The sequence below is a fragment of the Cytobacillus sp. S13-E01 genome, from assembly GCF_029193815.1.
GTDB lineage: Bacteria > Bacillota > Bacilli > Bacillales > Bacillaceae_L > Bacillus_BV.
Window position 1 is genome coordinate 288,356 of record NZ_JARFVC010000001.1, and the last position, 57,671, is coordinate 346,026.

Annotated in this window: 57 protein-coding genes (2 of these 57 running past the window's edge); 13 read left to right on the forward strand and 44 right to left on the reverse strand. The window is 36.0% G+C overall.

Annotated features, from left to right (window positions below; translation table 11 throughout):
- The 5 genes from PY093_RS01395 to PY093_RS01415 all read right to left on the reverse strand — a co-directional run.
- A protein-coding gene (locus tag PY093_RS01395) for a DUF4349 domain-containing protein (protein WP_275644062.1) crosses the window boundary here: on the reverse strand, window positions 1–330 show its 5' portion. 591 nt of this gene lie to the left of the window's left edge; 330 of the gene's 921 nt are visible here — the first part of the coding sequence; the start codon lies at window positions 328–330; its stop codon lies beyond the left edge, outside the window.
- A gap of 106 nt (window positions 331–436) precedes the next feature.
- Complete coding sequence (locus PY093_RS01400) at window positions 437–2,269, reverse strand: ABC transporter ATP-binding protein (RefSeq protein ID WP_275644063.1); 1,833 nt, start codon at window positions 2,267–2,269, stop codon at window positions 437–439.
- A gap of 14 nt (window positions 2,270–2,283) precedes the next feature.
- Window positions 2,284–4,038, reverse strand: a complete 1,755-nt coding sequence (locus PY093_RS01405) for an ABC transporter ATP-binding protein (protein ID WP_275644064.1) — start codon at window positions 4,036–4,038, stop codon at window positions 2,284–2,286.
- Between the two features lie 235 nt (window positions 4,039–4,273).
- Window positions 4,274–4,729 carry a TlpA disulfide reductase family protein gene (locus tag PY093_RS01410; protein WP_275644065.1) on the reverse strand — a complete coding sequence of 152 codons (456 nt, stop codon included), beginning with the start codon at window positions 4,727–4,729 and terminating at the stop codon, window positions 4,274–4,276.
- Window positions 4,730–4,826: 97 nt separating this feature from the next.
- Window positions 4,827–5,375, reverse strand: a complete 549-nt coding sequence (locus tag PY093_RS01415) for a peroxiredoxin (RefSeq protein WP_275644066.1) — start codon at window positions 5,373–5,375, stop codon at window positions 4,827–4,829.
- Between the two features lie 375 nt (window positions 5,376–5,750).
- On the opposite strand from PY093_RS01415, the gene PY093_RS01420 reads away from it, so the two are divergent.
- Entirely contained in the window at window positions 5,751–6,581 is an 831-nt protein-coding gene (locus tag PY093_RS01420) for a mechanosensitive ion channel family protein (protein WP_481769260.1), read from the forward strand.
- 225 nt (window positions 6,582–6,806) lie between these two features.
- On the opposite strand, the gene PY093_RS01425 is transcribed toward PY093_RS01420, so the two are convergent.
- The 4 genes from PY093_RS01425 to PY093_RS01440 form a co-directional block, all read right to left on the reverse strand.
- Window positions 6,807–7,064, reverse strand: coding sequence for a YkuS family protein (locus PY093_RS01425; RefSeq protein WP_275644068.1), 258 nt, complete (start codon window positions 7,062–7,064; stop codon window positions 6,807–6,809).
- An 87-nt stretch (window positions 7,065–7,151) separates the two neighbouring features.
- Entirely contained in the window at window positions 7,152–8,282 is a 1,131-nt protein-coding gene (locus PY093_RS01430; RefSeq protein WP_275644069.1) for an N-acetyldiaminopimelate deacetylase, read from the reverse strand.
- 128 nt (window positions 8,283–8,410) lie between these two features.
- A complete protein-coding gene (gene dapD / locus PY093_RS01435; protein WP_275644070.1) occupies window positions 8,411–9,130 on the reverse strand; it encodes a 2,3,4,5-tetrahydropyridine-2,6-dicarboxylate N-acetyltransferase in 720 nt (239 codons plus the stop codon).
- A gap of 257 nt (window positions 9,131–9,387) precedes the next feature.
- A complete protein-coding gene (locus tag PY093_RS01440) occupies window positions 9,388–10,242 on the reverse strand; it encodes a LysR family transcriptional regulator (protein WP_481769261.1) in 855 nt (284 codons plus the stop codon).
- A 313-nt stretch (window positions 10,243–10,555) separates the two neighbouring features.
- Between PY093_RS01440 and PY093_RS01445 the strand changes: the two genes are divergently transcribed.
- Window positions 10,556–10,924: a VOC family protein gene (locus PY093_RS01445; protein WP_275644072.1), complete on the forward strand. Its 369-nt coding sequence runs from the start codon at window positions 10,556–10,558 to the stop codon at window positions 10,922–10,924.
- Window positions 10,925–10,980: 56 nt separating this feature from the next.
- Here the strand turns inward: PY093_RS01445 and PY093_RS01450 are convergent, their stop codons facing one another.
- The 6 genes from PY093_RS01450 to PY093_RS01475 form a co-directional block, all read right to left on the reverse strand.
- A complete protein-coding gene (locus PY093_RS01450) occupies window positions 10,981–12,486 on the reverse strand; it encodes an MDR family MFS transporter (RefSeq protein ID WP_275644073.1) in 1,506 nt (501 codons plus the stop codon).
- Between the two features lie 119 nt (window positions 12,487–12,605).
- A complete protein-coding gene (cbpB, locus tag PY093_RS01455) occupies window positions 12,606–13,049 on the reverse strand; it encodes a cyclic-di-AMP-binding protein CbpB (RefSeq protein ID WP_275644074.1) in 444 nt (147 codons plus the stop codon).
- 263 nt (window positions 13,050–13,312) lie between these two features.
- Window positions 13,313–13,507: an antirepressor AbbA gene (gene abbA / locus PY093_RS01460; RefSeq protein WP_275644075.1), complete on the reverse strand. Its 195-nt coding sequence runs from the start codon at window positions 13,505–13,507 to the stop codon at window positions 13,313–13,315.
- A 90-nt stretch (window positions 13,508–13,597) separates the two neighbouring features.
- Window positions 13,598–14,116 carry a ribonuclease H-like YkuK family protein gene (locus tag PY093_RS01465; RefSeq protein ID WP_275644076.1) on the reverse strand — a complete coding sequence of 173 codons (519 nt, stop codon included), beginning with the start codon at window positions 14,114–14,116 and terminating at the stop codon, window positions 13,598–13,600.
- Window positions 14,117–14,590: 474 nt separating this feature from the next.
- Window positions 14,591–14,968 carry a YueI family protein gene (locus tag PY093_RS01470; protein WP_275644077.1) on the reverse strand — a complete coding sequence of 126 codons (378 nt, stop codon included), beginning with the start codon at window positions 14,966–14,968 and terminating at the stop codon, window positions 14,591–14,593.
- A 59-nt stretch (window positions 14,969–15,027) separates the two neighbouring features.
- Complete coding sequence (locus PY093_RS01475; protein ID WP_275644078.1) at window positions 15,028–15,264, reverse strand: YkuJ family protein; 237 nt, start codon at window positions 15,262–15,264, stop codon at window positions 15,028–15,030.
- A gap of 252 nt (window positions 15,265–15,516) precedes the next feature.
- Between PY093_RS01475 and PY093_RS01480 the strand changes: the two genes are divergently transcribed.
- On the forward strand, window positions 15,517–16,485 hold the full coding sequence (locus tag PY093_RS01480) for an MBL fold metallo-hydrolase (protein WP_275644079.1): 969 nt from the start codon (window positions 15,517–15,519) through the stop codon (window positions 16,483–16,485).
- A gap of 114 nt (window positions 16,486–16,599) precedes the next feature.
- Here PY093_RS01480 and PY093_RS01485 read toward each other — a convergent pair whose 3' ends face one another.
- The 4 genes from PY093_RS01485 to fadH all read right to left on the reverse strand — a co-directional run bounded on the left by PY093_RS01485 (window position 16,600) and on the right by fadH (window position 20,364).
- Complete coding sequence (locus PY093_RS01485; protein ID WP_275644080.1) at window positions 16,600–17,292, reverse strand: DUF3993 domain-containing protein; 693 nt, start codon at window positions 17,290–17,292, stop codon at window positions 16,600–16,602.
- 576 nt (window positions 17,293–17,868) lie between these two features.
- A complete protein-coding gene (locus PY093_RS01490) occupies window positions 17,869–18,108 on the reverse strand; it encodes a hypothetical protein (protein ID WP_275644081.1) in 240 nt (79 codons plus the stop codon).
- A 109-nt stretch (window positions 18,109–18,217) separates the two neighbouring features.
- Entirely contained in the window at window positions 18,218–19,432 is a 1,215-nt protein-coding gene (locus PY093_RS01495) for an EAL domain-containing protein (protein ID WP_275644082.1), read from the reverse strand.
- 167 nt (window positions 19,433–19,599) lie between these two features.
- Entirely contained in the window at window positions 19,600–20,364 is a 765-nt protein-coding gene (gene fadH, locus PY093_RS01500) for a 2,4-dienoyl-CoA reductase (RefSeq protein ID WP_275644083.1), read from the reverse strand.
- A 211-nt stretch (window positions 20,365–20,575) separates the two neighbouring features.
- Here fadH and PY093_RS01505 point away from each other — a divergent pair, with 211 nt between their 5' ends.
- From PY093_RS01505 to PY093_RS01515, 3 genes are all read left to right on the forward strand, one after another.
- On the forward strand, window positions 20,576–20,977 hold the full coding sequence (locus tag PY093_RS01505; RefSeq protein WP_275644084.1) for an ATP-binding protein: 402 nt from the start codon (window positions 20,576–20,578) through the stop codon (window positions 20,975–20,977).
- On the forward strand, window positions 20,940–22,487 hold the full coding sequence (locus tag PY093_RS01510; RefSeq protein WP_275644085.1) for an ATP-binding protein: 1,548 nt from the start codon (window positions 20,940–20,942) through the stop codon (window positions 22,485–22,487). The genes PY093_RS01505 and PY093_RS01510 overlap by 38 nt, the downstream gene beginning before the upstream one ends.
- Before the next feature lie 178 nt (window positions 22,488–22,665).
- Window positions 22,666–23,526 carry a metallophosphoesterase gene (locus PY093_RS01515; RefSeq protein ID WP_275644086.1) on the forward strand — a complete coding sequence of 287 codons (861 nt, stop codon included), beginning with the start codon at window positions 22,666–22,668 and terminating at the stop codon, window positions 23,524–23,526.
- Between the two features lie 135 nt (window positions 23,527–23,661).
- Here the strand turns inward: PY093_RS01515 and PY093_RS01520 are convergent, their stop codons facing one another.
- Entirely contained in the window at window positions 23,662–25,767 is a 2,106-nt protein-coding gene (locus PY093_RS01520; protein ID WP_275644087.1) for a sensor domain-containing protein, read from the reverse strand.
- Window positions 25,768–26,055: 288 nt separating this feature from the next.
- On the opposite strand from PY093_RS01520, the gene PY093_RS01525 reads away from it, so the two are divergent.
- Window positions 26,056–27,573 (forward strand): HD domain-containing phosphohydrolase, encoded by a 1,518-nt coding sequence (locus PY093_RS01525; RefSeq protein WP_275644088.1) that lies wholly within the window; start codon window positions 26,056–26,058, stop codon window positions 27,571–27,573.
- Between the two features lie 124 nt (window positions 27,574–27,697).
- Entirely contained in the window at window positions 27,698–28,168 is a 471-nt protein-coding gene (locus tag PY093_RS01530) for a YkyB family protein (protein WP_275644089.1), read from the forward strand.
- Between the two features lie 47 nt (window positions 28,169–28,215).
- Here the strand turns inward: PY093_RS01530 and PY093_RS01535 are convergent, their stop codons facing one another.
- The 4 genes from PY093_RS01535 to PY093_RS01550 form a co-directional block, all read right to left on the reverse strand.
- Window positions 28,216–28,761 (reverse strand): HD domain-containing protein, encoded by a 546-nt coding sequence (locus PY093_RS01535; RefSeq protein ID WP_275644090.1) that lies wholly within the window; start codon window positions 28,759–28,761, stop codon window positions 28,216–28,218.
- A 34-nt stretch (window positions 28,762–28,795) separates the two neighbouring features.
- The gene (locus PY093_RS01540; protein ID WP_275644091.1) at window positions 28,796–29,701 is read right to left on the reverse strand and encodes a chemotaxis protein; all 906 of its coding nucleotides are present in this window, start codon (window positions 29,699–29,701) and stop codon (window positions 28,796–28,798) included.
- Between the two features lie 160 nt (window positions 29,702–29,861).
- Window positions 29,862–30,512, reverse strand: a complete 651-nt coding sequence (locus tag PY093_RS01545) for a glycoside hydrolase domain-containing protein (protein WP_275644092.1) — start codon at window positions 30,510–30,512, stop codon at window positions 29,862–29,864.
- A 480-nt stretch (window positions 30,513–30,992) separates the two neighbouring features.
- Window positions 30,993–32,243 (reverse strand): ATP-binding protein, encoded by a 1,251-nt coding sequence (locus tag PY093_RS01550; protein ID WP_275644093.1) that lies wholly within the window; start codon window positions 32,241–32,243, stop codon window positions 30,993–30,995.
- Between the two features lie 141 nt (window positions 32,244–32,384).
- Between PY093_RS01550 and PY093_RS01555 the strand changes: the two genes are divergently transcribed.
- Window positions 32,385–32,972 carry an HD domain-containing protein gene (locus tag PY093_RS01555; protein WP_275644094.1) on the forward strand — a complete coding sequence of 196 codons (588 nt, stop codon included), beginning with the start codon at window positions 32,385–32,387 and terminating at the stop codon, window positions 32,970–32,972.
- A 62-nt stretch (window positions 32,973–33,034) separates the two neighbouring features.
- Here PY093_RS01555 and PY093_RS01560 read toward each other — a convergent pair whose 3' ends face one another.
- Window positions 33,035–34,288 (reverse strand): PLL family lectin, encoded by a 1,254-nt coding sequence (locus tag PY093_RS01560; protein WP_275644095.1) that lies wholly within the window; start codon window positions 34,286–34,288, stop codon window positions 33,035–33,037.
- Between the two features lie 179 nt (window positions 34,289–34,467).
- On the opposite strand from PY093_RS01560, the gene PY093_RS01565 reads away from it, so the two are divergent.
- The 3 genes from PY093_RS01565 (at window position 34,468) to PY093_RS01575 (ending at window position 35,497) form a co-directional block, all read left to right on the forward strand.
- On the forward strand, window positions 34,468–34,863 hold the full coding sequence (locus PY093_RS01565) for a VOC family protein (protein WP_275644096.1): 396 nt from the start codon (window positions 34,468–34,470) through the stop codon (window positions 34,861–34,863).
- 126 nt (window positions 34,864–34,989) lie between these two features.
- Entirely contained in the window at window positions 34,990–35,229 is a 240-nt protein-coding gene (locus tag PY093_RS01570; RefSeq protein ID WP_275644097.1) for an IDEAL domain-containing protein, read from the forward strand.
- 16 nt (window positions 35,230–35,245) lie between these two features.
- Entirely contained in the window at window positions 35,246–35,497 is a 252-nt protein-coding gene (locus tag PY093_RS01575; protein WP_275644098.1) for an IDEAL domain-containing protein, read from the forward strand.
- A 468-nt stretch (window positions 35,498–35,965) separates the two neighbouring features.
- On the opposite strand, the gene PY093_RS01580 is transcribed toward PY093_RS01575, so the two are convergent.
- From PY093_RS01580 to kynB, 6 genes are all read right to left on the reverse strand, one after another.
- Window positions 35,966–36,925 (reverse strand): ABC transporter ATP-binding protein, encoded by a 960-nt coding sequence (locus tag PY093_RS01580; protein ID WP_275644099.1) that lies wholly within the window; start codon window positions 36,923–36,925, stop codon window positions 35,966–35,968.
- A gap of 30 nt (window positions 36,926–36,955) precedes the next feature.
- Window positions 36,956–37,978, reverse strand: a complete 1,023-nt coding sequence (locus PY093_RS01585) for an ABC transporter ATP-binding protein (protein WP_275644100.1) — start codon at window positions 37,976–37,978, stop codon at window positions 36,956–36,958.
- Window positions 37,979–37,993: 15 nt separating this feature from the next.
- Window positions 37,994–38,914, reverse strand: a complete 921-nt coding sequence (locus PY093_RS01590) for an ABC transporter permease (RefSeq protein ID WP_275644101.1) — start codon at window positions 38,912–38,914, stop codon at window positions 37,994–37,996.
- Window positions 38,915–38,916: 2 nt separating this feature from the next.
- A complete protein-coding gene (locus tag PY093_RS01595) occupies window positions 38,917–39,846 on the reverse strand; it encodes an ABC transporter permease (protein WP_275644102.1) in 930 nt (309 codons plus the stop codon).
- 261 nt (window positions 39,847–40,107) lie between these two features.
- A complete protein-coding gene (locus tag PY093_RS01600) occupies window positions 40,108–41,760 on the reverse strand; it encodes a peptide ABC transporter substrate-binding protein (RefSeq protein WP_275644103.1) in 1,653 nt (550 codons plus the stop codon).
- 559 nt (window positions 41,761–42,319) lie between these two features.
- Window positions 42,320–42,940 carry an arylformamidase gene (kynB, locus tag PY093_RS01605; protein ID WP_275644104.1) on the reverse strand — a complete coding sequence of 207 codons (621 nt, stop codon included), beginning with the start codon at window positions 42,938–42,940 and terminating at the stop codon, window positions 42,320–42,322.
- 209 nt (window positions 42,941–43,149) lie between these two features.
- On the opposite strand from kynB, the gene PY093_RS01610 reads away from it, so the two are divergent.
- Window positions 43,150–44,292: an aminotransferase A gene (locus PY093_RS01610; RefSeq protein ID WP_275644105.1), complete on the forward strand. Its 1,143-nt coding sequence runs from the start codon at window positions 43,150–43,152 to the stop codon at window positions 44,290–44,292.
- Between the two features lie 98 nt (window positions 44,293–44,390).
- Here PY093_RS01610 and PY093_RS01615 read toward each other — a convergent pair whose 3' ends face one another.
- The 13 genes from PY093_RS01615 to PY093_RS01675 all read right to left on the reverse strand — a co-directional run.
- Window positions 44,391–44,627 carry a hypothetical protein gene (locus PY093_RS01615; protein WP_275644106.1) on the reverse strand — a complete coding sequence of 79 codons (237 nt, stop codon included), beginning with the start codon at window positions 44,625–44,627 and terminating at the stop codon, window positions 44,391–44,393.
- Between the two features lie 146 nt (window positions 44,628–44,773).
- Window positions 44,774–46,666 carry a PAS domain S-box protein gene (locus PY093_RS01620; protein WP_275644107.1) on the reverse strand — a complete coding sequence of 631 codons (1,893 nt, stop codon included), beginning with the start codon at window positions 46,664–46,666 and terminating at the stop codon, window positions 44,774–44,776.
- Between the two features lie 170 nt (window positions 46,667–46,836).
- Window positions 46,837–47,838, reverse strand: a complete 1,002-nt coding sequence (locus PY093_RS01625; protein ID WP_275644108.1) for a phosphotriesterase family protein — start codon at window positions 47,836–47,838, stop codon at window positions 46,837–46,839.
- Window positions 47,839–47,843: 5 nt separating this feature from the next.
- The gene (locus PY093_RS01630; RefSeq protein WP_275644109.1) at window positions 47,844–49,517 is read right to left on the reverse strand and encodes a long-chain fatty acid--CoA ligase; all 1,674 of its coding nucleotides are present in this window, start codon (window positions 49,515–49,517) and stop codon (window positions 47,844–47,846) included.
- Window positions 49,517–50,476 (reverse strand): alpha/beta hydrolase, encoded by a 960-nt coding sequence (locus PY093_RS01635; protein WP_275644110.1) that lies wholly within the window; start codon window positions 50,474–50,476, stop codon window positions 49,517–49,519. The genes PY093_RS01630 and PY093_RS01635 overlap by 1 nt, the downstream gene beginning before the upstream one ends.
- A 79-nt stretch (window positions 50,477–50,555) precedes the next feature.
- Window positions 50,556–51,773: an ABC transporter substrate-binding protein gene (locus PY093_RS01640; protein ID WP_275644111.1), complete on the reverse strand. Its 1,218-nt coding sequence runs from the start codon at window positions 51,771–51,773 to the stop codon at window positions 50,556–50,558.
- A gap of 99 nt (window positions 51,774–51,872) precedes the next feature.
- Window positions 51,873–52,580, reverse strand: coding sequence for an ABC transporter ATP-binding protein (locus tag PY093_RS01645; RefSeq protein ID WP_275644112.1), 708 nt, complete (start codon window positions 52,578–52,580; stop codon window positions 51,873–51,875).
- Window positions 52,564–53,337, reverse strand: a complete 774-nt coding sequence (locus PY093_RS01650) for an ABC transporter ATP-binding protein (protein WP_275644113.1) — start codon at window positions 53,335–53,337, stop codon at window positions 52,564–52,566. The genes PY093_RS01645 and PY093_RS01650 overlap by 17 nt, the downstream gene beginning before the upstream one ends.
- Window positions 53,337–54,335: a branched-chain amino acid ABC transporter permease gene (locus PY093_RS01655; protein ID WP_275644114.1), complete on the reverse strand. Its 999-nt coding sequence runs from the start codon at window positions 54,333–54,335 to the stop codon at window positions 53,337–53,339. The genes PY093_RS01650 and PY093_RS01655 overlap by 1 nt, the downstream gene beginning before the upstream one ends.
- Entirely contained in the window at window positions 54,335–55,198 is an 864-nt protein-coding gene (locus PY093_RS01660) for a branched-chain amino acid ABC transporter permease (protein ID WP_275644115.1), read from the reverse strand. Before PY093_RS01660 ends, PY093_RS01655 begins: the two co-directional genes overlap by 1 nt.
- A 551-nt stretch (window positions 55,199–55,749) precedes the next feature.
- Window positions 55,750–56,724, reverse strand: coding sequence for a quinone oxidoreductase family protein (locus PY093_RS01665; protein ID WP_275644116.1), 975 nt, complete (start codon window positions 56,722–56,724; stop codon window positions 55,750–55,752).
- Window positions 56,725–56,738: 14 nt separating this feature from the next.
- Complete coding sequence (locus PY093_RS01670) at window positions 56,739–57,518, reverse strand: enoyl-CoA hydratase/isomerase family protein (protein WP_275644117.1); 780 nt, start codon at window positions 57,516–57,518, stop codon at window positions 56,739–56,741.
- A gap of 81 nt (window positions 57,519–57,599) precedes the next feature.
- A protein-coding gene (locus PY093_RS01675) for an SDR family NAD(P)-dependent oxidoreductase (protein WP_275644118.1) crosses the window boundary here: on the reverse strand, window positions 57,600–57,671 show its 3' portion. The gene runs 714 nt beyond the window's last position; only the last 72 of its 786 coding nucleotides appear in the window; its start codon lies beyond the right edge, outside the window; it ends in the stop codon at window positions 57,600–57,602.

Below are 57,671 nucleotides of genomic sequence, written 5' to 3' on the forward strand. Positions count from 1 at the left end.
ATATACATTCGATTCAACAATATATCCTTTCATTTCTTTCACCAGTTTTTCAATACTGCTTTGAATTCGTTTATAATCGTCCACTTGCAATTGTAAATCCGCGTTATATATTACCATTCTATTCTGGCTTTCACTTTTTAAAGTAACAGATTTTTGGTTTTGAGATTCTTTAGCAGCACTGTCGTTATTCATTTCTTGGTTTGACTCTTTCGTTTCATAAGCCATATCATTCGCATTCTCAGACTTTGCCGATTCAGACTGTCCAGCATTACACGCAGTTAAAAATAAAATGAAAATAAAAACAATTGAAAATAAATAATATCTAACCAATTCATCACACTCCTAGACAATTATGTAAATTGTATTCTTTTAAGTTTAGACGTACATTTCATATAAAAAGTTACAAAAAAACGGGAGAGCTATTCCCCCGCTGCAATTATCCTACATCATCTAGTATTTTAAACTGCGCCTTTACCAAATTGTGATATTGACCTTGTCGTTTCATTAGTTCATCATGTGAACCCTGTTCAAGGATCTCCCCATGGTCTAATACTATGATGTTATCAGACTCACGTATCGTTGAAAGACGATGCGCGATAATTATCGCAGTTCTTCCGTTTAATAACTTCTTAAGTGCACGTTGAATCTTTACTTCTGATTCAGTATCTATACTAGCAGTCGCTTCATCTAGAATTAAGATTCGAGGGTTTGCAAGCAATGCTCGAGCAAATGATAATAACTGTCTTTCGCCTACAGAAAGAACATTCCCTCGTTCTTCTACTTCTGTTTTAAAGCCGTTCGCAAGCTTTTCAATAAAAAGGTCAGCACCAACAGCTTTCGCAGCTTCTATAACGTCATGATCAGTTGCGTCTGGTCTTCCAAAACGAATATTCTCCATAATCGTTCCTGAGAAAATAAAAGTATCCTGTAGTACGACACTAATTTGTGAACGAACACTTCCTACTGTAAGGTCCTTTACATTGTAACCGTCAATTTTAACTTCACCACTTGTAGCGTCATAAAAACGGCTAATTAAGTTGGCAATAGTTGTCTTACCTGACCCTGTATGACCTACAAGAGCAACTGTTTGACCTGCTTCCATCGTTAAAGAGACACCTTTAAGAGCTTTGCGGTTTTCATCATATGAAAACTCAACATGTTCAAACTCAATTTTGCCCTTCATATCTTCTAACTTAATTGCATTATCTTTTTCAGACACGATCGGTTTTTCATCTAAAAATTCAAAAATTCTCTCTGATGAGGCCATCCCCATCAAAAGTTGATTGTACACTTGACCTAATCTTGAGATAGGTTCCCAGAACATCCCTAGGTAGAATGCAAATGAGACAAATACCCCAATGGTTACCCCACTAACTTCTGGATTTTGGATTAATGTTGCACCGTACCAGATTAATATTGCTGTTCCAATTGCGTTAGACATTTCTACAAAGGGACGAAACATTGCATTCTTCTGAGTAGCATCGCGCCAGCTTTCAAATGTCTCTGTATTTACACCGTCAAAAAAAGCCATATTTTCTTTTTCTTGAGTAAAAGACTGTGTTACACGAATTCCTTGTATACTCTCATTTAAATGCGAGTTAAGCTTTGCTTGCTTTATTCTTACAGTTTGCCATGAGCGGCGAATCTTTTTCCGTAAGCTTGTAGAAATAAAAAACATGATTGGCAAAATAATTAAAATAGCAATGGTTAACTCGGGACTTAAAGAAAATAATATTACAAAAATACCAATTAATAATAAGAAGTCCATTAAAAGATTAATTACCCCACTTGTAAATAATTCTTGCAGTGAATTAATATCATTCATGATTCTTACTAATATTGACCCAGCCGAACGCTGATCAAAAAAGCGGTGGGATAAACCTTGGACATGTGTAAAAAGATGCTTTCTCAAATCATAAATTACGTTTTGACCTAGTAGATTCATATAACGAATACGGAAGGTATTTGCTAAATATGAAATAAAATATAGACCAGCAATAATAAGTACAAGCGTAATTAATAGTTTAGTATCTTTATTTTTAATCGCATGATCCATTGTATATACACCAATTAAGATTGGAACGATTAATCGAACAGCAGTTGCTATGATTACTGTTAAAAAAGCAAGTGGCAGTAAGTTTTTGGAATATGGTTTCATGTAGCTAAACAACCTTGCCATTTGCTTCCAATTAAATGGTTTTTCGATTACTTGGTCTGTTGAATACTGAAAGCGGTCGAGTTTGCTTCGCTTTTCTTTCTTTTCATTCATATTGTTCACCTACCTCATTGTGTTTGTGATTGTAGAACTGTTTTTTGGTCTTTGAATTGAATATCGTAGATACGTTGGTATGGCCCTTCATTGCTTACCAATTCTTCATGCTTTCCGCGTTCAACAATGGCGCCATTTTCTAAAACGAGAATCTCATCTGCATGCTTTAGGGACGAGATTCGATGGGCGATAATGAATGTTGTTCTTCCCTTCATAACTTCTTTTAACGCACCTTGGATTTTGAATTCTGTTTTCATATCAACTGCACTTGTTGCATCATCTAATATCAAAATACTTGGATTGATACAAATAGAACGAGCAATTGCAATACGTTGCTTTTGCCCACCAGATAATCCCATTCCACGTTCACCCAGCATCGTGTCATAACCTTCTGGAAGCTCCATAATAAATTCGTGTGCATCAGCACGTTTTGCTGCATCAATAATCTGTTCTATCGTTGCATCAGGGTTACCATAGGCAATATTAGCCTTAATGGTTGAAGAGAATAAAAACGATTCTTGTAGTACAAATCCAATATTATTTCTTAAGGTATGGAGAGAATAATCACTAACATCTCTTCCATCAATTAATATTTGACCTTTACTTGGCTCATAGAATCGGGTAATTAATTGGGTAATACTTGTTTTTCCTGATCCTGTTGCTCCTATTAAACCAATAACCTTTCCAGGCTTTGCATTAAACGAGATAGATTTCAATGCTTCTTCATCATCCTCTGTATAATTTAAAGTAACATTTTTAAATTCAACATGCCCTTCTAAGCTTTCCTTCTTAATCGCGGATGGCTTTTCTAAAATCTCTTGTTCTACTTCTAAGATTTCTAATAGACGTTCTCCAGATGCCTTTGATTGTGAAAACATGTTAATAACGAAACCTAAGTTCATGATTGGCCACATAATATACCAGACTAAGCTAAAGAAAGCTACTAACTCTCCGGTTGTTACTGAACCATTTATTACAAGATAACCACCATAAGATAGTAATGTTACGACACAAATATTACCGATAAACTCCATGAGTGGAAAGTACTTGGCCCAAATATCTGATGTTTTTAAATAATGGTCCTTATAATCTGTATTTGAATCATTAAATTTATTAATCTCGAAACCTTCTCTTGAAAGTGATTTTACAGTGTTAATCCCACTAATATTTTCTTGCACCTTCGTATTTAGTCGACCAAATGACTTTCTAATCCCACGAAAAGCTGGATGAACAGTTTTGTCAAATTTGTAAACCGCAACCGCCAAAAATGGAAGTGAAGCAATTGTCACAAGCGTTAAAGGAACCGAATAATAAAACATGACAGTAAAACTAATTCCCAATAAAAATACAAAACGAATTAATTCCGCAAAACCAAAGGATAAGAAAAAGCGAAAACCCTCAACATCTGCTGTTAATCGTGACATTAAATCACCCGTTTTTGCATTGTCATAATACCTGAATGGTAAGAATTGCAGCTTTTCATATAAAGCATTTCGTAATGTATAAACGGATCTAATCCCAAACATATCACCAAGATATTGGTTAAAATATGTTGCAATCCCCTTTAACACCATGATTCCTATAAATCCAATTGCTAGGTAAGGTACATATTCATATTTTCCTTCTCCAATAACATCATCAATTGTAAATTGTAGCACCATTGGGTATACAACGGTAATTGCCGTTACAAACAGTAGGAATATATTTGACCATAAAAAGTAATGCCTAAATGGCCAATAAAACTGCTTTAGTTTCTTAAAAGTTTCCATTTCCAAGCCTCCCACATAAGATGTGAATTTTCTGTGAAAAAGTTACACGTATATATTAATATATCGAGTTTCGAAATTAATTTCCAGTAAATAGTGTAAAAATGTTGAATTTTTTAATTTAAATAAACAATCAAAAGTTTCTTTACGCTATTTCACTTATCTAAACCGAAAAGGTAGACAATGTAGTTAAAAGTAAAAAAGATCGAACCATATGGGGTCGATCTTTCCTTAGTATCTATTGAGTTTTTTCATTTTCATCTAAAACGCGATTCACACGTTTAGTTAACATCTTCATTCCACTTCCACCAGCTTGGAAGTGGCGTAATTGCCCTTGGGCATCAAAAACATAATAGGCGGGAACATATTGGTTTTCAAATACTTCCGTTAATTTATGATTATTGTCAATAAAAGTGGGTTGAGTGATATCGTGCTGCTCTGCAACTTGTTTGATTTCCTCTAAGTCTAAATCTTTTTCAGAACGGGGCATGTGTACAGCTACAACATTCAACTTTTCTTTATATTCGTCACGGAATTTATTTATATCAGGCATTGCTTCTTTACAAAGACCACAGCTGATTGACCAAAAGTGGATTAAGGTAGGTTTATCGCCAATTAGTTGTGTCTTCGTTACTTCACCGTTTATCCAAGCGGTAGCGCCTTCTAATTCAGGCATTTGATCTCTAAGCTTCATAGAAATTCCTCCTATATGACCGATATATCTTGTTATTTTAGGTTGAAAAGGCCTAACATTACTGTTAGACCCTTTTGTATATGTTGTTTACCTTTAATTAAACGTTAAGAGTTGCTTGTCCTGGCTTCCAGTTAGCAGGGCAAAGTCCACCCGTTTGTAATGCTTGAAGTACACGAAGTGTTTCATCAACATCGCGACCAATGTTGTTGTGATTAACTACTGCGTACATTAATTCACCCTCTGGGCTAATGATGAAAAGACCACGAAGTGCAATCCCTTCTTCTTCAATTAATACACCATATTCACGTGACACTGCATGGTTTGTATCAGCTGCTAATGGGTATTTTAATTCACCTAAGCCATTTTCTGTGCGGTCAGTATTGATCCATGCTAAGTGAGTATGAATCGTATCAGTAGAGACGCCAATTACTTCTGCATCTAAGTCTTCAAACTCATCATAACGATCAGATAAAGCTGTGATTTCAGTTGGGCAAACGAACGTGAAATCCATTGGATAGAAGAAAAGAACTGTCCACTTATCGTTTTTCATGTTTTCCTCAAGACTTACTTTACCAAATTCTTTGTTACCTAAGACTGCGTCCATTTCGAAACGCGGTGCTTGTTTTCCAACCATACGTTCTGCCATATGTATATCCCTCCAAATAAAATGTTTAATGAGAAAGTAAAGACCATTTTCTCATTTATATTTACTATAATCAACAATAATAAGTATAAAGTAATCATTTTTTTGAGTCAATATTAAATAATAATTAATTTAAAAAATATAAATTAAAACCCAATTTCAACCCACTGTAGTTATTCCCTGTCCTAAACATCTTTAAACCTAAAAAATGAATAATTGTTTAGGAAAGAAATCAACTTGACATCCAATCGTATCATTTGATTTCTTTCGTCAGTATGCTACAATTTTCACTATGTTCACTAGTTTAACATGCTTTTGTAAGGGGTAAAAATAATAAGCTCTCTCAAAATAAGCATATTCATACATGAAAGGATGATACTGTTTATGAATATTGATATTGATTGGTCAAACATATTGACAGTCGCCGGACTCATTATAATTAAACTATTGGCCATTTTCATTGTATTCTTAATCGTTAAAGCTATAGGCAATAAAGTTATTAAAGGAAGCTTTGAAAAAGTAGCGAATCGAGATGATATTTCAAAAGGGAGAGCGAAAACATTAGAAAGTCTTGCTAGCAATGTCTTTTCATATACTCTACTATTTATCTTTATCGTTATGGTCTTCCAGGTCTTTGAATATGATGCAACCGCACTTCTAGCAGGCGCTGGTGTAATTGGACTTGCTATTGGATTTGGTGCTCAAGGGTTGGTTAGCGATGTAGTTACAGGTTTCTTTTTATTACTTGAAAAACAAATTGATGTTGATGATTATGTGACAACGGCTAGCTTCTCTGGAATTGTTGAATCTGTAGGTCTCAGGACAACACAAATTAGAGGGTTTGATGGCACACTACATTATGTACCTAACCGCCAAATCACGAGTTTAAGTAATCATTCAAGAGGAAATATGCGAGCGCTTGTTGACATTGGGATTTCATATGATGACGACATTGATAAGGCTATCTCGGTATTACAACAAGCTTGTGATACTATCGCAAAGGACGATGAAACAATTAAAGAAGGTCCAAATGTGATTGGTGTTCAATCACTAGGAGCATCTGACGTTGTTATTCGTATTATCGCTAAGACGGATAATATGGGGCAATGGGCAGTGGAAAGAAAGCTTCGCAAGGCTTTAAAAGAAGCATTAGATACAAATGGGATCGAAATTCCATTCCCACATCAGGTGTATATTGAAAAAAAGTAAAAGACTAGGGGTAATAACCCTAGTCTTTTTTGTAGTTTAGGAAATTATAAAATTGTAAGGTTGTGTATAACTTCGAGTTTTTGTCTATCTACGTCCAGCTCCAGGCACCATCAGCTCGAGGTCATAAGTCAATCCGTCCGGAAGGTTAAAGAACAACCTTCCAGCCGGCTTGCCTTATGCTTGTCGCCGATAAGCGGGCGCCTTGCGCTTTTGTTCTAGTAGTTATTAGGAATTTTGAGTTCGATTTAGTCGACTTTCTACTTCTTGACAAACTTGCTCAGCTGTAAGACCATTTGCTTCAATTACAGATCCAGCCGTCACTGTATCTGCCATACCCATCACATTAGAATCAAGTCCGGTTAATACACAACAGTCACAGCCCTTAGCATCATTTTCTTGTTTTAATTGAACTACCTCATATCCTCTTTCTTGTAAAGCTTCTTGAACATCAGTTAATGAACCTTCTACTCCAACTTTGGCCATTACTCATCCACCTCCTCATACATGTAATTTGTCTCAATTTGTATATGATTATTCTAGAGACTTACATTGAGAAGATAATAAGTTTACTTAAAGATTGCCTTTATATTTTAGATAGTCCGTTAAAAGATCAATTGCGGTTGGTATCGCTTCTTCACTTGGTTGTAATTTTGAATGATGTAAACCATATTCAGAGTTTACACCTAACCAAAACATAAACCCAGGAATATCTTTTACCATATACCCAAAATCTTCACCTGTCATTGCTTCTTTACATTCAATTACTTTACCATTTTTGCTTTGGCTAACAAAGTCCATGAATTCTTCAGTCAATTCCTTATGATTATAGACTTGATAGTACATTGCTCCATAATCTATTTTAGCTTCACACTGGTATCCGATTTCAATCCCCTTAACTAGTTCTTCAATTCTTTGTTTAACCCTAACCATTGACTGATCAGATAATGTTCGGATTGTTCCTTCTAATTTTGCCTTTTCAGCAATAATATTTTGAACCGTTCCACTCGTAATTTTACCAATTGTAATGACAACACCATCTAGTGGGTTAACATTTCTTGAGACAATTGATTGAAGCTGTGTTACTAATGTACATGCTGTAACGATCATATCGTTTGTCAAATGAGGGTAGGCTGCATGGCCACCTTTTCCTTTTAAATCAATAAAAAGCTCTGATGTATTTGCAAACAGTAACCCTTCCTTAGTTGCAATTGTTCCGACAGGATACTCAGGTGCAATGTGGAGTCCTAGGATAATGTCTGGTCTCCACTGCTTCATGATCTCACTCTGGAGCATCGGTAATGCTCCACCAGGTCCCTCTTCTGCAGGCTGAAATATAAATAATACATCATCCTTTATTCTTTCTTTCACTATATTAGTTAAAACACCCAAGGCAATACTCATATGAAAATCATGTCCACAAGCGTGCATTTTCCCTGGATGCTCTGACCTGAATGGATAGTCAGTCTCTTCCTCGATAGGGAGTCCATCAATATCAGCGCGATAGCCAATCACCTTAGTAGGATTTATCCCATTCACTTTCACAAAAATACCTGTACGCCACGTTTTTACTTGAAGGTAGTTTTGAGGTAACAAACTTATATAATCCAGAAGATATTGTTGTGTTTTATGTTCCTCAAAACCTAGTTCGGGAATTTTATGTAAGTCCCTTCTAATATTAATAAAAGGATGTAGGGTTTCCATATTTTATCCTCCTATACAGATATGGCGCGGATTTTGAAATCCACGCCTAGTGTCTTTAACTATTAATTTAATATGATGTTGACATCTGAAGCACCAAAGTTTAAGCATAAAGGGCCCAAAATAGTTTCTTATTCGTCGTTTAGCTGACGAAGCTCTTGTTTAATTTCCGTTTTTGATTTTGTCTTTTCGTCGATTTGCTTGATTACACGTGCTGGTGTTCCAGCTACTACTGTATATGGTGGTACATCTTCAATAACAATAGCGCCAGCAGCAACTACTGCACCTTTACCTACTGTTACACCTTCTAAAACAACAGCATTCGCACCAATTACTACATCATCCTCAACAACGACTGGCTTAGCTGAAGGTGGTTCAATTACACCTGCTAATACTGTACCAGCTCCAATGTGGCAATTTTTACCAACTGTTGCACGGCCACCAAGAACAGTATTCATATCGATCATCGTGCCTTCGCCAATCACAGCACCAATATTAATAGAAGCACCCATCATAATGACAGCATTATCACCAATTTCAACTTGATCACGAATAATTGCACCTGGTTCAATACGGGCTTTAATACCTTTTAGATCAAGTAAAGGAATAGCTGAATTACGGCGGTCATTTTCGACAACATAGTCTTCAACCTTAGCTTCATGTTCCTCAATTGCAGTTTTAATTTCTTTCCATTCACCAAATACAACACCGGTATTACCTGTAACAAACACTTTAGATTCTGCTCCAAAATCAATACCTTCTAAATCACCTTTGATATAGACTTTTACAGGTGTAGACTTTACACTATTTTGAATAAACGATATAATTTCATTTGCATCCATCATCTTCATATGTTATAACCTCCTAAGTAGTACCTATTATTGTATTTATGGTTCGCTCTCTTTTCCCTCTTATAACCATTTGCTATCAAATTTACTAGGCTAATAAGGGAATTGCCAAGATGTCTTACTTAATGTATCAAACAAAAACTTTCATGACAAGAAAAAAAGTCTAATTATCTATAACTGATTACTCGAGATAAAGTGAAACTTTAAGAGTAGCCGATTTCCATAAATTTCTAAATTTCGAATTCGCGATTTACTGCCCCTTATCCCTGCAATAAACTATCTTTAATTACTTTCACAAAAGCCTGCACTTGTTTTAATTCAAAGGCTGACTCGTAACCAACTAACCATGTATCTCTCTTAAATGGTTCTCCAATATCATTTAATAACGGGATTTTAAAAATATTTGTATCAGTCTCACTCAAGGTTATCGATGGTAAAATCGCATATCCTATGCCATTTAAAGTCATTTGCTTACATGTTTCTATTTGATCGACAACGATTGTACGTTTAGGGCTTGTTTGAAATTTGGTATGCCACCATTCTTGAATTTCCTGATAGTATGTGGAATCGCTTTTAAATTGGATAAATGGTCGTTCTGTTTCCATTACTTGCTCTATTTCTTGTATTTCTGTATCTACTAGATAAAGTGTGTCTGTTAGAAGATGCTGTTTGACACCTTTCCAATCAGGATTTCCACGAATAATACCAATATGGACTGAATTATCATATAAATTTTTTAATATGTCGCTACTCCACCCGGTCAATAATGATATTTTCGCATGAGGATAGGTTGTCACAAACTTTTTTAACACTTGAGGTAACCAATTCTGTCCGATAATTGATGCACAGGCAAGTTTAAGTGTTCCGTGCACCTCCAAATCTAATCCTTGAATTTGTTCCCGAAGGGCCTCTTCTTTTTCCACTACATCCTTTGCAAATTCAATGATTCTTTCCCCCGCTGGTGTGGCAGTTAAACCTTTTTGAGAGCGAATAAAAATTTGTGTTCCCCAGGATTTTTCAATTGATTGTAAACGTTGAGATAGTGCCGGCTGTGACACAAATAGCCTTTCTGACGCTTTTCTCATATTCATTTCATTTGCTAATACAACTAACATCCGAAACTCTGAAAATTGCAAGGTTCCTTCACCCTTTTAATAAGATTTACTTATATTATATCTTAATCTTTTTGTAATTTCATTATGACACTTGTGGTTATATAATAAACATATGAGAGCATTGGAGATAAGGTGGTGGAAATGGAAGAGGTACCTAGTTTACATATGTTTTTTTCTGTTAGGTAGGAAATTAGTAATCTCCGCCCTGCACCAGCTACTAACATTTATTTACATTGCGACTGATAATTCAATTAGCTTATAGAATACTATTTCAATAAGCTGTTAATCAGGAAATCTAACTGGAGGAATTTAATTGAAAATAAACATAAAAAAAATCGATCATGTACAAATTTGCATACCTATTGGTGAAGAAAATAAGGCACGACAATTTTATACTGACCTACTTGGCTTGGTGGAATTGGAAAAACCTGACTCTTTAAAAGAGAATGGGGGCTTATGGTATACCATCGGTGATATCGAACTTCATATTGGGACGGAAGAAATGTCTACATATAAAAGTAAACGTCACCCCGCATTTGAAGTTTCGAACCTTGAAACAATTCGAACTTATTTAGAGGAGAAAAAAATAAAAACAAAAGATGAAAAACCTATTCCAAATGTAAATAGATTTTCTTTTTTAGACCCGTTCGGAAATAGAATTGAATTTTTAGAAAAACTGTAAACTCGCAATCTAGTTGAAAACATCCAACTGGTTCACCCAGCTGGATGCACTTTTTCCTACCTTTGCCCCTTAGGTAAAAAGATAATCAATAAAAAGCTAATAACCGCAAAGACAAATACTCCCCAATAAACATAATGAAGCGAGATTGTTAATCCTTCTTGTAGAACAGAACGTACAGATTCTGATAAAGCGTTTCGTTCTTGTTCATTTAATAAAATATTCATTGATTCAAGCGAAACATTTTCAATTCCTTCTGACCGAATATAGGATTGAAGTTTACTATTAAGAATACCGCCAAGTAATGCGGCTCCAATCGTACTACCTAATGTTCGCATAAACATATTTGCTGCAGTTGCTACTCCTCTCATTTGCCATTCTACGGTACTTTGAATCGAGACTATAAATGAAGTTGTTGTCATCCCCATACCAATCCCTACCATAAAAGACGCGAATGCAGCCCACAATGGCCCATCATCAGGAGATAGTGTTACAAATATTACACTTCCAAAAATTAATGCTACCCCGCCAATAAGTGAGGTTGTACGAAAGCCAATTTTTAACAGCATCCGCCCTGCCACAGTAGATGCTATTGGCCAACCAATCGACATTGTCGTTAAGGTAAAACCTGCTACAATCGGCGAGCGCTCCATCACCCCCTGGACGAAAGCGGGCAAAAAGCTAGATATACCAATAAGCATGACTCCTGTCGTTAATGAAGTTAGATTAGCAATAAAAATTGATTTTTCTTTCCAAATCGCAAATGGCATCATCGGATCTTGTACATGTTTCTCTTGCCAAACAAATAAAATAAATGCAATAAGTGATATAGCTACTAATGAAAGAACAGTTGGTGACGTCCAGGAGAATCGTACGCCACCTTCAACTAATACAAACATTATTGAACTTATCGCAATAAATAAAAGAATGGCTCCTAGTAAATCGATCGAATGTTTTTTCTTTTCAATACCTTCGTGTAAAAATAACACTAATACGATAATTGCTAAGATACCTAGTGGAACATTAATCCAAAATACAAGTCTCCAGCTTACAAATTCGACGAAAACTCCACCAAGCGCTGGTCCCATTATCGCTGAAATTCCCCACACACTTGAAAGATAGCCTTGAATTTTTGCTCTTTCTTCTTTATTATACATATCACCTACTATCGTTGAAGCGATAGGCATGACAGCACCAGCACCGAAGCCTTGGATAAACCGAAATAAGATTAACAGTTTCATTGATGTTGCAAATCCACTTAATATTGAACCTATAAGAAAGACAATGATACCAAATATTAAAATTGGTTTTCTACCAAAGAGATCAGATAGTTTTCCATAAATAAGTACTGTTACGGCATTCATTAATAAATATGAAGAAAAGACCCAGCTATATAATGAGAATCCACCTAGATCCCCTACAATTGCCGGCATTGCAGTAGCAACGATAGTCGCTTCGATCGCAGCCATAAACATCGCCAGCATAACAGCAGCTAGGACTAAGGGTCTATTTGTTTGTTTCGATTCTATTTTCTCTCTTAATTTTTTTGGAATAGCTTGGCCCATTTTTATCCTACTCCTTATTTGGGAACTAAAAAAATAAAGGAAACTTCCCTCAGTGGGGGGTCTTACTGCCCGATAATGCGGGATAAAAGTAATGACCTTCAATGTGAAGGTCACTATTTTTATTTATTTAATTTTTTTATATGGTTATTTAGTTGTTTCAGTACTGCACGTCTCGTAAAAATGCCTTCGAAGAACTTTTCATCATTCTCTACACATACAAATGAATGATTTACGACAAGTTCCAATCCCTTTGAAACCTCATCATATAAGTTAAGAACAGGAATGTTGATATTCATGACTTCTTCAACTTTCATATGTTCCAGCCGCTCAAATTCAATTCTTTCTAATCCTAAAATCGAATCAAATATTAAGGTCGAACTGATTAATCCATGTAGCTTATAATAAGGATCTAGCACAGGAACAGCAGTATATCCTGTCTTTGTTAGAACAAGTAACGCATGCTCTAAATTATTACCAATTTGAACATGGGCAACTTTATCTGCTTGAATTATTAAGTCTTTAACCGTTGTTTCTAAAAACTCTCCACTTTGAAGACTAATCATAGCTGTATTCCCCTCATCAAAAAATTATTTCTAGTATACATTATGCAAACATCTTGGGTTATGGTTGTGAAATTCAGGTTGGAAAGAGAACAAAACTTTACCATTTTATCTCAATCTTATTTTAACATATAATTCAAATTTTTTCTCCGAAAACGCTTTCTTTTTCGGAAAAACAACTAGAAAAAGACCACCACTATTATATTCTAGTGGTCGCCCAAACGAAATCTATAAAGTAAACTTTAATCAGCGATGATTGTTTTAAATTACATTTCACTAATTAACTTATCGTATAATGCTATTAACCGTTTATAAACTACTTCATCCGAAGGCTTTGAACCACTCTCGATATCTGCTATTTCAACGGTTACTAAATCTAATGCGTATCTTTGGTTAAACAAGATTTCCAACAAAAGTGCTTGTTCATCTTTTGAAAGCATGGTAGTAGATGCGTTCCCCATCCATATTTTCCCCCTATAAAATAAATTGACTCCCATACCTAATTATAGTGAGGAAATTGGCTAAAAATGCTTATTTACCCGTAATCTTTTTTATTTGGTATACCGATTTGCATAACTGAATGCAGCATAGGAGTCAGGCTTTATTTTCGCTTCTAATCCCATTGCATTAATTCTTCCAGTCATATCTGAAATCAGATCTTTTGTAACACCCTTCTTTCCAATATCTAAATGAATTTCCAGTGTTAAATCAGCACCTACTTCAGCGTATGGCAGAATTAGATCTGTTAACTCCATTAGATACTCTGTAGTGAACATATAAGCAATTTCTTGACTAAAAGACGTTTCTAATGATATTTTTTCCCTTACACTTTTTATTGGACGCAGTATACAATAATTTTTCAGACAACCCCAGGCACCCTTTCCAACTCTGTGTAGATGAATGGCAGTAATAAAACGAGTTTCGTCCTGGTGTACCTGTGAATCAGTACCAATTGAAAGACGATAGCGAGCACGTGGATCCTTCATAATAAAATCTTTCAGGCGATTTATTACTGTCTCAAAATCCATATTTCCTTCCGTCACATTATAAAACGTAAAGGTCTCACTCATTTTACAGCTCCTTTGTTAGTATTCTATTGATATACTATACGTCCGTGTTAAGTTAATTGTTACATGAAAAGCGCAGGGCGCCCGGAGCTAGACATTAAGACTAGGTACAAATTTTTATACTTGCTTATCTTTTAAAGAAAACTTGGCTGGCGCCTAGTCATTTGACGACTGCCTAGTTGCCCTTACACGTTAGAAAGTAGTTATACTTTCTGATGAGGTTAATCAGAACGAGTTTTTTTAAGTCTTCCGTAAAACAAAAAAATTATACATTTAACCATAAAAAAAGCCTTTCAACTTAATGAAAGACTTTTTACCCCTTACTTGTCTCAATATTTCTTTTGACAAAATTACATTTTGAACAGGTAAAAATTACGTTTTGATTAGATTGTGCGGTTAGAACTTCCTCAAGTCTTGATTTACTTTGACATTTTGGACAAGTAACCATTGGATCCATAAGAAAGCCTCCATTTTAGTTTAAAAGTCTTCAGCCTTAATATAAATATTTGGCAAATTAATCGCACGGTTCTTAGTTGCAAGTACTAATCCAATATCTGTACTGCTTTTTAAATCATCCACTATCGTAAATGGTACATTTGATTTATTAGCTAATTTAATGTATTTAGATAGATAAGCATAATTAATTTCTCCATCTAAAAACAATTGACAGTCAGGGTATTGTTTCATCAATCTCTGAATAGGTTGATAAGTGGTATTCTTCATGACTTGTCTATTTGTTAAAGCTAGAATGACTCGTTCTTTAATCGTAGATAAGAACTTCTTTCGTTCATCTATATTTGTTTCTTTAACTCCGTGTATACCTTTATCAATATAATCTTCAAGATTCCCGCTCATTGGCCACCTCTACTATTTCAGGTTTGAGATGTTTAACGACAAGATTAATTAAACCAACTTTAGTTTATTACATCAAAAATTTCAATCGCAATCATATCTACATTATCAAATTGATATGATTTAGGCTTTTCCCCTTGTTGATAAATTTCTAGTTCAAACGTACTTGTTTTTTCAAAATACTTTACACTACATTTTTTTTCACCATTTACTTCAAAAAATCGTTGTGGAGGTTCTCCCCCATCTGATTTTTCTTGTAGACTTATTAAGCGTGTTAAAATTCCTTGAAGCTGTGACATATTACCTCTCCTTCCTCTATAGATGCCCTTTTATCATAGCATTAACAATCCTGTTTGTTCTATCCAAAAATTTATAGATCTTATGTATTAATTCACTTAGATAATTTTCAGAATTGCAAAACCATTTTTCTTTACACTATTCATTAATCAGCTTACAATATTCAGTAGATAAAGTAAAACTTTAATTGGTTCTAGAATATTCCAAGTTTTTGGGTGGATTTCTTACAGCCCATAGTTAAAGGAGCTGATAACTTGAAAAATCCGATAAAGATAACAGATAGAATTTATCTGATCGATGATTTTGATTTAGGTAGACCAGCACGAACAGGCACATATGTCATTAAAGAAGACAAACTAACGATCGTCGAGACATGTGCAAGCCCTTCTATACCATATATTCTAGAAGGTTTACATACTTTAAACATCCAACCTGAAGATATCGAGTATATTATTGTAACACATATTCACCTTGATCACGCAGGTGGAGTTGGGTTATTAATAGAAAAATGTCCAAATGCAAAGGTAATCGTACATCCAAAAGGAGCGCGCCACCTTGTTAATCCTTCCAGGTTAATTGCTGGTGCAAAAGCAGTTTATGGTGATCAGTTTGAAGCGCTTTTCGACCCTATTTTACCCATCCGAGAGGACAAAATAATCATAAAAGAAGACGGTTCAACCTTAGAACTTTCGAAGGATTGTCAGTTAACTTTTTATGATACCCCTGGTCATGCAAATCATCACTTTAGTATCCATGAGTCTGTTAGTAATGGCATATTTACTGGAGATACAGTGGGGATTTATTATCACGAACTGGTTTCAGAGGGTATAGAGCTTTATCTGCCATCAACATCACCAAATCAATTTAACCCAACTGCAATGCTTCAATCTGCAAAACGTATTGAAGAATTAAAAGTAAATTTTATTTATTTTGGCCATTATGGAATGTCTTCAAATGTTAATGAGGTATTTAAGCAATTACACTATTGGCTCCCTTATTTCATGGAAGCTGGAAAAATAGGACTTACCACCACAGAAAATAAGACTTTATTAGAACAAAAGGACGCAGTTAAAAACGCTTTACTAGCTCCTATCACAACCTATTTAGATGAAAAAAACATTCCAAGAGACCATGAAGTATATTCGATTCTAAACCTTGATCTAGACGTTTGCTCAATGGGTATCGTTGATTATTATCATAAAAATCAAAAGAAGACTAATTAGCTGAGATAATTACATAATTCTCTACATAAGAAAAGCGCAGGGCGCCCGGAGCTAGACACTAAAACTAGGTTCAAATTTTTATACTTTCTTATCTTTTGAAAAAAGGAACCATTTTCACTTAAAGGTTCCTTTTTTCATATAGAATGCTTGATTTTTATATTCCATTTCTAGAAAGGAATATAGACTAAAAATTGTGTTGGGAGCTAAATATCCTAGAAACTCTGACGTTGCGGGATGGGAGTATGTCTCATTTTTAATTTCAAGAGAAATACTATTTACGTTTGCCTCATTGTTTTCTAACTCCTTTATGAACTCAGGTTTTTCTTCACTGATTTCATTTTTATTGACTTTCCATTTTGATCCATCTTTTACAAGTATGATGGCCTCATAGTGGTCGTTATACGTTACAGGACCTTCATTGCTTTTAGGAAAAAATTCATAAATAACGTATCTATTTTGTTCTTCATCAAAAATGACGTTTGTATCATTCGTATAGGAAAAGAACGGAATATAATAAAGGGAAAAATCAGTTCCATATGTTATATAACCCTCTTCCTCTAGAAAAAGGTTTTCCTCTAAAAACAGTTTGGCGTATTCATCACTAAAGTACGGTTTTAAAATATCCCTTATTTCACCATATGCACGGTAGCGCTCACCAATTGAGATTTGTGCTTCAAAAGCTTCCTTTAAAAATTCAAAAGCTTCATCATTTGTTAGCCGCTCATTTGCTGATGCTATTACAGGTCGGTGCATTAATAAGAATCCTATAATAACAAGTAACAACATCGTGTAAATACGTTTTCGCATTGCTCATCCCAACCTTTCTACTGCATTACTACTCCTTGTCTAAACATTCTATCAACTTATCTTATTAAATTGGTAACTAATCGTTCGTAAAATTACTGCACCATTTGACAGTTTATTGCCTTTATAAACAATTTACCCTCTTTCTCTTTGTAACTAACAACAGATTATAGGCTTTTATAGAAAATCTAGTATTAATTTGTTAGGAATAACAAGAAAGTTGTCGTTTTGCTTTGTTGCAAAGAATGTTTTGTTACTACCTGAAATAAAAAACTTTCTACACAGAACAAAAGCGCAGGGCGCCCGGAGCTAGACACTAAAACTAGGTTCAAATTTTTATACTTTCTTATCTTTGAACAAAAGCGCAAGGCGCCCGCTTATCGGCGACAAGCATAAGACAAGCCGGCTGGAAGGTTGTTCTTTAACCTTCCGGACGGAATGGCTTATACCATAGAGCCGATGGCACCTGGAGCTGGACGTAGATAGACAAAGACTCGAAGTTATACACAACCTTACAATTTTATAATTTCCTAAACAACAAAAAAACCACACGGCTAAACCGTTGTGGTTTTCTGATGTTTACCAAGAACTTGACAATGCAGTATAGATTATAAATGCTATGACGAGTGCTGATGCAACAGCATATGTTAGAAATACAGGGTTACGAATGTATGGGTGATCCTGTACTTTTTCGTTAATCTCTGTATCATATTCACCTCGCATATTATGTTGCCTAGTCCCTAGTCTATATGTGTAAACAAGCCCGATAGCAAGAATTAAGATTGACAAAGCAGATAGCACAAAATTGAGTCTATCCATACGATATCACCACCTCACATGAGAAACAATTCTTTATATTACAATTCCACAAAAATAAAAACCTTATCCATTTTTTAAAATAAGGTTTTCATAACTAATGACGCTAGCACTATAAAATAGCATCATGATCATACAAATAGGCATAAGGTAAATCAATAAATAGATAATGCTCCTGACTTATTGGATAGGAGAATGTCCTGATAATTTCACCAGTTTCAATATCACTGTATAAATCAGAAAGAATTCCCAACCGATTATGCCTCATTTTCATAATATTCTCTAAAAAATAAGGACGCCAGCTCCAATTCTTCATATAATAATTAGTCTGTAGTTCCCATGTAGAATTGCACTTAAAAATATTTTCTGATTGTTGAAATCCATCTTCATCACAGATATAGATCCGGAAGGTTTTATCTGTTAGTTCTTTTGAAAGATAAATGATAAAATCATTATAGTTTTCTATTTTTTTATATTTAGTGACTAAAGACTGAACATCTAGCTGGAATTGCTCAGCTATATTTTGAATGGCGTTTAATTTTTTCTTTTCATGCCTGATAAACTGCTGAAATTGTTGTTTAAGGCGCGTCTTTAAAAAATCTCTTTCAACAAATTCCTTCGAAGGCTCATGTAGATAGAAGCCTTGATAATAGCGCCCCCCGTTGCGCCAGGCGTACTGGAGCTGAAATGATGTTTCTATGTCTTCATAAAGTAGTGTCGCACCAAGTTTCCTGGCTAGCAATGCGATTGAGTAGACAACATCATGATAGGATTGTGTTGTTGTTGTTTTACGTAAAGCTTGTAGATCTATTTTTAAAATATCTGGAGAAATGAGTCCTATACGATCTAAATTACTACTATCTTTGCCGATATTATCCACTGCAATTTTAATACCATATGTACGGTAGTAGGTAAGTAAGTGGTTTAATTGTTCGATATCTCCTTTAAAGTTGTGCTCTGTAACCTCTAACACAATGTTTTCAAGATTGATGCCTTTTGCTTTAAAGGATAACAACAATTCCAGAAATGACTGACCATGATCAATCATTAAAAGATTAGCGTCACGATTAATAAAAATCAGAACATCTTCTTTACTATTTACAAATTGTGTTAATGCTTTAGTTAAAATGGCATCATCTACCTCAATTCGAAATTCCTCTGGTACCGTTTCATCTTGGAAAAAAGGACCCAAGCTGATGATACCTTGTTCATTGTTAATCCGCCCCAATACTTCATAGCCGATAACACGTTGTTCATCAGCACTTAATACCGCCTGGTAATAAGGAATAATTTGATGTATATTCGTCATTATGTCTAATGCATCCATAGTCTATCCCCTTAACCAACTAACTTTTTATTGTTTAAATAATACCATATTTAAGTGGAATGTTGGAAATATTAGCCTTATAATCTTTCTTCCTTGTACCAGAGGTTAATTTAAACATAAAAGAAAAAACCCTACATAGCTACAGTAGAGTTTTTGCTACAATAATATTAGAACGGATTCTGGTTAAGCCATTGTCCCCCATCCATTGTTATGCACTCACCATTAATGTATGCGGCATCGTCTGATAACAAGAAATAAGCAAGACTTGCAATTTCTTCTGGTGTTCCTAGTCTTCCAAGAGGTACACTGTTTAACGTACGTTGTGCAGCCACTTCCGACTCCCATAGGCGATCCGCCCCACCCGTACGCTCAATTGGTCCCGGAGCGATTGCATTTACACGAATTCCATACTTACATCCCCATTCAACTGCCAATGTTCTTGTCATTGCCAACACTCCCGCTTTTGCACTTGCCGAGTGAATCACACCAGCGCCAGCATTCCAAGCATACGTAGCAACCATATTTAGAATACTGCCTTTTATTCCTTTGTCAATCCAATAGTTCCCCACAGCAGAGCTACAATAAAAAGTTCCATTTAAAACAATATTAATAACTGAATTCCATCCATTAACAGATAACTTTTCAGCAGGTACGATAAAATTTCCAGCTGCATTATTTACAAGATAATCTATTCTTCCAAATGCTTTATCAGTCTCACTTACCATATGGGCAACGTGATCTGGCTCTCTCACATCCATTTGAACTGGAAGAACTTGACCTTCAAATGTTTCAATTTCATTCTTGGTGGCTTCTAACTTCTCAAGTGTACGACCTGTAATTACAACAAAAGCACCCTCGGCAGCAAACTTTTGGGCCATATATTTCCCCATCCCATTTGAACCACCGGTGACGATTGCTACTTTTCCCTTCATAAAAATCTCCCCTTTGAACGAAATGAATGACTATTCATTATTTTACCATTTTTATTCTAAACATTCTAACGATTTTTATATTTTAATCATTTTTACTACTTTCTAGTGTTGACTGATGGGTCACAATAGTTAGCATAAAATTACAAATATTTTACGTTTATTGTTCTTTTTTGTATACTTATAGGGGAAGCTGCCATTTATGGGGGGATTTATGAGTAAACATCAATTACAAATAATTAGTGAGAATGATATTTTACTAGCATTAAGTTATACTAATCAATTAATGGGAACCCTCCTTGTTTCAGAAATAGACAAACAAAAGGTGCTGGTTTCAATCTCGGAATTAACTCGAAATGTTTTAATGCACGCACAAAGTGAAGGTGAATTTATTTGTGAAGTGAACGAAAGAGGCCTGACTATTCTTGTAAAAGACAACGGAAAAGGAATACCATCTATTGATAATGTTATGAACGGTATTAAAGATCCATCCTCCCAAGGACTGGGTCTCGGCTTAAGAGGTGTAAAGAGATTAATGGATGAGTTTTATATCAAATCTTCACCGAAAGGAGGAACTATTGTCATTGCCACAAAATGGATTAATCAACAAAGATGAAAGTGATGAAAAGTTACGACTTAACCGCCTGGCCTCCATTGGACAGTTATCTGCCGGTATTGCTCACGAGGTCCGTAATCCATTAACAGCAGTTAAAGGCTTTCTACAGCTCGTTAATGAGGAAAAACCCGAGCCGTACTTAGATATTGCGTTGGCTGAATTAGACAATGCACTTGCAACTTTAAATAACTTGCTACAGGTATCAAAGCCAGATTTGGAAGCAGAAAAATATGTATCTATTAATTTGCATTCTGAGCTAGAATCTATCCTTGCCCTTTTTCAGGATCAAATTTATAGAGTCGAGATTATTAAAAATTTTAAACACAGCGATCTCTCTATTTCTGGACAAAAAAATGCTTTAAAGAAAGCATTCTTCAATCTGCTAAAAAATGCCTTTGAGGCAATTGAAGGTCGTGGGAGTGTGACGGTTGACTTATTTTCGTCAGAAAAAGCACTTTGTGTGCGCATTAAAGATACCGGAGTAGGAATACCCCGAGATAAGCTTGAGTTACTAGGAACACCCTTTTTTTCAACGAAAGACAATGGTACTGGAATGGGCCTAACGCAAGTATTTAACACCTTACATAAACACGGTGCGAAAGTTACAGTAGAAAGCTTTGAAAAGATCGGGACTATCTTTGAGATTTTATTCCCAATTTCACAAAAAAAGGAGTTAGAGATCACGAAAATGGAAACATTACAATTCGTTGAAGAACAGAGCTTTAAAGAGTTTTTGTATTTAAATAAAGAAACGTTTGATACTCTTTTAAAGAACAGATCAAAAACGATCCTTGCAGAAATTCAAGATTCTCCTATAACCGAAGATAATTTATATGAAATTGCCATCCATATTGTTAGTTACTTGGACCAAGATTCTGAACATGAATTAATTGTACTTGCGAAAGAACAGGGTGTAACATGGGCTAAAAATGATTTACCAGCGATTATAAAACTGGAATGGTTCCAAAGCTTACGAAGTCTTTATTGGGATTTCATGTATAACTACTTTCAAAATAATAATAACAAAATTGATGATTTCTTCTCGCTTGAGAAGAAAACAAATTACTATTTAGACACCTTTTTAAATCATTACATAATTAGTTATAACGACTATAAAAACAAACTATTTCATTCACAAAGAGAAGTCATTGAAGAGCTTTCTGTTCCGATTATTCCACTAACAAACAATATTGCGATATTACCGATTGTTGGAACAATGGATACATACCGTGCAAAAAAGCTTCAAGAGAAAACATTACGGGAAATTGAAAAAAATAAATTCAAAAAAATAATAATTGATTTATCAGGAGTTGCTTATTTAGATACAGCTGTTGTAGCTCATATGTTTAAAATCATCGATGGATTTAGATTATTAGGTTGTAATGCAGTCGTAACCGGCATCCGCTCTGAGGTTGCAAATACTATGATTGAGCTTGGAGTAGCTTTAAATGATAAAGTTGAAACAAGAGCAGATCTACAACAAGCATTAGAAGATTTCAAGATTTTGTAAATTGGTTTATTGCCCCTTTGAAATGGGGAAAAATTTATTTAATAGAATGTTGGTCGTTCCTTAGGGGAAGACCTTTTCTATTTGAAGACCATGGTTGAGAGTATATACAAATATCTTATGAATATAGTAAATGATATAATATAGTTAATTATAGAAAATAAGATAGGTTGGTTCTTTTATGACTAAAAAATATTCACGTCGGACATTTTTAAAACGAATCGTCTCTACAATTACAGCAACTCTTTTAACTACAACCATAGGGTTTGTATATGCTAGGCATATTGAACCAAAACGAATAACTATTTCTAGACACGTATTAAAACATCCTCTAATTCCACATTCCTTTAAAGACATAAAAGTGGTCCAATTTAGTGATACACATATTGGCCATTTCCTTGACCTAGAACATTTATCAAAAATAATTGAAAAAATTAATGAATTGGGCCCTGATATTGTGTTGTTTACTGGAGACTTACTTGATGAGCCAAATAAGTATCCGTTTTCAGCTGCCGTGCCACCTATTCTATCCCGTCTTAAAGCTCCATTAGGAAAGTATTGCATTTATGGTAATCATGATCATGGAGGATATGGATCTGACATTTATAAGAGTATTATGGAACAAAGTGGATTCACAGTAATGCTAAATAGTTCTACGAGGATCTCTATCAAGGGAGCTGATATTGCAATTGCAGGTCTTGACGATGTGATGCTAGGTAAACCGGACTATTCCCATACGTTTAAGGATATTTCACAAGATACCTTGTACACTATTCTGCTTGTCCATGAACCTGATGTGGCACCACAATCTTCCTCTTTCGGAGCACATGTACAGCTCTCAGGTCATAGTCATGGTGGACAAATACAACTTCCCTTTGTTGGACCAATTGTCACACCGCCACTTGGAACTGATTATTATGAAGGAGTTCATACAATCGGAGCCACAACCCTATATGTAAACAAAGGGCTAGGTACAACAAGGCTACCATTTCGTTTTTTAGCACCACCAGAAATATCAGTTTATAAATTCCAACCTGATTAATTTAGCTGGTTATTTTTAATAGCATTCGTAAAAATCGAACTAAAAACAGAGTTCATACTTCATATATTCTAGGATTAGCTACCCAAGTACTTTGGATAAAAAACAGGTGAGAGCTGTAAATGGTCACCTGTTCTTTTAGTATCTATCTAAATAATGCTCTTCAATCGCTTGCTCACAAACAGGCTTGCTAAAAAAGTATCCTTGTGCTTTATCACATTTCATTATTTTTAAAAATTCCAGCTGCTTCGCTTCTTCAACACCTTCAGCTACGACAGATAAACCTAGGCTTTGTGCCAAATGGATAATAGTAGTGGTAATTGCCATATCCTTCCTATCTACTAATACATCTTTGATAAAGGATTGATCAATCTTTAAGGTATCAATAGGAAAATGCTTTAAATAGTTTAAAGAAGAAAATCCTGTACCAAAATCATCAACAGCCACCTGAACACCTAGTTCCTTTAATCGATTCAAAATGAGTATTGCTTCCCTAGAATCCTGAATTGCTCCTTCTGTAATCTCAAATTCTAGACTTTTGGGGTCAATGTTGTTTTCTGCTATAGCTTTTTGAATATATTCGACCAAGCATGGTTGTTGAAACTGTTTAGGAGAAAGGTTAATTGCTACAGTAACAGACCTGTATCCATTATCTTGCCATTGCCTTAGCTTTTTACATACTGTATTTATAACCCATTCACCAATTGGTAGAATTAGCCCGATCTCTTCGGCAAGTGGGATAAAATTAGCTGGGGATATGAACCCAAGTTCTGGATGATTCCACCTTATCAACGCTTCAAAGCTTGTCACTTCCCCTGTCAATACATCAACTTGGGGCTGATAATAGAGAATTAACTCATAACGATCTATCGCTTTTCTTAAACCTGTTTCAAGCAACATCGTTTGCGAAGTACTTTTTTGCATATCAGTACTATAATATTGATAGTGTCCTTTTCCACGTTCTTTTACACGATATAAAGCAGTGTCTGCATTCTTAATTAATGTTTCTCCATCTTCTCCATCATTCGGAAATGTACTTATACCTATGCTTGTCGATATGAAATACTCATGTGTGCCGAATAAAAATGGTTTTTGAATCGACGTTAAAATCTCCTCTGCAATTCGACTCGAATTTGTTTTGTTCGTATTCTGCAATATAACTACAAATTCGTCTCCACCCTGGCGGTAAACAGAATAACCCTCTCCATCGATGTTCAGTAGTCGTTCTGCCACTTCTTTTAATAAGACATCACCAACATTGTGCCCTAAGGTGTCATTCAAAGATTTAAATCTATCTAAATCAATATACATAACAGCTAGTTGCTCTTCAAATTTTTTGGCAATTGAAATAAAATTTACTAAGTTTTCTTTTAAGGCACTTCTGTTTGGTAGTGCGGTTAACTGGTCATGAAATGCCATATATTTCATCATTTTTTCATAGCTAGACTGTTCCGTAATATCTTTCAAAATTACAAAAATACCTGTAATCTCAGTATTTACTACAATTGGTATCATCTTCAGATGGACCAAAATTGTCGTTGCGTTTCTATGTTTGATTCGACAGCCAACAAACTCTCTAGCGTTTCCTAGTAAAGTTTCCTGAAAATGAATAGAAAATGTTGCAACGTCTCGATCATCTAGCAGATTAACTATTGTACAATTGTTTAATTGTTTTTCTCGGTATCCCATTATTTTGAAAGTAGCCGGATTTGCGTGAAGAAGCTTTCCATTTAAATCTAGGGAAAATACTACGTCCAAATTATGATCAACTAGAGACTTATAGCGTTCCGTACTTTCAATTAGTTTTCTTTTTTCAATCATCCGATCCGTTATATCACGAGTAATACTAACGACATAGCAAATTACGCTATCCTCATTATAAATAGGTGTTAATATCGATTCTCCATATGCTTCGTTTCCATCAAGAAGTATGATCTTATCTTGAAAGGAAACAACACTTCGTTTTCTGATAACACGTTCATAGTGCTCTTGAATATGAGTGGATATATCTTTTGGTAAGACTTCCTGTAACGTTTTATCAATATAATCAGGTGTTAACCTTGCTTGTTTTAATGCATTCTCGTTTGCAAACATATAACGAAATGTTGTTGGGTTATCAACTTTCATAATATATATTAGATCTTCGATATGTTTAAGAATAATTTGAAAAATATCATTTTCCATTTTTTTATTGTTGGTGATATTTATAAAATTTCCATTCATATTTCCCTTACGTTTTCCCATTTTACCATCCTCTATCATGGTTCATTTTAATATTGCTATTCTTTCAATTCTACATAAAGTGACAAAATCCTTCAAGAAAGGGATTACATTATAAGGAAACTCGCCGAATGGCGTGCCCAAAGGGCGAAGACAAAGGCGTAGTTGCACTTACATCTTTGGATTACATTTTTTACATGATAAGAGGAAATGCCACAAAACATGTAACTTTCCTCCCCCATTAGGTACTTTTATAGTATAATAATCCTTAGTTTAGAATAAAAGAATCATGTTTTCGAAAGAGGTTTCAACATGTCCACATATCGCACGTTTGTAAAACAGTCTATTTTAAATTATCTGATAGGATCGGTTGTTGCTGTAGTTGGTGTTGGTGGTATGTTCATCTTTTCAACGCTGCAAATAACAAAAACTGAATTGATATACTTAACTTTTATTTTATTTAGCTCTTTGATTATCATGTGTGTGGCAGAACTGCTAATGTTCAAAAAGCATCTTAAACCAATTAAGCAGGCATTTTCTAAAGATTACCCAACACTTGATGACATTCAACAAGCTTATCTACAAACACATCGATTCCCTATCCTGACCGTTAAACGTATATTTGGACCACATTTGTTTGGGATTTCACTTCCGTCCGTCATTATGACTATTTTACTTATTGAATATAACTTGCTCTCTTTTCCGTATCGTTATGTCCTATTTGCAATTATTGGTGCTGGACTTATTGCAGGTATGCATGGTCTAATTGAATTCTTTTTAACCACTAAAGCAATAAAAATAGCTTTAAATCAACTTAGAAAAATGGCGAAAATGCAATATAATGCTGATATCTCACTGAACGGACAAGTTCTAGTATCGATTCAACAAAAGTTCCAATTAAGTGCATTGTTTATCAGTGTGTTTCCAATATTATTATTTAGTCTTGCATCACAGATTCGCCTTCAGGAGGTTTCTGAAAATCAATTAACATCATACTGGAGTTGGGCAATCGTAATATTATTAGTTTCCACTTTTTGCGCTACATACGGGGCTTACCTTTTATTTAAGGATATTTCTCAGCCAATTGACCAATTACAAGCTAGTATGAGAAACATTGAAAGAGGAGAATTCACATTTTCTAATGACATCTATTCTGATGAATTTTCGCGAGTTATAACAGGATTCAATATGATGGTACAAGGACTTAAAGAACGCGATAACATGAACCAACAGCTCCTAAATAGTTTTTACACAACGCTTGCAATGACCTTAGATGCACGTGATCCATATACCGCCGGTCATTCCATCAGGGTAGCAAATTACTCTGTAAGAATTGCTGAAGGAGCATCACTTTCTGTTGCTGAGATAGACTTACTTAAAAAATCTGCACTTCTTCATGACATCGGAAAAATTGGTGTACGAGATAATGTGTTACTAAAGGATGACAAGCTAACTGAAGATGAATTTGCACAAATAAAAAGACATCCTGAAATCGGTGCAACTATACTATTGCAAATTCAGCCTTCTGAAGCAATGGAGCCATTGATTCCTGGTGTAAAGTATCACCACGAACGTTATGATGGTAATGGATACCCACATGGACTAAAAGGTGAAGAAATTCCAGTATTCGGAAGGATTATGGCAGTTGCTGACGCATTTGATGCGATGACCTCTGATCGTCCATATCGTAAGGGTATGCCGATTGATAAAGCCTTAACCATCCTTGAACATGGAAAAGGTACTCAGTGGGATCCGTATTATGCAGACTTATTTATTAAGTTGATCAGAACTGAGGGCGTAAATAAAGAAACTATTAAAGCAACTAGTTAACCTAGTTGCTTCGTTTTTTACAATTGTATTCCTCTTTTAGCGAGCTGTTTTTAATAATTTTTCCAATGTGAATTTGCAAAAGTCAAAAAGGTCAGTATAATGGTATGTAGAAAGGAGAGAAAAAATGAATACCCAGCAAAACCAAGCTCCAATAAAACCAACCGTCGAAAACCTCGCACGGGCAATCTTCATTGTCAATCGACATGCAAAAACGGCTACTAATCCTAAATTTCTCTATTTATTAAAGAGAAAAGCATTAGAAAAACTATTAATTGAAGGAAATGCAAAAAAAGAAGGGCTTCATTTTTCGAGAAATCCGAAAAACAGCAGACAACAATCCGATGTTTTAGTATCAGCAGGGGACTATTTCTTTCACATGCCTCCTTCCAAAGAAGACTTCGCAGAGTTACCACATCTTGGGACACTAAATCAATCTTATAGAAACCCCAAAACACATTTGTCACTCTTACAAGCCAAGAATCTCTTGCAACAATATGTAGGTATGAAAGAGGACTCACCATCACAAAATAGAAAAACTAACAATAGAAGTTACAATAAACCCGTCTTTAAAAAACTTGGTGAAAGCTATTTTTAATTAATATAAAGAAAACAGATAAGTGGCTCTTATCTGTTTTTTTTGATTTATGAAAAAAGTTCTATGGATTTCTCCCTAAGTTCATGAAAAAAAGCAGGTAGGTCTGATTCATCTATACCTGCAAGTATCGCTTTCACTAGCGCTTTATAATACCATGATTGTTTAGCATAACCTCTGTTAAAGCTTTCCCATATTCCGTCCCCATCGATACGACATGCTTCTAAAAGACTGTTGATATTATCTAATTTGTCTGCCGCTATTAGAGCTTTTATTTCAAGCGACGCACCTTCTATGCTGTCAATTGTATGTTGTTTTCGGATCTCCCATGACAAAGCTTTAGTTTCGGTATTTGACATAACCAGAACGGCGATTTTCTTGCCAAAGATCTTTTCAATTTCTTCAATCGTAGTGCTAGTATCTTCAACCACATCATGTAGATATCCTGCAGCCACCACTTCTTCTGAAAACCCGGCATCCCTAAGGGTCTGTGCTACTCCCTCTAGATGTACAAAATAAGGTTCACTAGTTAATTTTCTCTTTTGTTCTTTATGCGCATTCATTGCAAAATCCCTTGCCTTATCCACAAGACTCACTTAACCACCTCTTTCTTTTAGTAAGAATTGTTTCTTAAAGAATGTGCTCATCGATTAATCTTACTAGCACCCCTATCTCGGGTTTACTTACTTGACCCTCTGCCCCCACCATTTGACCTTTGTGACGAAGGTCCTCTGTTATAAGCGATGAAAAGATAATAACAGGCAATTTTGTTAGTCGGGAGTCGCTTTTAATTCTCTTTGTTAAATGGTGTCCATCCATTTGCGGCATTTCAATATCTGTTACAATGATCTGTACATGTTCATCTATCTTTTTATCCTCATTCACAATGGATTCAAGGTATTGCAGTGCATCTTTTCCATTTTCAAAAAATTCTAGATTGGAATACCCGGCTTCTGTTAATGTATCATTTAGTAGCTTTCGTAAAAGCGGTGAATCTTCAGCAACCACTACCTTTTTGTTTGACCTTTCTCTATTTCCTAACTTTTTTATTTGATCAACATTAATCCCTGTTTCCGGATTTATATCTACAACCATTTTCTCAAAATCTAATAGTAATAACATATCACCATTTATTTTTATGACACCAGTAATATGGCTTTGTAGGCCTTGGTAAATATTAGATGGCTTTTCTATTTTATCCCATGAAATACGATGGATTTTTGTAACACTATGTACATGGAAAACAATTTTTTGCTTGTTAAATTCAGTTACGATAAATTTATCTAATGCAGGTGTAGTAGATTTCTCAAATCCAAGCGCTGTTGCGACATTTACTACAGGAAGCACTTCGCCGCGAAGTTCTATTATACCTTCCACATTCTTATGAGAATGAGGCACCTTTGTAATGGGAACCGGAATCATTATTTCTTTTACCTTTATTACGTTTATCCCAAATTTATTGCTCCCTATGCCAAATTCAACTACTTCAAGTTCATTTGTACCACTTTCAAGCAGAATCCCTTTTTTATCTTCCATTAAAATCTTCCTTCCAAACAACTATGATTTCTTTCTATTATATTCGCTACAACATATTCTTTAAAGACGGTATATAAGAATAAGTGGTATATTTCGTGAACTTTGGCGAATTTCTTTACTTAATCTAAAAAAATAAAGGTTGCAAAACTCTGCAACCTTTTTAATATAAATATTGTAAGACACGACTATCGGCCAAATTTGTATCAATTGGACACACGTCTGCGTCTCTTCCATATTGCCACAACCAGACATTCCCCTTACAATTCGGTTTGGATGGTGCAAACGCAGGTGCGTTCCTTTCTTTTGTAGGTCCTGGCTCAGGTTCAGCACTCCATAAAATCGCTTGTACTGCTACTTGGTTATTCGTTGTAACAGCTTTACAATACTCTTGCGCAAATGCACCTTCTGTTGGATCATGATAAATACCAGGTCGATAACCGGTAGGATATAAAGACTCTACCCACCCCCTTATCCAAGCCTCATCAACTTCAAAAAACCTTTCAACATTAGCAAATAAGGCAATATTATTCGGTATTCCTAATCTTCTGGCATTATACACTGCATTTCTTGCAGCAATCTGCCCCTTTGAATACCCAACAGCTTCAGAGAAAACATTATAAATAGGTAATACTTTCATCCCTTTATTCCTTATAAATGCTATTTCTTCTTTCGTTAATCCTTCAGAAACATTAGGAACATCTGTTAAATAACGCCCCCAATATCTGGGACTCCCAAAGTTTGATTTAACACAATTGAAAAGCTCATCATTTACAATGGCTGCTGAATCAACACCCCAAATATAACGCGGCATATCCTTTCACATCCCTTCAAGTACCATTCTGTATATATGTATATGAAAGTATGACTTGTCTAAACCAACATTATTTGAAATCTTATCCGTGAATAAATAGCTGAATTGTTCCAATACTAGGATTAAGCCAAATTAACAAATGGTAGTATATTTGATAAATTGGTTTGGTTTATGTAACATATGAGGATGGATTTTAACTAAAAATATACCACCCCTCATAAAAACCGCTAAATAAGGTAGTAAGAACAAAAGCGCAAGGCGCCCGCTTATCGGCGACAAGCATAAGACGGTTCCTTTAAGAAGGTGGTTTTTCCTTCTTAAAGGAAATGGCTTATGGCCTCAGGTCCGATGGCGCCTGGAGCTGGACGTAGATAGACAAAGACTAGTAATACACAACCTTACAATTTTATAATTTCCTAAACAATCAAAAGACAGGTTGCAGATAATTGCAGACCTGTTTGGATCATCATGTTATTATGTTTACTCTTTCATCATCGGTAAACTTATTATTACTTTTGTACCTTTATTAGGTTTACTCTCGTATTCAATTTTTCCGTTCATTTCTCGGATCAGTCTATTGGTAATCATACTTCCAAGACCTGTACCTCTTGTCTTTGTCGTGTAGTAAGGCAAACCAATTGTTTCTAATTGCGTTTGTGTCATACCCTTCCCATTATCTTCAATATCAATCGTAACAGTATTTTTTTCTTCTCCTGGTTTTTTGGTAATTTTCACAAACCCACCGTTTTCAATTGCTTCAATACCATTTTTAATTACATTTAGTAGTGCCTGTTTTAAGTGATGTTCATCAGCATAGACATGATGCGCACCACTTCCTTTATAAAGGATTGTTACATTACCGTACATACCAAGAGGACGTAGAAGCTCGATAGAATCCTTTAGTACCGTATCGACTTCAACTTTCGTTAATTCAAAATCTGCAGGTTTATTCAGATTAAGATAATTCGTAATAATCTTATTTGTCCGGTCTAGTTCTTCAAGAATAAGGGGTGAAAACTGTTTGAATTTTTCATCCGAAGTATCTTGTTGTAAAAATTGAATAAAGCCTCGTACAGTCGTTATTGGATTACGAATTTCATGAGCGATGGATGCTGCCATCTGACTAATATTCGTGAGCTTTTCCAAATATACCGTTTCGTTAAATTGTTGGTTTGCAGAAATCAACCGCTCAACCACATACAGTAAAGCAAAGTAAGTAACAAGAAATGCAGAAAAATATACTATGTAAAAATTATAGTCTAAATTTTCGACAGTATAAAAAAGGATCATTACATAAAAGAAAAAGTAGATTGTAATTAAAAATGTGCCCGTTATCATCTTATTTTTAGACTGAAGGTAAAGTCGACGGAAACTAATAGCAATAATGAAGGCAAGTAGTGATACAATTACTCCCACCCATGCAAGATTACCTCCAATCAGTATCCTAATAGTAATAACTAACAATGTACAAACCAATCCAGCTAGCCCGCCACCATACAAGGTAACGATGATGATCGGGATCATCCGTAAATCAAAGTTAGTTTCACCTAAGCTTTCAATTGGGTAAAACATGCAAAGAATGGCTGCAAACGCACCAATAAGCCCATAGATCAATTTTTGATTTAATGTTAATGGTCTTTTATTGTTAAACGGAAAGAATAAATTAGCATTAAACGCTAGTGAAAAGATAATTGTTACATTAACAATTAGCGGCTTAATAATTGAAAGCATCGAATTTCCTCCAAAATAAACATTACCGTTATTTTAACATAACAAATTGTGTAGTGTTGTATTTTCATGTTTACTCCTAACTTAGTTAGTAACATGATATAATTTTTACGGGTTTAAAATAATGAGGGAGCAACTTTACAAATGAATCGAATACAAAAACAAATTCAATTTATTGCTGAAATTGACAAACTTAAATCTATTTACCGTCAAAGCTTTATTATCGATGGATCACGGCATGAAAATGATGCAGAACATACTTGGCACTTTGCAATGATGTCTATAGTGCTACTTGAACACGTTGATCATATTGGAATCGATTTGTTACGTACACTTAAAATGGTTTTACTCCATGATATTGTCGAGATAGACGCAGGAGACACCTTTGCATATGATGTGAAAGGCTATGAGGATAAAGAAGATCGTGAACAGGCAGCAGCTAAGAGAATATTTGGACTCCTTCCTATAGACCAAGGAGCAGAATTCTATGATCTTTGGGTTGAGTTTGAATTACAACTCACAAACGAAGCTAAATATGCAGCAGCGATAGATCGTTTGCAACCGCTTATTCAAAATTATTATACTAAGGGCGCTTCCTGGAAAAAACATAGTATCACGAAAGAGATGGTCCTTAAACGGAATAGAAAAATTAAAGAAAGCTCAGAAACCTTATGGAATTTTGTTGTAGAATTGGTTGAAGATTCTGTTATAAAAGGCTATCTTCTACCTTGAATAGTAATTTCAATTCCAATGTGAAAGAAGGTGGCAACAATACGCTGCCACCTTCTTTTCGATTATCCCATCCATTTATGAAGCAACTGTTCATCAGAACCCTTAACAAAAATATCCACACGCCTTCCTTCCAAAGAAACAGCAGCTGGTTCAGATGTAAGAGTTCCACCGAGGTCTTGCCATTCATTCCACTTATTACCATCCCACATGATATAATACAAATGATTATCAAGTCCTTTTGAAAATACATCGAGATGAAATCGTCCCCCTGAAGCAACAGTCGGACTAGAGGTCAACTTGCCCCCTAAGTCAACCCAATCATGCCACTTCTCTCCATCCCATTTCTTTTGTAGGAGAGAGCGATTTTTACCACGAGCAAACACGTCAACTCGATTTTGCTCAATTGAAATGGCGGCAGGTGCTGAAGTTAGTTCCCCTCCAAGATCATGCCACTCACCCCAACTAGTACCATCCCAAGATTTTTGATAAAGTCTTTTTTTAGCACCCCTTATAAATACATCCAACTGATTCTCGCCCCTTGATGCAACAGCAGGTGAGGAAGTGAGCATACCACCTAGGTCTTCCCACTCGCTAAAGCTTTCCCCATTCCAAAACTTGTGAATCAATTGTTGATTTTCACCTCTAGCAAACACATCAATTCTGTTTTCCCCCCATGACAATGCTGCAGGTGATGAGGTTAATTTCCCACCAAGATTATTCCATTCTCCCCATTGGGAGCCATCCCATCGACTATGGTATAGTTTTCTGTTTCTTCCTCTTGCGAAAACATCTTTTCGATTTTTCCCCCAGAAGGCTACTGAAGGTCCTGATGTCAGTCTTCCACCTAAATCCTCCCACTCACTCCATTTGCTTTCCTTGCTTTCTGGCTTGTAATCACTATTTGTAAGTGTTAATTTGATGATTTCTTTTAGTACCCTTTCTATTGTACGATTTGGTATTTTATAAGATTGCAAGGTAACAAATATCGGATGAAACTGTTTTAGTAATCCTTGGAATAAATGGTTAACTTGTTGATCAAGTGAACCATTAGATTGATTTCTAGCTGTAAATGTAAATTGAACAGTCTGCAAAAATAGGTACCGTGAAAGTTTATCGTCGACCTTATATTCCTCTAAATCTTTATATAACGGCTTAACATCCTCCTTTATCACTTTCCATACATGTTGAAGCTGCTCTTTTTGTTTTTTAACATAGTCTGCTGAGTAGATGTTATTTGGAAAATAACTATTATAATAAGGTGTAAGTCGCTGATTTTGAGGATATGGTTGATACTTAGTTTGCTGTTTATACATCATCCCTTAACCTCCTTTTTAATTACTTATCATTCTATCTTATGACGACATTTAAAGAGTTAATCCATCCAAGTTTAAAATCCATTCTTCTTTAAGATGGATGTCATGATTAAACATAGCGTTTAGAATCGCTAATGTTTACAATATAGAAAAAAGGCTTCTAATCTGGTTGGAGGGAGAACATGAAAAAAGGATTATTGCATCATATTGAACTTTATGTTTCGAGTTTAGAAAAAACGAAAAGATTTTGGGGATGGCTGTTAATTGAGTTAGGATACGAGGTTTATCAAGATTGGGAAAAGGGAATTAGCTGGAGACTAGACAATACTTATTTGGTGTTTGTTCAAGTTGACGAGAAATTTAATAATATCCCCTATCATAGATGTAGAGTTGGCCTGAACCATCTTGCCTTCCATGTAGAATCTAAGCAGCATGTAAATGAACTAACTAAACTACTTAAGGAAAATGGCACACATATCTTATATGAAAATAAACACCCGTTTGCAGGAGGCCCTGACCACTACGCTGTCTATTTTGAGGACCCTGATAGAATAAAGGTTGAACTAGTAGCACCATAATATTCATTTTATTGAATCTAAACGAGTTATTTTACCATATTCTGATATATCTAAATTTTTAGAAAAATACTTTACTTTTTTGCCGTTTCGGTTAATAATAGTAAAAACGATAGGAGAGTGATCAAGATGAACCATTACAAAAAAGACCAAAAAAACGAACTCGTTATTATTTCAACACCAAACAGCGAAAAGACATTAATTGAAAGGGAAGCTGAAATGGTTATTGATCATTCACTGCTCTCCTTTAAAAAGACACAATTAATGGATCAAATCGATAATACCCTCACTAACGGGGACGAAGTATTATTTATGGAACTGTCAAAACAATATATTACTTTATTATCTCAGTACAGTTACTTAAATTAAACTGGAGGGGCATTTAATGAAGAAGACATATAAGAAAAAGTACACGTTAGTTAAAAATCGCAGTAAAAAATATATCAGTTATAATCTATCTCAGGAAGAAAAGTTTGCAATTGAATTATGTGCACAACTGCTTTTAGATGAGCTAAGTTATCGTTTTAACGTAAAGAGATTACAGGAATCAATAGACCTTGCCACCGATGCCAAGGATGAACAGCGTTTTAATGAATTATCAAGAAAATATAATGATCTCATACAAATTAATACGTAAACAAGAAAAGCGCAAGGCGCGCCCGCCTTTCGGCGACAAGCATAAGACGAGCACTGACTGAAGGTGTTTTTTGCCTTCGGGAAGGGATTGGCTTATGACCTCGAGCCGATGGCGCCCGGAGCTAGACACTAAAACTAGGTACAAACTTTTATACTTTCTTATCTTTGAACAAAAGCGCAAGGCACGCCCGCCTATCGGCGCATCGATAAAACCCGCCACGTCCTGTTTACGAACATCGACATCAGCACATCCTGTGCAAGCCAAGCATAAGCCAATCCGTCTAAGAAGGTTGTTTTTTGACCTTTTTAGACGGATTGGCTTTTGCCATTGAGCCGGGGTGGGGCACGGAGCTAGACACCAAAACTAGGTAAAAGTTTTACGCTTTTAAAAAGGGGCAACAGAAAAATTCTGATACTACAAATAACTTGGTTCCACCTAGAGATGAAACCAAGCAAGGGGTTTAACGGGTTATTCGTATAAGTGACAGGCAACAAAATGCTGCTTTTGGACTTCTTGTAATTTTGGTTTTATCGTTTTACATTCAGGTTTTACTGAGGGACATCTAGTAGAGAAGACACAGCCCTGTGGAGGATTTACCGGACTTGGGACTTCGCCTGTTAGTTTTGTCCTCTCTAAGATTTGATCCTCCTCTTCAAGGATGGCAACTGGAATAGCTTTGATTAATTCATTTGTATATGGATGCATTGGATTGTGATAGAGGTTTTCACTTGTTGTGATCTCTACTAGATTTCCTAGATACATAACACCAATCCGATCACTGATGTATTTCACCATAGATAAATCATGGGATATAAATAGGTATGTTAATTTTTTCTCTTTTTGTAAATCAATTAGCAAATTGACAATTTGGGCTTGGACAGACACATCAAGCGCTGAAATAGGTTCATCTGCAATGATAAAGTCAGGTTCTACAGCGAGTGCTCGTGCAATCCCAATTCTTTGTCTCTGCCCACCACTAAATTCATGCGCATAACGGTTCGCATGTTCCCGACTAAGTCCCACTGTTTCGAGAAGTTCGTAAACCTTTTTCATACGCTCTTTTCCTTTATAAAGTCCGTGAATTACCATTCCTTCTGAGATGATATCACCGACAGTCATCCTTGGATTCAGCGAGGAATATGGGTCCTGGAAAATCATTTGCATTTTTCGATTTATTTCTTTAACTTCTTTGCGTTTCAATTTGTGGACGTCTTTTCCTTGGAACAAAATGTTTCCCTCTGTTGTTTCATATAATCGAATAATAGTTCTTCCTGTTGTTGATTTACCGCAACCAGATTCACCTACTAAACCAAGTGTTTCCCCTTCAAAAATTTCAAAGGAGATGTCGTCTACCGCTTTTAATGTATTCCCATTCTCTATCTGAAAATGCTTCCTTACGTTTTTCACTTCTAAAACTTTTTTTCTCACTACATGTTACCTCCTTAAAAGTAGACCAACTTATGCATTCGAAGCATCATGAAGCTTCATGGTAGAATTTAGTTTTGGTGCTCTTGCGTCCATCAACCAGCATTTGGCTTCATGCGTTTTAGATATAGTGGTTATCGTCGGATCGAATTCATCACATACCTCCATTGCGTACGGACAGCGTGCAGCAAATGCACAACCATTAATCAGAGTGGACAAATCTGGAGGTGTACCATCAATTGAAAGTAAGCGCTGTGTTTGGTCTTGATCTAGCTTTGGAACAGATTGTAGCAATCCATGTGTATAAGGGTGCTTAGCATTCGTGAATACGTCTCTTTTCGAACCGTTTTCAACAATTTTACCCGCATACATGACACTTACACGGTCAGAGAACCTTGCAACAACACCAAGGTCGTGAGTAATTAGAATGATTGCCATTCCCATTTTTTCTTGTATTTCTTTTAGTAAATCCAAAATTTCTGCTTGAATTGTAACATCTAAAGCTGTCGTCGGTTCGTCTGCTATTAATAAATCCGGCTCACAAATGATCGCCATAGCAATTACAATTCGTTGTCTCATTCCTCCACTTAGCTGATGTGGGTACTTGTTACAGCAATGAACAGCATTCGGAATACGAACCAGTTCAACTAATTCAACTGCCTGCTTTCTAGCCTCTTTCATCGATATTCCTTTGTGGATGACGAGCACTTCAGCAATTTGATCACCCACTTTCATGGTCGGGTTTAAAGATGTCATTGGATCTTGAAAGATCATGCTAATTTTTGATCCCCTTAGTTTGGCTAGATCCTTTTTATTCATCGTTGTTATTTCTTTTCCATTAAATAAAATGGAGCCTCCTTTTATTGAATTCCCCTTATTAGGGAGAAGCTTCATTAAACTTTTAGCAGTAACGGACTTGCCTGACCCAGATTCACCAACGATTGCTAACACTTCTCCTTTGTTTATATGGAATGTAACTCCTCTTACTGCATGAACAGATCTATCTTTTGTTTTAAAATGAACATGTAAATCCTTCACTTCTAGTAGGTGGTTCATTTTTATCCCCCTTTACTATTTTCTTAGCTTTGGATCAAGGGCATCACGCAGCCCATCACCAAGTACGTTGAAAGCGAACATCGTTAGTGAAATAAATAAAGCAGGAAAAAATAATCTCCAAATTTCCCCTGTGAGTAATGTAACCAACCCTTCTGCTGTCATCGTACCCCAGCTTGCCAAAGGTACGGGAACCCCTAACCCCAGAAAGCTTAATGTAGCTTCAGCAAAAATTGCTCCCGGTACTGACAAGGTGATACTGACAATAATTGGACCCATAGAATTTGGAATAAGATGCTTAAACAGAATTCGAAAGAAGCTAGCACCTAATACTCTAGAAGCCAAGACAAACTCTGACTCTTTCAACCGTAAAATTTCACCACGAACGAGTCGAGCCATTCCAATCCAGCCAGTGGCTGCCATGGCGATAATGATTGTTATCAATCCTGGTTTTAACACAACCATTAATAGAATTGTGATCAGTAGATGCGGTAGTCCGTATAAAACGTCTACAATTCTCATCATGACTTCATCTGTTTTTCCGCCTTTATATGCAGAAATTCCTCCCCAAATGACACCTATTATGAGGTCAATTAACACAGCTGTAATCCCAATAAAGAGGGAGATTCTGGCACCAACCCATGTTCTCGCAAAAATATCTCGTCCTAAATCGTCCGTTCCAAACCAATGGTCTATTGAAGGAGCAAGGTTAGAGTCAAGCAAGGCCTGATCAGAATACGAATAAGGAACAAGGAAAGGACCAACAATGGCCATCGTTATTAATAAGATAATTAAAACTAAGCCTGTCATTGCAAGTCTATTTTCTTTTAAGCGGATAAAAGCATCTTTCCAGAAGGAAATACTAGGTTTGGTATGGACGACTTTATCCACTACTACTCTGTCTTTATACCGAAATAGCTTATCTGGTACAGTTTGCACGGCTAACTCCTGCCTTTCATTAATCGAATTCGTGGATCGATTACACCATAAGCGATATCTACTAGAATGATAAAAAATACTAAAATTGCACTGTAAAATACAGCTGTTCCTAAAATAAGTGGATAATCACGGTCTACTATTCCCTCTACAAAATATTTTCCCAATCCAGGAATACCGAAGATTTTTTCAATTACAAAGCTTCCCGTTAAAATAGTTGCTGTAATGGGACCAAGAATGGTGACAACTGGTATTAACGCATTGCGTAAAACGTGCCGGAAAAGAAATCGTGGACCGGTTACACCTTTTGCAATTGCGGTTTGAATATAGTCCATTGATAGTACTTCTAATAAACTTGAACGTGTCAGACGTGCAATATAGGCCATTGGTGCCATTGCTAATGCAATACTAGGCAAAACTGTATGACTCCACGTCCCCCAAGTTGCGACGGGAAACCATTGTAATTTAACAGCAAAATAGTTAATTAAGATCGTTGCAAATATAAAGCTTGGGACAGAAAGTCCTATGATTGCAATTATCATTGAAAAGTAATCAAGTCCACTATTATGTTTGAAGGCTGATATTATTCCTAGCAAAATACCGAAAAAGGTTGCAAATATAATGGCTTGTAAACCAAGAATAGCGGACACAGGAAACCCAGAGGTAATTAATTCATTTACCGATTGATTTTCCCATTTTATAGATGGACCAAAATCAAATAGCAATGCTCCTTTTAAATATTTCCAATATTGAACCAGAATTGGATCGTTTAGTCCGTAATAGTTCCTTAAATTATCAAGAACTTGTTCAGGTATCCTTGCCTCACTTGTGAAAGGATCACCTGGTATAGCATTCATTAGAAAAAAAGTCAAAGTAATAATTGCGAACAAGGTAATTATGACTCCAAGTAGTCTTTGAAAAAGAAACTGTCTCATAATATATATCCTCCTCATCAGAATGTTTGTGTAATTTAGGGAAGATAAGATAGCTATCTACTAACTGTCAAACCTTTTGATGTATATAAGAATAGTGCTTTGATATGTAGCTAAATAGAAATTGTTGATAGTCAATAAATTGAACGAAAGAAGTGTGTTGATTACACACTTCTTCAGTCAGTTTACTAATTTTTTAATCTACTTTTCTATTCATAGTAAGTAGTAGAACAGGAGACAAATAAATCCCTTTTTAATGCCAAACTATTCTTTATATGCTTCACGATAATCAATTGCTTGAATAGGGAAGCGGATAATTCCCTTGACATTTTCCTTTTGTAAAAAGACGTCTGTTCCATAGTATAGAGGAGCGATCGCCATCGCATCTAGCAAGATTTTCTCAGCTTCGACCATGTATTGTGCACGCTTTTGGAGGTCAACCTCTATGTCTACTTTTGCAATCAGCTCATCATATGAAGGGATAGAGATATTGCTGTAGTTATAAATATCACCTGTTGTGTATTGACCCATTAAGTTACTAGCATCATCATAATCGGCACCAGTGCTGTAGATTGCTAACTCAAAATCACCAGATTTTACAGTTTGAATAAATACTTTCTGTTCCATTGTTTGCAAAGTAATGTCTATACCAAGATTTTGTTTCCACATTTCTTGCATTGCTTGTGTAAGCTTGTTATACGTGTCATTAGTTTGGAATAACAAGGTAGCATTTGGAAAAGATGACAACCCAAGCTCTTCTAAACCTTCTTTAAGTAATTGTTTTGCAGTTTCGACATCATTGTCCTTATATAGTGCATCGCCAGCTAGACTTCTAAACTCACCATCTCCACTTCCCAAGCCAGGTGGAATAAAAGCAAGTGCAGGTGTCTCACCGCCTTGTGTAACTTTATCAACGATTAATTGACGATTTAGTGCGAGTCCTAGAGCTCTTCTAATCTTTTCATTTCCAAACAATTCAGTGTCATAGTTGTAGCGTAAATAATACGTTCTTGCTTGTGGTGCATTTTTTGCTTCACCAGATGCAATCAAATCACTTTTTATACCATTAGGGAAATTATTGGATACATCTAGCTCGCCTGATTTATACATTCCATATTCAGTATTTTGCTCATTCACCATTACCCATTTTAATTCTTCAAGCTTCACAACGTCGGCTGCCCAGTAGTTTTCATTTGGTACCATAACAATTTCCTGTCCATGATCCCAGCTTTTTAGCTTAAACGGTCCATTAGATACAAAAGAGTCAGCCTCAGTCGCCCATTTTGGATTTGACTCTGCTACTTCCTTATTTATTGGAAGTACACTAAAGAACGATGTCAATCCTAAGAAAAATGATGTAGGTTTCTCTAATGTTACTTCAAAGGTGTTGTCATTAATAACCTTCATTCCAAGCTGTGTTGGATCGGTCAATTCCCCGCTGTTATACAGCACTGCGTTTTTAATAAAGTATAAGTTGCTCACTAATGGTGCAGCAGTTTCAGGTCTGAGTGTCCGTTCCCATGAATAAAAAAAGTCTTCGGCTGTAACAGGATTCCCGTTTGACCATTTCGCATTTTCGTTTAAGTAAAATGTATACACAAGACCATCATCGGAAATATTCCATTCCTTTGCTACCCCTGGAACGGCTTTTCCACTTTCATCTAAACGAACAAGTCCTTCAAACAATTGGTTTGCAATTTCTCCAGCCATTCTATTATCAATCAATGGTGGATCCAAACTAGGTGGTTCAGTTAAGGCATTCACAGTAAGTGTTTGTTCTACTCCTGCATCTGTGGAATCTGGTTTCTCATTTTCATTGTCCTTACCACTTGATTTTTCCGAGCTGCAAGCAGAAATAAGGATCGTTGCAGCTAATAGTACCAATACTATTAAACTTTTACGTGTAAATTCTTTCATTTTTCTCCCCCTTGTCAATGTAAAATGTTAATGTGATTAATTACGAAACCAACTCCTTTTTCGTTTACTTGGAATATTGTTAAAAGGGATCACTACCAAATCAAGGTAATAAACTCCTTTTTCACCAAATACAAATTTCAATTTCATAATAAATAGCATTTTTAAAATATTTAGAATTATTTTTATTTTAAAATTATATTATCCATATGTCAATGTCCAATCGTTATTTCTTAATTTCTCTATCAATGTATTTTGTAAATCACTACGTAGGCACTTGGTAAACGCATTGCTCGAAAATCACCGTTTTGTAGTAAGGGAGAGGATGGGCCTATAGGGCGATGGCCCGATCTTTTTGGGGTTAAAGATATTATAAAATTTTTCCTTGTGGATATCTTTTAGGTAAGGTTTACGACGTCCATCACAAGCGTCTAGCCCCCCGAGGTCTCTTCATCCATTCTGCTTGAGGCAACACTAAAGAATGCTGAGTGAGCATAATCTTCGTTGAAATAATGCTTTAGCATTTTTGGAGCCTCCTCGTCAGGGTTCCAGCGCTTGTCTTTTATTGTTCAATTAATATCGCACGAACAGGACTTCCATCTGCTTCTTTTAGCGGAAGTGGGAGAGCGACTAACTGGTACACCCCTTCATCAACGGAATCTAGCACAATCCCCTCTAAAATATGGATATCATGTCCTAGTAGACTATGATGTGCAGGTAGATCCTTACTATCAAGTACATCAACTGAAGGAACATCAACACCAAGTAACTTAATTCCTCTGTCAGCTAAAAATGGTGCAAGATCTGGGGACAATGACGGTATTGAACTTGGAAACTCACGCCGATTATTCCAAGAATTAGTTCTAATTAAAAGCTTTGTTACTCCTTCAAAGTTTGTACCATTAAAGTGATCAGGAGTAATTGTTTCTACGTTACTTACCTGTATCACTTTTGCCTCTCCTATGTATCGTTCGAGGTCAAGTTCAATCACTTTTTTACCTTCATTATCAAAATGAAATGGTGCATCTATATGAGTGCCTGTATGTGTACTCATTTCAATTTTGCCAACATTAACTGAACCAGATTCTTGTTTCGTCCAACTTAGTCGAAACGAAAATGGCGTATCACCAGGCCATACAGGAATATCAGAGTGAAGAACTTGTGATATATCTATTATTTTCATAATTAATTTCCAACTCCTAGTAAGTATTCATACTTTTTTACATTCGAGGTATTTACAAAAATACCTTCTTCTTCCTTGCTTAAAGTTATAAATAACAAAAAATTTGCATTTTTATTAAATGATGCCTTCAATGAAAATAATTAAATGAAAGTACCCTTTTTAATGTTAAAATAGGAAAAAACAAAGAACTATAGGAAGGATGACCGTAAGTGGAACACCTTATTAATAAAAGAGTAAAAAGTATTGAGATTTCCGGTATTCGCAAATTTTTTAACTTGGTTGCCGACTACGATGATGTTATCTCTCTTACAATTGGACAACCAGATTTTCATACACCAGACCATGTTAAACAAGCAGGTATTAATGCTATTCAAGAAAATTACACTACATATACTCATAACGCTGGATTTTTTGAACTAAGAGAAGCTGCCTGCCACTTTTTACAGACTAACTATTCACTTTCATACAATCCTGAAAACGAAGTCATTACTACCACTGGAGCAAGCCAAGCAATTGATATTGCTTTTAGGACAATCCTAGAGGAAGGCGCTGAGGTAATCCTACCCGGACCTGTTTATCCTGGCTACGAACCAATCATTACCCTTTGTGGGGCAAAGCCTGTCTATGCGGATACGAGAAAAAATGGGTTCCGATTAACAGCAGATTTAATTAAAAAGCAGCTGTCCGAGAAGACTCGTTGTGTTGTCATACCCTATCCATCAAACCCTACAGGAGTTACCCTTTCTAAGGATGAACTAGCAGACATTGCCGCACTTTTAAAAGACAAAGATATTTTTATCCTGTCTGATGAAATTTATAGCGAGCTAGTATTTGATGGATCCCATCATTCTATTGCTACATTACTTAGAGATCAAACAATTGTCATTAATGGGTTATCAAAATCACATTCAATGACCGGCTGGCGTGTGGGCTTTGTCTTTGCCCCACAATCAATTACAAAGCATATGCTAAAAGTTCATCAATACAATGTATCATGTGCTACATCTATCAGCCAAAAAGCAGCATATGAAGCATTAACGACTGGAATAGCTGATGCACTTCCAATGAAACAGGAATATATGGAACGTTTAAATTATGTGTATCAGCGCTTAACAGCCATGAATATTGAAGTAGTTAAACCAAACGGAGCGTTTTATTTATTCCCTTCAATCGAAAAATTTTCACAATCATCCTTTGAATTTGCGATGACACTTGTTAAAGAAGCTGGCGTTGCGGTCGTACCTGGAAGCGCCTTTTCTGACTATGGCGAAGGCTATGTCCGTCTAAGCTATGCTTATTCAATGGATACACTCAAAAAGGGACTTGATCGTTTAGAACAGTTTTTAAAGTGAATCAGTACGGTCTTACTCTTACTCTTACTCTTAAACTTGTGGTTAAATGAAAAGCCATTGGACTAAATCAATGGCTTTTTACTCTTGCTATTTCTTAGCTATTGATTACCAATAGGGAAATAACTCTGTATCTCTTTCAACATAAAATCAAATTGGTCTTTGTCATCAAATTCATCTGAATTCCAATTCGTTAATACCCACGATACTAAGGCCTCAGGTGTGTTAAAAAATTCACCGCTTGAGTCAGCTTTACGAACCGTATAGCGACCATTGTCCTCATCAATTGTGACTTCACAAGGATAAACATTCCCTTTACACTTTAATGAAAACTCCATTATGACACACCCTTTCATCCTGTCATTTTTACTAGTTTATAAAGAGTTTAGTTCTTTAAGAACTAAATTTTTCAATGAAATTTTCTTGTTCTGTTTATCTTCATTGTTTTTTAGTAGTAAAAAGAAGACCATCGACAAATGCTACATCAATGGTCTTTGTTAGACTTTGTATTTTTGTGATATAAAGGTAATAAAAGTTTAAATGTAGTACCTTTATTTAAAGTGCTTGAAACAGTTATCGTGCCCTGATGATTTTCAATAATTTTATAGCTTACCATCAGTCCCAACCCTGTACCCTTTTCTTTTGTTGTATAAAATGGTTCGCCAACTTTAGTTAGTAATTCCTCTGGAATACCTATTCCTTCATCTCGAACGATAATTTCTACATTTCCGTCCGAAATTGCTGTTGTAATAGTAATAGCACCCCCATCAGGCATCGCATCAATTCCGTTTTTTATTAAATTTATGAATACTTGTTTTAACTGATTTTCGTCACACATGATCAGCAGTTCTTGTGTAGAAAAATCAAGTTGGATTTGAATGTTTCGAAGTATTGCTTGTGTATCTAGCAGAGTAGCTACATCTTTTAAAACCGATTGTATATTAGTACAACAAAATTGAACTTCAGTTGGTTTTGCAAGAACGAGCAGCTCACTTAAAATAAATTCAATTCGATTTAATTCTGAATCAATACTTTCATAATACTGTGGTTTTTGCTCGGTTTGTAAAAGCTGAAAGAAGCCTTTTATCGCAGTTAGCGGATTTCTAATTTCATGGGCAATACCGGCAGCCAACTGACCAGCAATTGATAGTTTTTCAGATTTCAACATCAATTCCTCTGCTTGTTTGCGGTCTGAAATATCCCGAATGATTATTTGAACAGCTGGTTCACCGAAGTATGTTGTCGGTAAACAAATTTGTTCTGCATATAACTCTCTACCAGCTAAGGTCAACCATGATTGTTTTTTTAGCTTAACTTCCTTCTTTTCAACCAAAACAGTTTTTATCATTTCATTCATTCTAGTATGATCACAAGAATCTAAAAACGTAAAAATATCCTTCCCAAGCATGTCAGTATAGCTTTTTGCACCAAACATCTTCACACCTGATTCATTAATAAAAACCCATTTACTTTCAAAAACAACAGCTATCATATCAATTGAATTATGTACAATTTTTTGATAGCGTTCTCTACTTTTTTGAAGGATATCTTGAAAGCTTTTTCTTGATGAAATATCATCTAAAACAAAATATTCATAATGATTATTATTTATAAAGGTAGAAAGCAATCGAACTTCTACATCAATGATAAAATCATCAAGCCTTTTCCACTTTTCTTCATTGACTCCTACCTGGCGTCCACCATCTTGGATTGAATGGATTCGTTTTTCTATTACACTATGAAATTGTTCAAGTGCAAAATCGTAGATTGTATGGCCTATTATTTGTTCCTTGTCTTTTGCACCTAGTAACCTTTTGGCAGCCTCGTTTACATAAATCACCTTACCGTACTTTGCTAGAATAACTGCAAATGGTGATACTTCCACTAGTGTTAAAGCATCAGCATTAAATAGGAGCATTTCAAAGGATGACATTTCAGGCTTATTATTTTTATGTAATATTTCTAGTTTAGGGGCTGATATACGTTTACGGTCATCTTCCATATCAATAAACGTAATCTGAAATAGAATTTCTTCTATTTTATCAAAATGGGACTTTTTCACCGTGTCTATTTTACCACTGACCCAATAAAAATTTCCATTTTTATCTTTCATTCTAAATGCACAAGGTACCTTTTCTGTATTCTTAAAAAAGTAGCTTTCTACTAAAAACTGGTCATCTTCATGAATATAGTTTTTAATGTATGAACCAATGACCTCAGTTTGCTGGAATCCTAGTAATTCTTCACAGCCTGATGATATGTACAAAACCTTACCACTTAACGTTACTGTTAGGATTATATGTATTGAATTACTCTCTGGATCGGAATGATTTAAACAATTCAATTTCTTTGATGCTGCTTTTAATTCTTGGCTCATTGGTTTAACTACCCACCTTTATATATCATAGGCTCTTAACAACACTTATATTACTACCTTAGTTTAGAAAATTTAATCAAGCTATAGGAATTAATGCTTATTTTGCTAGAGTTTTTTAGGAAATAAAAAGGACCTAGGATATAAGTCCCAGCCCTTTCTATTTCAATCGTTTAATTTTTAATATCAACTGATTTTTTTGAAAATAGTGTTTTAGCATTATGGATAAACAATTTATCAATCGTTCCTTCTGTGATCCCTTTTTCCCTTAGTTGGGGAATGATATTTTCAAAGAGATGGGTTGGCTGCCAGTTTGCCATGATTTCTTGAATTGGTGCAGGTATTATTGGAGGGCGCCCTAACCACACATTAACTGTATCATGTGAAAGCATAATTTTGTCCTCATAGCCTTCATTTAGCAATGCTAAAAGCGTTTCTACTCTATCTTTATCAAATGGAGTACCTACCATTCCTTGGATACCAAAGCGATCAAAAGCAATATTAACTCCTGTTGCTAGTGTTCTTTTATGGTAGGAAGGTTCGGTATTGCCACACATATGGCCAATTACTATTTTACTTGGATTTACTCCAAGCTCAACTAACAATTGTGCTTGCTCTGGTCCCATTGTTCCTTCTTGAGTATGAGTTACTATGATCGCACCTGTTTCCTTTTGAGCTCTTGCTCCTGCTCTAAAAAACATTTGCTCATATTCTGTAATGACATCTTTACTGCTTGCCAATTTAATAATGCCTGGCTTGATTCCTGTATCACCAATGCCCTCTGTCAGTTCCTTCATGAACATTTCATAAATCTCTTGTTCGGCTGTCCCTAGAGCCTGGCGGAATTTAAAGTACGGTGTTGCCCCTTCTCCCTCATAATAATAGCCAGTTCCACAAATAATCTGAAGTCCTGTTTGTTCTGAGAGTTCACGAAGGAATTCTGGATTTCTACCACATTCATTAGGAGTAGGATCAACCACAGTTCTAACTCCATAGCTCATTAGTTGCATAGCAATTGTAACTCCTACTTCCATGGCTTCTTTCTTATTGAATCCACCAAGTGTGCTATCCCCTTGAAATCCAGGATATCCAAATATAAAGTGTTCGTGAATTAATGTTTTACCCAATTGGTCTACTTCAATAGGGCCTGTTACCGTTTCAATTGTTTCAGTCATCCCATTCACCCCTTAATTTTAGTTAATTCTTCTTCCTGCAGTTTTCGCCATAGAATTTTCCCGCTACTTGTTGTGGGGAAGGTTTTTTTAAATTCTATGTTTCGTGGATATTTATAGGCAGCCATTTGTTCCTTCGACCATGCGATTATTTCTTGTTCAGCAATTTTCCCCTCATAGTTAGTTTGTAATATGATAAATGCTTTGACTGTTTCACCTCTTCTTTCGTCAGGTACTCCTACAACACACGCTTGTTGGACAGCGGGGTGTTTATATAAAAGCGATTCAACCTCGGTTGGCCAAACTTTATAGCCTGAAGCGTTAATCATTCGTTTTACACGATCAACGATAAAAAAGTACCCTTCCTCATCCACTCTAGCAATATCACCTGTTCTAAAAAAACGCTTCCCACCAATTTTCATGAAGGAACTTCTATTTTCGTCCTCTCGATTATAGTAGCCTTTAAATAGCTGTGGGCCATTAACAACAATTTCGCCTATTTCTCCAGTATCTACTTCCACTAAACTTACAGGATCAATTATTCTAGCATCCACATCAAATGATGGAATACCCAGACACTGCAACTTCGGTCGATCTGGTGGATTAAAATGTGTTTGTGATATCGTTTCTGATAAACCATAACCTTCAACAAAACGTAAGCCTGTCAAGTTAAATAATTTCTCTCCAACAGCTTCAGGGAGAGGGGCTCCTCCACCAGAAATGCCAGAAAGTGATGAAATATCATAATTTGATAGGGTTGGATTTGATAGGAAATCAATCAACATCGTACTTATATTGACCCAATGAGTAGTTTTCGTATGTTCAATTATTTTTGCAGCATATTCTCGGTCCCAACGGGTCATCACAACCACTGTCGCTCCAGAGTAGATTGGAGCAAGCATACTATGGACCATTCCAGTAACATGGAATAATGGTAAAGTCATTAAACAAACCGCATCAGAAGTCCCATTCATCCAGTGGTAGGCACTCACTACATTTGCCTGGACTGTTTCGTTTGTATGAATACACCCTTTAGGCAATCCAGTTGTCCCTGAAGTATATGGGAGCACGGCGATATCAGTTGATTTTCCTTTATTTTCTCTGGGTACGTACCTGGCATCTAAGCAATCATTCCAAACAAAATAAGTAGACTGTGCAAATGTTAACCTAGGACAGCTTACTTCTTGAGGAAGACTGCCATCTTGCTCACTTGTACCAACATAATCAGAGTAAGCAGCAACTATTACGTCTTTTAATGGCGTTGTTGTTAAGAGTGGCTCAACTCTTTCAAACAGTTCTTGACCGACCAAAGCATGTTTTACAGCACAATCCTTCACGTAAAAAGCTAGTTCTTCTGATGTATTCATAGGGTTAATAGGTACAACAACAGCTCTTAAGCGTATGATTGCATGAAAGGCGATTATAAATTGGGGTGAATTTTGCATAAATAAAAGAACATGTTCACCTGCTTTAACACCCATTTTATGTTCAAGATAACCCGCAAGCGAGATTACATCTTCATACAACTCACTGTAGGTGATTGTTGTTCCATAATAGTTCAGTGCCTCTTTTGAAGGATACCTCCTGGCTGACACTTCAAAATTATCGAACAACGTTGTTTTGGGCACAGTTAATGTTTTGGATAACCGTTTAGGCCAAAATTCAAAATGATTTTGATTCATTATTTCACCTCGTCTTTCACTTTTGCTTCAAACACTCCTCTTAAAGAATTTCCTACATGCTCAACTGCTACTTTACCTTGATCAAGAAGTGCAAACATACTAACAAAACCATGAATCATACCGTCATAGCATTTATATTCAGTTTCAACTCCAGCCCCAGACAAAGAATCAGCATATGCTTTACCTTCATCACGAAGTGGATCAAATCCTGCAGTAATGATTAATGCTCGCGGCAAATCACGTTTATCCTCAATTTGTAATGGTGCAGCAAGCGGATTTCTAACATCTTCGGGACCATTTAAATAACAATCTCTAAACCAGTTCATAGCAGATTTTGTTAAAAAATATCCCTCTGAAAACAATTGATAAGATTCTGTATTTCCGAAATTGGTTGCGGGATATAGGAGTACTTGATAAGTTATACTTGGTGCACCTTCTTGCTTAGCAAGATAAGAAACGGCAGCAGCTAAATTTCCACCGGCACTATCGCCACCCACAGCTAATCTCGAAGAATCAACATTAATGGACCCAGCATTTTCATATACCCATTTCGTTGCTGCAAACGCATCATTTACGGCAGTTGGAAATTTATGTTCTGGCGCTAGGCTATAATCAACAGAAACAACCACACACTGGGCTGTATTTGCAATTTCTCGACATAGAGGATCATGACTATCTAAGTCTCCAATAACCCAGCCACCGCCATGAAAATAAACAAGTACAGGAAGTGGTCCTTCTCCTTTTGGTGTATATATTCTAATGTCAATATCACCATTAGCCCCTTCAATTGTTTTATTTTCAATTTTGTAAACTGGTATTTCTGGTACACCATAACGTAACCTCTCTTGTGAAACTCCAAAGGCCTCACGAGCGAGTTTTGGAGAGAGAGTTTCCAATGCAGGTGCTCCTGCTGCAGCCATCATATCAAGTAATACTTTCGCTTGTGGATCTAATGTCATTTAAATACCCCTTTCCCATCTTTACTTAGTGCTCTCCTACAAAACTCTTAATTTTGTCTTGTAGGAGAACATATTCTTTTTATTCGCCGCCAATATTCACAAATTCACCGTTTTCAATTGCTGCTACAGAAGGCTTCCAGTTAAATCTACCGTTATCTAAACCAGTAAGATGCCATACCATTTGCTCATCTTCTAGAGCATCAATTCCAGCTTCAACATTTTCCATAATTTTCTTAGGATCTGAGACAGTACCTGCTGCTTGCATTGCCTTTACTAAGACATGTAATGTTTGATAGTTAAACGCACCTTCAGCTGTTGGGATTCTACCAAACTCTTCTTCATACTTAGCTCTAAACGTTTGACCACCAGGAGCATCACTTATATAAATAGGCATTGTTCCTACTGCTCCCTCAAATAAATCGTAACCACCAAGGACTGGCTCCATTTCTTCAAATTTTGCTTGGTCCATGATCATAAAGCCACCTTTAAAGCCAAGCTCACGTGCTTGTTTAATAACTAGTGCTGTCGGTTGTGATGGTCCACCAACGAATAATACATCTGGGTTTTTACTCAACGCGTTTGTAACAATTGTGAAAAAGTCAGTATCTTTACTAAAGTCAATCGATCCCTCGAATACCACTTCTCCCCCATTTTCTTCCCATACTGGAACAATTGTTTCTGTCCAGTCTTTTCCATACTGAGTAGCCGTAGGTAATACGGCTAACTTCTTCCCAAAACGCTCCATCTGATATTTTGTAAATGGCTCTGGGTAAGCACTATAAGCAGGTGGAATACTAAGTGTTAAAGGATTATTCTGGTCTTGTACCTTTGGCTCACTCGTATAAGCACTGATTATAAAGTTTTCTTGCTCATTAAACACTTGGGTTGCGAAAATACCGCCACTATGAGGTACGAAAATAATAGGTGTCTGATTTTCCTGAACGAGTCTTCTTGCGTTTGTTGCCGTTTCATTCGGTAAGTATTTGTCATCTAGTTTCACTACATTAATTTTATAAGTCTCTCCATTCACTTCAAACCCTGTTTCATTGATTTCATCGGCCGCCATCGTTACACCACTAAGTGTGTTTTCTCCATAAAAGGCTGCTGGTCCGCTTAATGGGCCACTAAACCCGATGTTTACAACTTTCGCTTCGGTTGTTGCAGGTTCTTCTTTTTCTTCTTCTGTAGGTTGAGGATCATTTGTCGCTGGTGATGCTGGTGTATTTGTACCACTAGAACAAGCTGCCAGCATTAAAATAAAGACTAGAAACAGTACGAATGAAAATAATTTTTTCATTTGGTTTCCCCCTTTTAATTAGGTATCAAGTAAAGATTACGCAACTCTAAGAAGTTGAAAAAAGACAGGATCACCTCCTTAGTAGTAAGGATTAAAGATTTATGCACCAATATATGCTTTCCTTACTTGATCATTATTAAATAGCTCCTCCTTAGACCCAACAAGAACAATTCTTCCGTTTTCAATAACATAGCCACGGTTTGAAACCTGCAGGGCTGCATTTGCATTTTGTTCTGCTAACAATACTGTCGTACCTTTCTCATTTATTTGTTGAATAATCGTAAACATTTGTTCAACAATTAAAGGGGCAAGCCCTAGAGAAGGTTCATCAAACATTAATAATTTTGGATTTGACATTAATGCACGGCCTATCGCTAACATCTGTTGTTGTCCACCACTTAAAGAACCTGCAGGCTGGTTTCGCTTATCATGCAAAATTGGAAACAGCTCATAAACTTGTTCTAATTCCTGTTTTAAAAGTGCTTTGTTTCTTCGATACACATAGCCACCCATTTTCAAATTTTCATAGACGGACATATCAGAGAATAATTTTCTTCCTTCAGCGCACTGCACGATTCCTTTGTGAACTAGCTTATGGGGAGACTTGCCGCCTATTTGCTCATCAATAAAGTGAATTTCCCCATTTTCTGGTTTTGAAAGTCCTGATATCGTGCGAAATAAAGTACTTTTACCAGCCCCATTTGCACCTAATAAAACAACGAGTTCTCCTTGGTTTACCTCCATATTTATATCCTTTAAAGCTTGAAATTGACCATAGTTTACAGAAACATTAGCTAGTTTTAGCATTTTTGCTACCTCCTAGATATGCTTCAATGACATGTTCATTGTTTTTAATTTCTGAAGGTGTTCCTTCCGCAATTTTTTTGCCATGATTTAAAACCATTATTTTATTTGCTAGATTCATAATCATTTGCATTTTGTGTTCAATGAGGCAAATTGTTACACCATGCTTCGCCATTTTTTCAATTAATTCTGCTAATCCGTCAGTTTCATCAGGGTTAACACCTGCAGCCGGTTCATCAAGTAAAACTAGTTCTGGACTTGTCGCTAAGGCTAATGCAAATGCGACCCTTTTTTGGGCCTCCTGTGAAATCAGTCCGATTGGTTCATAGGCTAAATGAGACACTCCAACGAAGTCTAATGCTTCTACTGCCTTATCTAGACATTCTTGCTCTTCACGTTTTTCACGCTTTGTTCGAAAAATCGCATCGAAAATACCAGATTTCGTACGTAAACGATTTCCGATTATCACATTATCTAGCACGGTAGCCTGAGAAAAAAGATTGGTTGTCTGAAAGGTTCTACCAATTCCTAATTTAGCAACCTTATTTGGTGAAAGCTTTGTAATATTTTCACCTTTGAACGTAATATTTCCTGAAGTCGGAGGATGAAAGCCACTTATTAAATTGAAAAAAGTAGACTTTCCAGCTCCATTTGGACCAATAATTGCAGTTATTTTCCCTTTCTCCACTTCAAGGTCCACATCATGGACCGCCGTTAGACCGCCGAAGGATTTTGTGAGGTTTTCTATTTTCACTAACATTATCCGGCCTCCTCTATGTTTGAGTTAACATTTTTAACCTTTTTAGACTTTTTTCGATTGAGATAATGTTTTAAATCAACATAACCTCCAACCAGACCTCTAGGGTAAAAGAGCATAATTAAGACAACAATCGGTCCGAATAAAACCATTCGATATTCCTCTAAGAATTGCAGTGATTGCGTTAGCCATACAACTAAGAAAGTTCCTAATATCGGCCCTGTAAGTGTACCAATTCCACCTACTAGCAAGTACAATAGCAATTCAAATGTGACCGTAATTGCTGAAATATCTGGTCCAATAAATCGAATAAATGATGAATACAAAGCTCCAGCAAGTCCCGCAAAGAATGAGGATAATGCAAACGCAAGCAGTTGGTTTTTCATAATAGAAATTCCAATTGTCCTTGCCAGTTCTTCACTATTCCTAATCGCAACCAAAGTTCTCCCGAATAAGGAATGAGCAATTCTCTTTACAATGAAGATTGTAAGTATTAAAAAGAATAGAACTAAGTAATATTGTGAAACGATGTTTGTAAATGTGATTGGACCAATAGCATCTGGTGATGGAATCCCAATTAATCCACGAACACCACCTGTTAAATCGTCCCATTTATCAATAATCAAATAAATAATAACTCCTACACACATCGTATAAATTGCAAAAAAGTGACTTCTTGTTCGTAAAGCAACTATTCCAACTAGTAGGCCTGCAACCCCAGATATAAGACAGGCTAATGGAAAGGCTAGCCAAAAGTTCATACCTGCTTTAACCGTAAGTAATCCTAAAGAATATGCACCAATTGCGAAAAAACCTGCATGAGCGAGTGACAATTGGCCAGTGTATCCGGAAATAATATTCAATCCATAAACCGCAATTGACCAAATAAACACGAGAATCATAACTTGATTATAGTAATTATTTTGAGTAACCAACGGGAATAGAATGGCTAATACTAACAAAATCAAAAGGACGTTTTTATTAGAAAATACTCTCCCCATTAATGAACCCCCTTAGAAAATAATCCAGTTGGTTTTACCGTCAAAATAACAACTAATAGCATGAATGCAATGATGTCTTTGTAATCATTAGAAAGATAGGTAGCACCAAGACTTTCTGACAAGCCAAGTAAAAATCCTCCTACGATTGCTCCAGGTATACTCCCCATACCGCCAATAATAATGATGACAAATGCTTTCATAATAACGAGATTACCCATTGTTGGAAAAACGAGATTGATAGGTGAAGCAAGCGAAGCTGCTGCTGCAGCTAAACCTCCAGCAATTGCAAAAGTTAACATAGCAACTTGATTTGAGTTAATTCCTACTAAAAATGCGCCTTCACGATTTTGAGCCATCGCAATAATTGAAGCGCCTACCATCGTACGTGTAAGGAACAAATGAAGAGCAACCATTAGAATGATCGCAGCAATAATGATTAATATCCTTTGAACAGTTACCGTTAAGCCGAATACCGTAACAATATCCTCGTATGGTGAAGGCATTCGTCGATATTCTGTTCCCCATACTAATTGGGCTAGTGATTCTAAAAACATCAGGATCCCAATTGCAGCCACCATAACTCTCATGGGATTAAGATTTCCAAGCTTTTGAAAAACAAACCTCTCACATAAAATGCCAATTAAGGCTACTAGTATAATAGAGAGAAACATGGCAATCCAGTAATTCATACCAGCATTTGTCATAAGAAGTAACGTAAAATACGCACCAATCATGTAAAATGCGCCATGAGCAAAATTCGGAACATGCAATATTCCAAATACTAATGTAAGTCCTAATGCAACAAGACTGTAAACGCTTCCAATGGTTAGGCCATTTAACAGTTGTTGAAATAATAGCTCCATTCTTTCACTCCTCGCAGATTAATTTAAGGATAATTTGAGAATACCCCAGTTACCTAACTGAGTATTTTTTATATTCAGTTAATTTTAAGCGTCCCTTTGTCTTTTTTACTTTTTTCTAGTGCGGCTACTTGATAATACACAATAATTGCTATTAAACAAATAATGATGTGCAGACTGAAAGTAGAGCCATACTCTATATAAATGCCCTTCCAAAATGGAGCAAACTGTATAGCTTGGTTTGAAAATGTGTCTAGCAGAAGTAAGAAAAGCGCAGGGCGCCCGCCTATCGGCGACAAGCATAAGACAAGCAGGCTGGAAGGTTGTTCTTTACCTTCCGGACGGATTGGCTTATGACCTCGAGTCGATGGCGCCCGGAGCTAGACACTAAAACTTGGTACAAATTTTTATACTTTCTTATCTTTTAAGAAAAGCGCAGAGCGCCCATGCGCTTTTCTTAGCTAATCAGAATTTATATCCATAAATTCTAAAACGTATAAGTGCAACTACGCCTCTGTCTTCGCCCTTTGGGCTCGCCACTCGGCGAGTTTTCTTTAAGGTACTAAGATTAGTTTTCCTTTTGTTTTTCTTCCTTGAAGTAGTTCATGAACAGATGCTGCCTCTTCTAATTTGTACACGCCGCCAATAGTTAGCTTTAACTGACCATTCTTTACATATGATAAAAGCTCCTGTAAGCTTGCCTGAAATAGGGAAGGCTTTCTCATTATTTGTGGTAAGAAAAAGCCTATAACTGACTGATTCTTTGCCATTAATGATGATGGGTACAGCCTGCTTTGCTCACCACTAGCAACACCATAAATAACAATCCTCCCAAATGGTGCGAGGCAAGCTACTGTTTTCTGAAAGATATCACCACCAGCCATTTCGAGGGCAACGTCAACACCTTTTCCATTTGTATAAGCAAGGACCTGTTTTTCCCAGCCTTCTGTTGTGTAGTTAACTAGTTGATCAGCTCCAAGCTCACTAGCTAAAGCCAGCTTTTCATCTGAACTAGCTGTTGCAATCACTGAACCCGCTCCAAATAACTTCGCAAGTTGAATAGCAATTGTCCCAACTCCCCCAGCAGCTGCGTGAATTAACACAGTTTCGCCCTTTTCAATTCTCCCCATCGTTTTTAAAATGTGATAAGCACTTAACCCTTGTAGTGGAAGAGCAACTGCATAATTAAAGTCTACTCCTTCGGGTAAAGGAATTAACGAGCGTTCATGAGCAACTGCATAGTCCGCATAGCCATTAGAATCGATTAGGGTAACTACACGTGTTCCGACTTTAACTGAAGTTACATTCTCACCTACTTCAACAATCACACCAGCAACCTCTGCACCTGGAATAAAAGGCAATGGTGTATTTATAACATATTGACCTTCTCTTCGTGCTGTATCTGCATAATTTACTCCTACTGCTTTCACTTCTATCAGTACTTCATTTGCATTTGGTGTTGGTCTTTCAACCTCAACAAATCTTAGAACTTCTGGTCCACCAAATTCAGTTAATTGAATAGCTTTCATGAATTTCATCTCCTTTATTTCCCTTTAAAAATCGGTCTTCTTTTTTCTTTAAAAGCTGTTACACCTTCAAGGTGGTCCACTGTTTGCACCATTAATGTTTGCGTAATTCGTTCTTGTTCAAGAATTTCATCAAGACTTGCTACAAACGATTGATCAGCTATTTTTTTAATCATCCCATATGCTTTACTTGGTCCAGCAGCTAGTTTAGTAGCAAGCTTCATTGTTCCTTCCTGTAAGCCTTCCGCTTGGAATAAATAATTTACAATTCCATATTCATTTGCAGTTTTTGCAGTAATAGGTTCTCCACTAAAGAATAATTGTTTTGCGCGATACGGTCCTATCATTCTTGGAAGGAAATACAATCCGCCACCATCTGAAATCAACCCTACCTGTGAAAAACTTAACGCAAATTTACTATCTTCAGCTGCAACGATAATGTCACACGCTAACGCTAAGTTAAAACCAGCACCCGCCGCAAAGCCATGTACAGCAGCAATTATTGGTTTTTCAAGTTTCTTCATCGCTAGAATACATTCATTCAATTTTCCAATATGATCATATACTTGAACAGGAGAAGCTTCCCCCATTGTTTTTACATCTCCACCTGCTGTAAAGGACCTACCAGCTCCAGATAAAACAACCACTCGAATTTCGTCATTTTCGCCAGCAGCTTTAAAGGCCTCCGTTAGTCCTAAAATCATCTCTGGACTAAATGCGTTTAAGCTATCTGGACGATTTAAGGTGAGTGACAACACTGGACCTTGGGCGGATACGATTAAATGTTCGTTCGTCATAAGTTACCTCCTTGATTATCGTTTTAATTGTGAAAACTACTCGAAAATAACATACTGCTATTTCCCGTTTTTTTTTAAATTTTATTTTATTAGCCAACCACCATCTGCTAGCACATCTGAACCAGTCATATAAGATGCCTCCTGAGAAGCCAC

Coding starts and splice junctions, on each gene's coding strand:
- PY093_RS01565 (WP_275644096.1), top strand. CDS start 34,468: ATGAAAAAAGGATTATTGCATCATATTGAACTTTATGTTTCGAGTTTA.
- PY093_RS01490 (WP_275644081.1), bottom strand. CDS start 18,108: ATGGATAGACTCAATTTTGTGCTATCTGCTTTGTCAATCTTAATTCTT.
- PY093_RS01550 (WP_275644093.1), bottom strand. CDS start 32,243: ATGCTTTCAATTATTAAGCCGCTAATTGTTAATGTAACAATTATCTTT.
- PY093_RS01615 (WP_275644106.1), bottom strand. CDS start 44,627: ATGGAGTTTTCATTAAAGTGTAAAGGGAATGTTTATCCTTGTGAAGTC.
- PY093_RS01410 (WP_275644065.1), bottom strand. CDS start 4,729: ATGAAGCTTAGAGATCAAATGCCTGAATTAGAAGGCGCTACCGCTTGG.
- PY093_RS01570 (WP_275644097.1), top strand. CDS start 34,990: ATGAACCATTACAAAAAAGACCAAAAAAACGAACTCGTTATTATTTCA.
- PY093_RS01600 (WP_275644103.1), bottom strand. CDS start 41,760: ATGAAAGAATTTACACGTAAAAGTTTAATAGTATTGGTACTATTAGCT.
- PY093_RS01525 (WP_275644088.1), top strand. CDS start 26,056: ATGTCCACATATCGCACGTTTGTAAAACAGTCTATTTTAAATTATCTG.
- PY093_RS01575 (WP_275644098.1), top strand. CDS start 35,246: ATGAAGAAGACATATAAGAAAAAGTACACGTTAGTTAAAAATCGCAGT.
- PY093_RS01585 (WP_275644100.1), bottom strand. CDS start 37,978: ATGAACCACCTACTAGAAGTGAAGGATTTACATGTTCATTTTAAAACA.
- PY093_RS01415 (WP_275644066.1), bottom strand. CDS start 5,375: ATGGCAGAACGTATGGTTGGAAAACAAGCACCGCGTTTCGAAATGGAC.
- PY093_RS01430 (WP_275644069.1), bottom strand. CDS start 8,282: ATGGAAACCCTACATCCTTTTATTAATATTAGAAGGGACTTACATAAA.
- PY093_RS01540 (WP_275644091.1), bottom strand. CDS start 29,701: ATGGAAGATAAAAAAGGGATTCTGCTTGAAAGTGGTACAAATGAACTT.
- PY093_RS01620 (WP_275644107.1), bottom strand. CDS start 46,666: ATGAGCCAAGAATTAAAAGCAGCATCAAAGAAATTGAATTGTTTAAAT.
- PY093_RS01595 (WP_275644102.1), bottom strand. CDS start 39,846: ATGAGACAGTTTCTTTTTCAAAGACTACTTGGAGTCATAATTACCTTG.
- abbA (WP_275644075.1), bottom strand. CDS start 13,507: ATGGGGAACGCATCTACTACCATGCTTTCAAAAGATGAACAAGCACTT.
- PY093_RS01485 (WP_275644080.1), bottom strand. CDS start 17,292: ATGCGAAAACGTATTTACACGATGTTGTTACTTGTTATTATAGGATTC.
- PY093_RS01640 (WP_275644111.1), bottom strand. CDS start 51,773: ATGAAAAAATTATTTTCATTCGTACTGTTTCTAGTCTTTATTTTAATG.
- PY093_RS01545 (WP_275644092.1), bottom strand. CDS start 30,512: ATGCCGCGTTATATTTGGGGTGTTGATTCAGCAGCCATTGTAAATGAT.
- PY093_RS01670 (WP_275644117.1), bottom strand. CDS start 57,518: ATGACGAACGAACATTTAATCGTATCCGCCCAAGGTCCAGTGTTGTCA.
- PY093_RS01635 (WP_275644110.1), bottom strand. CDS start 50,476: ATGACATTAGATCCACAAGCGAAAGTATTACTTGATATGATGGCTGCA.
- PY093_RS01450 (WP_275644073.1), bottom strand. CDS start 12,486: ATGGGCCAAGCTATTCCAAAAAAATTAAGAGAGAAAATAGAATCGAAA.
- PY093_RS01650 (WP_275644113.1), bottom strand. CDS start 53,337: ATGTTAGTGAAAATAGAAAACCTCACAAAATCCTTCGGCGGTCTAACG.
- PY093_RS01475 (WP_275644078.1), bottom strand. CDS start 15,264: ATGTCACAGCTTCAAGGAATTTTAACACGCTTAATAAGTCTACAAGAA.
- PY093_RS01530 (WP_275644089.1), top strand. CDS start 27,698: ATGAATACCCAGCAAAACCAAGCTCCAATAAAACCAACCGTCGAAAAC.
- PY093_RS01630 (WP_275644109.1), bottom strand. CDS start 49,517: ATGAATCAAAATCATTTTGAATTTTGGCCTAAACGGTTATCCAAAACA.
- PY093_RS01505 (WP_275644084.1), top strand. CDS start 20,576: ATGAGTAAACATCAATTACAAATAATTAGTGAGAATGATATTTTACTA.
- PY093_RS01495 (WP_275644082.1), bottom strand. CDS start 19,432: ATGGATGCATTAGACATAATGACGAATATACATCAAATTATTCCTTAT.
- PY093_RS01660 (WP_275644115.1), bottom strand. CDS start 55,198: ATGGAGCTATTATTTCAACAACTGTTAAATGGCCTAACCATTGGAAGC.
- PY093_RS01440 (WP_481769261.1), bottom strand. CDS start 10,242: ATGTTAGTTGTATTAGCAAATGAAATGAATATGAGAAAAGCGTCAGAA.
- PY093_RS01645 (WP_275644112.1), bottom strand. CDS start 52,580: ATGCTAAAACTAGCTAATGTTTCTGTAAACTATGGTCAATTTCAAGCT.
- PY093_RS01405 (WP_275644064.1), bottom strand. CDS start 4,038: ATGGAAACTTTTAAGAAACTAAAGCAGTTTTATTGGCCATTTAGGCAT.
- PY093_RS01655 (WP_275644114.1), bottom strand. CDS start 54,335: ATGGGGAGAGTATTTTCTAATAAAAACGTCCTTTTGATTTTGTTAGTA.
- kynB (WP_275644104.1), bottom strand. CDS start 42,940: ATGAAAATAATAGATATATCACAAGTTCTTCACTCTGATATTCCTGTA.
- PY093_RS01515 (WP_275644086.1), top strand. CDS start 22,666: ATGACTAAAAAATATTCACGTCGGACATTTTTAAAACGAATCGTCTCT.
- PY093_RS01560 (WP_275644095.1), bottom strand. CDS start 34,288: ATGATGTATAAACAGCAAACTAAGTATCAACCATATCCTCAAAATCAG.
- PY093_RS01520 (WP_275644087.1), bottom strand. CDS start 25,767: ATGGGAAAACGTAAGGGAAATATGAATGGAAATTTTATAAATATCACC.
- PY093_RS01465 (WP_275644076.1), bottom strand. CDS start 14,116: ATGAGTGAGACCTTTACGTTTTATAATGTGACGGAAGGAAATATGGAT.
- fadH (WP_275644083.1), bottom strand. CDS start 20,364: ATGAAGGGAAAAGTAGCAATCGTCACCGGTGGTTCAAATGGGATGGGG.
- PY093_RS01425 (WP_275644068.1), bottom strand. CDS start 7,064: ATGGCCAAAGTTGGAGTAGAAGGTTCATTAACTGATGTTCAAGAAGCT.
- PY093_RS01555 (WP_275644094.1), top strand. CDS start 32,385: ATGAATCGAATACAAAAACAAATTCAATTTATTGCTGAAATTGACAAA.
- PY093_RS01470 (WP_275644077.1), bottom strand. CDS start 14,968: ATGAGCGGGAATCTTGAAGATTATATTGATAAAGGTATACACGGAGTT.
- cbpB (WP_275644074.1), bottom strand. CDS start 13,049: ATGATTAGTCTTCAAAGTGGAGAGTTTTTAGAAACAACGGTTAAAGAC.
- PY093_RS01400 (WP_275644063.1), bottom strand. CDS start 2,269: ATGAATGAAAAGAAAGAAAAGCGAAGCAAACTCGACCGCTTTCAGTAT.
- PY093_RS01625 (WP_275644108.1), bottom strand. CDS start 47,838: ATGACTGAAACAATTGAAACGGTAACAGGCCCTATTGAAGTAGACCAA.
- PY093_RS01665 (WP_275644116.1), bottom strand. CDS start 56,724: ATGAAAGCTATTCAATTAACTGAATTTGGTGGACCAGAAGTTCTAAGA.
- dapD (WP_275644070.1), bottom strand. CDS start 9,130: ATGAAGATGATGGATGCAAATGAAATTATATCGTTTATTCAAAATAGT.